The sequence below is a fragment of the Flagellimonas lutimaris genome, assembly GCF_003581615.1.
Classification (GTDB): domain Bacteria; phylum Bacteroidota; class Bacteroidia; order Flavobacteriales; family Flavobacteriaceae; genus Flagellimonas; species Flagellimonas lutimaris.
The window spans coordinates 178434-224297 of the sequence record NZ_QXFH01000069.1 but is presented as its reverse complement, the minus strand read 5'-3'; the positions used below and the strand labels follow the sequence as shown (position 1 = coordinate 224297).

Below are 45864 nucleotides of genomic sequence, written 5' to 3'. Positions count from 1 at the left end.
TGAATCAATAAAACATTTTCAACCGACGTTCCAGTATTTTGGAATACTTTTCTTTCATGTCATCGGAAAGAAAAGAAATCGATATAAGATCCTCCCATTTCTCCTTTGCCTGAAATATATCCTGAAGTATGGTTTCAATGGTTTTTTCGTTCAATTGTAATCGCTCCTTCGCATAGTAATCCGTAAAGTCTGACGCTTTTAAATTACTTTTTTTTCCTTTCAGGGTCAATGCAATTTCTTCTTCAGGGTTTTTAATCGCAATGGAGGAGTTCAACAGATCATAAGCAGGGGCCAACGTCGTTTTGCCATTCTTTGTAATTAGGGAAAAGTTTTTAAGGTGCATATCCTCATTTCCAGTCACAAAACAAAAAACTAATCTCTTGAAGAATTCCACTTTCTCAACCACCGGAAACGTACAAAATTCGTCGATAACGGGCACCAATTTCTCCATACTAAAACGATACTTGGTGTCCCTGGTATTTCCAGTCAATTGGGCAAAATCTTCCATTGCATATTTTTTCCCTTTACCATATCTGTCAAAACGCTTGATAAAATAGGACAGACTGCCATCCTTGCCATAAACCATTCCATGAAAGGGCACATTGATACCAAGTACCTTGGCCATGCGCATGGTCAGGTCCTCATTCTCTGGCAATTCTTGAAAAATATCATTTTGGGGTTTTATGATGTAGGTTCCGAATTGATCTACTACTTTAAATTCTTGTTCGACCACGGAAATATTCGCACTTAATTTAGGCTGTACTCCCTGTATGGATAATTTCTTTGCCCTGTTTGCCGCCTCTCTCCTCAATTCCGACGCTGTATAGGGCAAATCATTTAAACCGGTTAACTTGGCAGCAATCATTTTGAGACCTTTCTCACTATATTTTGCCGTACCGCAAGGTTCATATGTGATAGGGCACCTATTCATCTTCCATAGGTTTTACGGTTACTGCGCCTACCAAATCAGCACCTGTGGCCAATAATTGGGAGAAATAATCATTGTGGTCAATTTTGGAAATCTTAAGTAGTCCTTCCAACATAATACCTTCAGGCAACAATCCTTCAAAAAAGGGAGGCAACCCATTAAAACTGAATTCCTTTTGATCAACGGGCATGGTCAACGAAATCGCCTGACCACTGTATTCATCATCATATGTAAACATATACTCCTGAGGAGAGATTTCCGTTAAAACACCCGCCCTTTTTCCATGGGCATATACCACTGCCTTTCTCATACGTTTTCAGCCAATGGGCTTTTAAATTCCACGGCTATATTCAATACCTGGAGCACGGCTAAAAGATTGCTCCACCTAACGGTTTCCTTATCTTTTTCGATATCAAAGACGGTTGTCTTACCTATACCGGCCAAATTGGCCAGTTCAAGCTGTGTCAGCCCTGCTCTCTTGCGATGGTCTTTAACCATTGAACCTAAATTAAAATCAGACATAATTTACCGTTTAAACAGTAAATATACGTATTTTATCTATTGAATAGTTATTAAAGAGCATTAATTTCATTATTATTACCGCTATAGCAGTAATTTTATTTATTAATACCAAGTTCTTTAATCAACCTAGTTAAATCATTATATAATACCCTTATAACAGTAATTATATGAGATAGCCTCCTTTCAAGATTTTTGTTTGAAGAAATTGACTAAAGTGAGAATACTGGACAAAGTACACCGCCCTTGCCAGATAAAATTGACCTTCCTTTAACAACATAAAAATTTAAATCCCAGGTCACCACTACCAAATATTCGATAGCTATAATTTTCTGTCTTTAGTGTTCCAAACCATTTGGCACGTACAATGTTGACAATGAACTAATAAAGAAACCCAAAAAGCCAAAGCGGTATTTTGTTTTGTGAGCCATACAATATATCGTCGGCCACAACATAGGAGTTGGGTACTTTTTTTATCTGTTTATGGCCTTTCCCTTTGCCCCCAATCTCAAAGGTTAATTTACCATCAACTAAAAAATCGCCTATATCAGTATATCCAAGTGAATGCCGATAGCTCAATTGATTAGAGAAAAAAGTTTCCCTAAGGTTCCCTAAGTTTGCATTATTTCTTGCCAATAAAAAGATTAGGTTGGTATTTTCCAGATAAACCTTGGAGGGTTTCTGGAGCTTGCTGATACCATGGGCGTCTTTATAAAGGTTATAGGTCAGTCCGATTTCATCCAAATAGTTTAGATAGGACAATAAGGTTGCTCTATTAATACCGATTTTATCGCTCAACTTGCTTACATTCGGAACAAATGGAACGGATTCGGCTATAATTACCAAAAGTTGTTTCACTTTGGTCACATAGGCCATATCCACGTTTCGCAACAATGGCAATTCAATTTCCAGAATCATGTTCACTACTTCCCCAAGGCGCATTTCGTAAAGGTCGAGCTCTTCCTTATAAAAGGGATAATATCCGTGTTTAAGGTAGTTATCGAAATATTGAAATGGCTTTATCTTGTCATTGATTAGTTGAGTCACTTCAATATGGTTTTCTATGATTTGATCAAGGGACAATGGTTTAAGGAGAGTTCCCGATTCCACCCCGATATATTCCCGGAAAGAAAACCCTTGCATGCTATAAACTACAGCTCTTCGGCTTAGGTCGGCACGAGCATTCAAAATTTCAAGGAGTGAGGATCCAGTAAAAACGATTTTTAGGTTCGGGTAACTGTCATATATGTTCTTTAGTTCCTGCGCCCATCCCGAATATTTATGTACTTCATCCAAAAAAAGATAACGCCCCCCTTGTCGTTCAAAATCGCGTACCAATTCAATAAGGGAATGGTGGTTGAACCAAATGTCATCCAAGCTAACATATAGTGTCTGTCCAAGGGAGCTGCTAAGGTGCAACTTGATATATTGAAGCAAAAGTGTGGTTTTTCCAATACCTCTTGCTCCTTTTATACCAATCAGCCTCGCATCCCAATGAATCTCATCCATAATTGATCTAACGAAATCGGTCGAAGTATGTTTTAACTTTTGCTGAAACTGCTCAAATAAAAACTCCATTTTGTTTGTTTTGATAAACAAAAATAGTCAATTATTGTATACTTGAGTAAACAAAAAATGATTAAATTGGTTAGTCAAGCGATATCACAACAAAGTTACATTCACGACTTTCCTGTTTCCAAGGCAAATACTCTTTCGTCGGAGTTATGCATTCCAAAATCAGCATTGTTAGGTTGGCTCAATAAATATGTTTTAAATAATTGTTTTTCAATGTATTAACACCTACTTAATGAAAAGTGACCTATTCGGTGAGCATAAATTATTGAAAGGCTTGAAACCCTTATAAATAAGGGGTTTCCAAAGGTAGGTTCTAGTGCCTCCGGCTCCACTAAGACACCATCAAAACAATATATTAAACCTGTAAATTACTGATTTACAGGTTTTTTTTATTTTATAAGACATCAGTTAAAACCGATTAACAAGTTACCAAATCCACATCGCCTAAGAAAAATGATATGCTATCACTTCACCTTTAACTTTAAAATAACTGGTAATTAATTCCGTTACTTTATGTAATTATTACTTATCCAAAAGTAAATTTTTGTTGTAGGTCTTATAAAGAATACCGACCACTAAATGTTTCACTTAAAGAGAACTTAATTTCCACCCAAGGGAGGTGAAATTATAAATGTCATAGCTTAAATAAAATGAACCCCCAATTAGAACCCTTTTTTGAACAATCCATGGATTGTCTCTGCATTGCAGATTATGAGGGGTATTTTGTAAAAATAAATCCTGCTTTTATAAAACTTTTGGGATATTCCGAAGAGGAATTGAAGTCGAAATTAATCTCTGAATTTATTTATCCTGAAGATCAAGAGCGTACAGCCGCTTTTAGGGAAGCACTAAAGAGGAATGTTCCGCTTGTGAATTTCGAAAATAGATACCTGACTAAGTCCGGAGCTCTTGTTTGGCTGCATTGGACATCCATACCCCAGGAAAATGAAAGATTGATCTATGCCATAGCCAAAGATATCACTCATGTTAAAAACCTAGAAAAAGAACGTATATCGCATTTAAGTCAACTTTCCAGGATCAATAAAAAGCTTAAACAGCAAAACTACAGCACCGCGCATGACCTAAGATCACCATTGAACAATATTATGTCCTTGGTCAATTTAATAGACTTGACCAAAATCGATGATGCGGACACCAAGGAAATACTCAGCCTAATACAATTATCCGCCGAAGGATTAAAGGATTCCATGAATACGTATATCGACTCTTATAAGGAAGGAGACGTTCTCGATATGGAAATGGAAGAGGTAGATTTTAAAAAGGCTTTTAATAAGGTTCAGAATTCAATAAACTCACTGATAGAAAGGGCAAGTGTTAAATTTCACATAGACTTTAGCGCTATGACAACCGTAAACTTCAAGGATATTTACATGGAAAGTATCTTTTTGAATTTGATCACCAATTCCATTAAATATGCCAGACCAAGTATTCCACCCGAAATCACCATAAGAACGATCCAAGAAAATGGAGAGAAAAAACTTATCTATGCTGACAATGGACGTGGCTTTGACATGGAGAAAGTAGGAGGCCTTATTTTTAAATTGAACCAGAAATTCCATAGCAATGAAGATAGCAAGGGAGTCGGTCTATATTTGGTCCATGAACAAGTTACCAGCCTTGGAGGGAGTATTGAGATCGATAGCCACGTTAACCAAGGAACTACCTTTACGATTAGGTTTAAAGTTTAATTCTTTTGAAAGCAAATCGGTTTCTTTTTCATTTATGCGTTTTTAAAACTACCAAAAACAAGTAGCTCTAGACTAGAATGATTTTTTTAAACACAATGTCACAGATCAACTCCTAAAATTATTTGCAGGTTATTTATGCGATGTTATGATATGTTAGCATTTCCAGGGCTCTAGGATTGAATCGCAAACAGCGCCCAATATTTCATTTTTCATGATTTTTCAAACATTTCCGACCAAAATCAAGGCAATTTTAAAATACGGAACAACGCTCCATAGGTATTGCCATTACTCAATTAGTTTTTAGTATACCATTAAAAAACAATTACTTATGTAACTTTTGTTACACAGGAAAAAGCTAGAAACTGACAATTGTCATATTTGCGAATTTAACCTTTGACTACTTTTACCCAAGTAAATCATACAATCTAGAAATCATGAAAAATTTAGTCATATTAGGAGCGGGAACAGCCGGAACAATGATGTCCAACCATCTTGTATCCAAACTTCCTAAAAATGAATGGCAAATCACCGTGGTAGATCAATATAAGACCCATTATTATCAACCTGGGTTTTTATTTCTCCCCTTTGATATTTATACCACCAAACAAGTCAAGAAAAAAGGCGCCAAGTTTATTCCAAAAGGAGTCAATTACATCAATGAGAAAATTGAACTTATCCAACCTGATGATAATAAAGTTTTGCTCGAAAATGGCACCGAACTCGCTTACGATATCTTGATCATTGCTACTGGCACCAAGATTGCCCCAGAGGAAGTCGAGGGCATGAAAGGTCCTGAATGGCACAAGAGTGTCTTTGACTTTTATACCTATGAAGGTTCAAAAGCTCTTCGTGATAAATTCCGTGAATGGGAAGGTGGTAAATTGGTGGTGCACATTACCGAAATGCCCATCAAATGCCCCGTTGCTCCATTAGAGTTTGCTTTCTTGGCAGATTCTTACTTTAAGAACAAAGGCATGCGAGACAAAGTGGACATTACCTTCGTAACCCCTTTAGGCGGTGCCTTTACTAAACCTAAAGCTACAAAAGCACTACATCACTTGTTGACAGATAAGGGAATCAAAGAAGTTACCGATTTCAATATTGAGCGTGTTGATTATGAAAACAACAAAATCATTGATTACGCAGAAACCGAGGTTCCTTACGATATATTGGTTACCGTACCTACCAATATGGGTGATGCTTTGATCGAGAGATCGGGAATGGGTGATGATCTCAACTTTGTACCCACCAATAAAGCTACTTTGCAAACCGAAGATCACGAAAATATTTTTGCTCTTGGTGATGCTACCAACTTACCTGCTTCCAAAGCTGGTTCCGTTGCACACTTTGAGGCCGAAATATTGACCGAGAATATTTTAAGGTACATCAACGGGGAACCTTTGAAAGAAGAGTTCGACGGACACGCCAACTGCTTTATTGAAACTGGCGGTGGCAAAGCTCTTTTAATTGACTTTAACTACACTCATGAACCTGTGGAAGGTACATTCCCATTCCCTGGAGTTGGACCATTGAACCTTCTTAAAGAAAGCAGAACAAACCACATGGGAAAAATGGCATTCAGGTGGATTTACTGGAACATGTTGATCAAAGGAATCCATATTCCTTTCGTCTCCGCCACCATGAGTGAAAAAGGAAAACACTTTGAAGAAACAGAAGCATAATTTGTAAACCTAAATACTAAATAAAATGGACAAGACAATAGGACAAGCAACAATTTCAGTGGACCAAGAAGGATATTTAACCGATCTTTCTCAATGGAACAAAGAAATTGCCACAGAAATAGCAAAAGAGCAAGGTATAGAAATGACCGATAAGCACTGGGAAATCATAGATTACATCCAGGAGAAATATAAAAATGAGGAACCGCTATCCATTAGAGGAATCAAAAAAAGTGGTGTTATCAATATTAAGGAATTCTACGCACTGTTCCCTGGTGGACCATTGAAAAAAGCGACTATGATCGCAGGAATTCCAAAACCAAAAAGCTGTATTTAATTACAGATATAGGTTCAATTAATCTGATTTAAGAACAAAATCAAACTTAAGATTATGAGCGATACAAAAGTTAAAAAAATGCTTTTTATACTCTCCAAAGCCACACTCGAAAATGTGTATGCAGCATTTGTGATGGCCAATGGAGCCCGAATGGAAGGCATAGAATCTGAAATATTCTTTACGTTCTTTGGGTTGGAAGCCATTCAAAAGAAGAAACTGGAGCACTTGCACGTTGCCACCGTTGGTAATCCGGCAATGCACATGCCAACCATGTTGGGTGGTTTACCAGGTGTTGAAGCATTGGCCTCCAACATGATGAAAAAAGAAATGGACAAATTGGATATGCCGCCAGTAGGTGAATTCTTGGAAATCCTATCGGACTCCGGATGTAAACTCTGGGCTTGTAAACTGGCAGTCGATATGTTCCATTTAGAAGAAAAAGACCTTATCGATGATTTGGATGGCATCCTTACCATTGGAGATTTCTACAGCAGGGCAGACCAAGATGGAACCCAACTGCTGTTCATATAAGAATATAGAAAAACAATACCTTTTTTATATTTAACGGGAACTGGCCAAAAGGTGCAACACTGTTCTAAACAAACAGGAACACTTTTTGGCCGGTTCTTTTTATATTTCTATTGGATTATTTAAAACGTTCCGCTACAATGTTAAATCCATCGTGATCAATTCCGTCTTTCCTCAAAGTATCAAAATCTTTTAAAATTATTGACTTGTAGCTTTCATTCTGATCATTCACTTTTTTAGAAAGTTCTTCGTAAAGCACCATGGCTTTATCCATATCAGATTTCAATAGATAGCTATGTGCCAAATTACAGCTCAAAGTCAGTAGTGGAATTTCAAGAATCGGTGCATCTAGTATTGTTTGTTCCGCTTTATCATATTCTTTAATCCTTAATTGAATCCAGCTCATATTTACATGGGCAAGGGCAAGTTCGTACTTAATACGATCATTGTTGGGATATTTGTTGAAACTATCTTTAAGGAGGTTCATGATTTCTTGTTGAAAGACCATTTTTTCTTCGGGATAAATGGTTTCATCTATTTGTTCTTTTAGATTGTTGGCCTTTCTTAAAACATGGTGCAAGGACAAATGGTCCTCATTGATTGTGGTAAAATAGTCCAAATAATGCTGGCTATCGTTTTTCATATTTTTGATGACCGCCAAGTTGTCCCCATATTTTTGCAATCGCGCTTCCACATCAGATAACAGCTCCAAAGCTTGAGTTTTGAAGGTAAAATCAAGCTTATCTTCCAACTGGGTTTGATAGAGCTCCACCAAATTCAATGCTGTAGCACAAAAATCAGCATCAAAATCTTCAGGTTCTTCGGCTGCCAATTTCCTTCTGATTTCCAACGCTTGACCAAAATAATCCATGGCGCCATCATACTTCCTCAATTCAAAATGGAACAAACCCAAATTGTGTAAACCCGTAGCCAAATAATGCGTAAACTCTTGAGGTCTTGCATCTGCCAGTTCGTTGTACCGATCCACAGCTTGACTTATGTTTTGAATGGCCTGGTCAAAATTCTCCATTTCGGAATGTACAATGCCCAAGCTGTTAAAGGTAGAAGCAACATAAGGCTGAAAGATATCAAAGTTGAGATCTGACAATTCCTGATAAGCTTTTAGGGCCAAACCATAATATTGCAAAGATTTTTCAGGTTCCTCCATCGAATTGAACGTCACCGCTAAATTATTAAGGACAGCTGCCAAATAAGGTTTCAAGGCATCATCCCCTTCCGCTATCAAGTTTTCAAAAAGGTTCTGAGCCTTCATATAATGAACCTTGGCATCGAACAGGTTAAACTCATCCGTATAAATATTGCCCAGTTGATAGTGGGCACTGGCCCGTAATCTCAAATAATCAGGCCCCTTCAGACTTTCATAAATCTTGATTGCCTCCTTATAATATTTTTTGGCGAAGTAATAATCTTTCTTTTTGGCATATACCTCTGCCAGGGCAAATTGGGTATTTGCCAAATGTGGACCATAATCCGATTCCCCGTCTTCAACCATTTCAGTATAAATGGCAAGGGCTTTTTTGTAATGGTCTATGGCCGTTGCCTTATCTGTTTCCGATTGTATGGCGGCAATATTATTTAAGATAGAGGCCATCTCTATCGAAGTTCCAAGATTGGTATTCCCTTCCATTAAAGTCAACGCATTTTCAAAAGCCTCAATGGCTTTGTTCGGATTTTTAGTTCTTTGATACAACCTTCCCAGAATATTGTTCAAGTGAAGTTGTTGCACGGGAGTTGTGGCCAATCGCAATGCCTCTTGGTAATTTTCAATGGACTTCTCAACCTCATTTTCGTGTAAAAGCACATTGGCGTTTTGTATCTGTTCTGCAAAGGAAAGTCTCATAGCTGTTTAATTTTTAGTTAAAATTCAGTGGGGACATTCTTGTGCTGCAAAGCATTTTCCTTGCAGATGTCCACATATTCCAATCTCGCCATCTCGCCATAATCGATATCCGGAAGGAAAAAGGTTTGCTTTTGCATGTCCAACAACCTATATTTTTGATTTTTCAATCTATGGATTAAGTACAGTACGGCCAGCTCATCGGCCCCGTGAACGGTAGAAAACAAATATTCACAAAAAAACAGTTTTCCAATAGCTACCCCAAACAATCCCCCTACCAATTTTCCGTCTTTCCAAACTTCTACGGAGTGGGCTTTTTTCATGGAATGCAATTCGGTAAATATGCGAACCATTCGCTCCGTCAACCATCTGTTGTCCATTTGTCCATCTATATTATACACATGCTGACAGCCCCGCAAGACTTGTTCAAAATCGGTATCGACTGTTACCGTGAATTCATTATTTAAAGATTCCCATCGTGATTCGGGTATTTCAAAACCTTCTGGCTTCACCACAATTCTAGGGTCGGGCGACCACCATTTAATATGTTTTAGGGGGTAATGCCAATAAAAAATTCCGCTGTTATATGCCAAGAGCAAACGCTCAATGGACATAGTGCCTCCAACAGCCAATAACCCCTCTATATCAGCAAAATAAGCAGGCGGGAAAGTGGTATCGTCCTTTTTGAGTTCAAAGTATGGCACCTCATTATAATTAACCGGAACTTTCCGGAAGTTGATTCAAATCGTCCAATTCTCCCAATTGGGAAAGCACTTCAAATGTCTTTTTTGCTTCTTCTTCGTCAACCACGCTAATGGCTGCACCCACATGCACCATAACATAATCGTTCACTTTTGCTTCAGGAACCAATGCAAGGCTCACGTCTTTCTTCACTCCTCCGAAAGAGACTTTTCCCATCCGGAAGGTTTCATCCAGTGCAGCAGTTATTTCCAATAATTTTCCTGGTATGGCCAAACACATAATTTCTTGTTTTTACTGATTCTCCGGAATCAGTTTTACATTTTTCTCCAACCACTCATACCATTGCTCCATACCGGTTCCTTTGGTAGCAGAAACTTCAAAGAACACCAAATTTGGATTCACCTGTAAAGCATTCTTTTTTAACTCCCCAATATTGGTATCCAAATAAGGCGCAAGGTCAATTTTATTGATGATGCAGATATCTGAAGTGTGAAACATATCAGGATACTTTATGGGTTTGTCGTCGCCCTCCGTAGTGCTCACGATGACCACTCGTTTGTGCTCACCCAAGTTGAACATGGACGGACACACTAGATTCCCCACATTTTCAATCATCAAGACTGAATCGTTTTCAATATTCAATTTCTTGACGGCATCATGAATCATGTCACTTTCCAGATGGCATCCCTTTCCTGTATTTATCTGAATTACAGGGACATCTAAAGCCGCAATCCGATTCGCATCGTTTAAGGTTTGTTGATCACCTTCTATTACATAAAATGGGATTTTATCCTTAAGATCTTTCAATGTACGTTCCAAAATGGAGGTCTTTCCTGAACCGGGCGAGCTTACCAGATTGAGGGCGAAAATATCCTTGGCATCAAAATACCCCCTGTTTCTTGCCGCCATAATTTCATTTTGCTGTAAAATGTCCCGTTCCACTTCCAAAACCGTTTTCTGATGATGGTCATGTCCATGGGAATGGTCATGATGATGGTGATGATGACCGTTATGGTCGTGATCATGATGATGCCCATGTGAATGATCATGAGTGTGACTGTGCCCATGGGAATGATGTTCCCCATGCTCATGGCTATGTTTTTCTTTGCCAATTGTTGGGGACAAAATTTTTGGCCCGTTTTCTTCGCTACCGCATCCGCATGTTCCGCACATAATTGTATTTTTTAATTTAAACTACTTCAAGGGCCTTGACCCTTAATTCTTTGCCTTGTATTATCCCTTTTAAATTACTGCCACATTTTGGGCACGAATCATAAAAATGTTGAATCTCAAAAACTGCATCACAATCTGCGCATTTGCCCAAACCTTCTTTCACATCGATTTTTCTTTCGGCCTCTTCGAGTACCGTATTCTTAACTGCAGCGGGCCATACAAAGTCCAACGATTCAAACTCAACACCGGCAAGTTTTCCAATTTCAAGTTCAATCAAAGTAACCTTCTTCGCCTTGGCCTTTTTGGTTTCGTCCTCGGCGATTTTCACGATTCCCATTGCTACAGAGAGTTCATGCATCTGGTTCTTTTTTAGCTTTTGATTATAAGCAACATAAGACACAATATTATTCAAAATTGATTTTCAATAACATGACAATTGTCATTTCCAAGGCATTGATTATTAGGTACTTTTAGTGCTAAACCCTTTAAAATGAAAATTTAGGTTTAAATAATTGGGCCATGGCAACAGAAAAATCAGTAAAAGAAACCTATTACGAAAGCATTATAAAACAGGGATATAGCAGAAGGGACTTTATGAAGTTTGCCACCTATATCGCTGCTTATATGGGCTTGGAAACTTCAATGATCGGTCAAGTGGCCAAATCCTTGGAGAACACGTACCGAATTCCTGTTATCTGGGAACATTACCAAGAATGCACTTGCTGCAGTGAATCGTTTATTAGATCTGACCACCCGATTGTTTCAGATATAATTCTTGATAAAATTTCCTTGGATTACACACTAACCTTAATGGCTGCCTCCGGGCATCAGGCCGAAGCCGCCAAACAGGCTACGATGGATAAATACAAAGGGGAATACATCCTTTGTGTCGAAGGTTCCGTTCCACTAGGCGATGATGGTAATTATTGCTGTATTGCCGGTAGGTCCGCTAAAGACCTTTTAATCGAGGCTGCAGAAGGAGCCAAAGCGATTATTGCCTGGGGAAGCTGCGCTTCCAACGGATGTGTTCAAGCCGCATATCCTAACCCTACTGAGGCCACTCCAATACACAAAATCATAAAGAACAAGCCTATCATTAGAGTTCCCGGCTGTCCTCCAATTGGTGAAGTCATGGCCGGTATCATAGTACACATGATCACCTTTGGCCGTTTACCAGAATTGGATGGATTGGGCAGGCCCAAGGCATTCTATTCCAAAAGAGTACATGATTCCTGCTATAGAAGACCTTATTACGATGCCGGTCTTTTTGCCGAGACCTTTGATGACCAAAATGCCAAAGATGGCTATTGCTTGTACAAAGTAGGTTGCCGTGGCCCAATGACCTATAACTCCTGTGGTACCATTAAATGGAACAATGGGGTTAGTTACCCTATCCAATCAGGACATGGCTGTATTGGTTGTAGCGAAGAAGATTTTTGGGACAATGGTCCATTTTACGAACGATTGACCGGTTTGGCCGGATTTGGCATCGAAAGTACTGCGGACACCATTGGTAAAGTTGCCGCAGGTGTTGTTGCTGGTGGATTGGCCGTACATGCCGTTGCCGCCAACATTTCCAAAAGGAAAGAACTCCGAAGCCGCACTGACCGTGGCAAGCAAAATGAAAAGAAACTAGATTCTTAATAAAAGTATCATGGCAAATAGAATAGTAGTAGATCCCATTACCAGGATTGAAGGGCACTTAAGAATTGAGGTAGAGGTAAAAGATGGTAAGATTACCGACGCCTATAGCTCCAGCCCAATGGTTCGGGGTCTTGAAAACATAGTCAAAGGAAGAGACCCAAGGGATGTTTGGGCATTTGTTCAGCGTGCCTGTGGGGTATGTACCACCATACACGCATTGGCCTCTGTACGATCGGTGGAGGATTCTTTGGGGATTGAGGTCCCCCCCAATGCCGAAATGGTTCGGAACATTATGGAAGGTGCTCTTTATATGCACGACCATACCGTACATTTTTATCATCTTCATGCGTTGGATTGGGTAGATGTGGTCAATGCCTTAAAAGCAGACCCCGCCGAAACCTCCAAACTGGCCCAAAGCATCTCGAACTGGCCCAAAAGTTCACCGGGGTATTTTTCCGATATCAAAAAAAGAATCACAAAGTTTGTTGAAAGTGGGCAACTGGGAATATTTGCAAACGGTTATTGGGGCCATCCCCAAATGAAATTGCCCCCAGAAGTTAACCTTTTGGCAGTTGCCCACTATCTAGAAGCATTGGAATGGCAAAAAGAAATTGTCAAGGTCCACACCATTTTCGGAGGTAAAAATCCACACCCTAACTACTTGGTAGGCGGTATGGCCTGTGCCATCAATACCGAAAGCCCAGGCGGAATAAATGCTGAACGATTGGCATATGTGGGACGATTACTGGAAGAAGGAAAACAATTTATTGAACAGGTCTACATTCCCGATTTATTGGCCATTGCATCTTTCTACAAAGATTGGGGCGCTATCGGAAAAGGATTTGGCAACTATATGTCCTATGGTGATTTCCCAACCAATGGTTACGGAGACATTTCATCTTTCAAGTTTCAACAAGGGATTATATTGGACAGGGATTTATCCAAAGTCTACGATGTAGACCATAGAAATGATGATATCACAGAATTCATAAACAATTCTTGGTATGACGAATATTCCGAAGGGAAAGACCATGGAAAACACCCATGGGACGGTGAGACCAACATCAACTACTCGGGTCCCAAACCGCCTTATGACCAATTGGATGTAAGTCAAAAATACAGCTTCATTAAAACACCACGCTGGAGAGGTAAACCCATGGAGGTTGGACCCCTATCCAGATTATTGGTGGGCTATGCCCGCGGCAATAAAGAAATCCAAGAAGCTGTAAATGGTGCTTTAGGTCATTTAGATGTTCCTGTGGAGGCACTGTTCTCCACTTTGGGAAGAACAGCTGCAAGGGGTATTGAAACACAATTGGTCGCGAATTGGACCATGGAGTTTTATGACACTTTATTACAAAATATCAAAAATGGGGACTCCCGCATGGCCAATATGGACAAATGGGAGCCTGAATCATGGCCGAGCGAATCAAAAGGAGTCGGTTTTGCCGAAGCTCCAAGAGGTGCCCTTGGTCATTGGATTCAAATAAAGGATGGTAAAACGGAAAATTACCAATTAGTGGTTCCCTCAACTTGGAATGCATCTCCCCGAGATCCAAAAGGACAGCGTTCCGCCTATGAATCCACCTTATTGGGTACTCCTGTTGCAGACCCGGAATTGCCACTGGAAATCATACGTACCATCCATTCATTTGACCCCTGCATTGCCTGTGCAGTCCATTTGTATGATGAGCACGGCAAGCATATTTCTCAAGTACAGAACGTTTCGAGCTGCGAAATCTAGAAAATGATAGGCCATGGAAACACGAAAATTTAGACGAGTATATGTTTGGGAGCTTCCAGTTCGGTTTTTCCACTGGATCAATGTACTGTCCATTATCATATTAGCCGTTACAGGGTTTATCATTGCAGATCCACCTGCGATATTATCGAACAAAGAAGCCAGTGATTTTTACTGGTTTGGCACTGTTCGTTTTATTCATTTTGCAACGGCCTATGTTTTCTTTTTCAATATGATCCTTAGAATCTACTGGTCGTTTGTAGGTAACAAGTTTTCCAGCTGGCGTGCCTTTTGGCCCTTCAGCAAGAAAATGTGGCACAACTTTTTGCATGTTATCAAAGTGGATGTATTTCTGGCCAACGAAAAAAAACCGGATATTAGAGATATCAGTATAGGTCACAACAGCGTGGCCGCTTTCTCTTATGTAATGCTATTTTTATTGGCCTTGGTACAGGTGTTTACCGGGTTTGGACTTTATTCCTCCACCGCAAGTTGGTGGTTACCTAAAATGTTCAGTTGGGTCGTGCCATTTTTAGGAGGAGATTTTATAGTACGAACCATCCATCACACAACAACATGGCTCTTTATCCTTTTCACCCTCATCCATGTCTATCTTGTTTTCTATCATGATTGGCTAGAGGGAAGAGGCGAAGTATCCTCCATGTTCGGAGGTTACAAGTTCGTATGTGACGAACGACTTAAAAAATTAGAGGAAGAGAAAGAAATAGAAAAGCCTGTTGATAAAGAGGAGTTGGAAATCATAGAATAAAAAAATGGCGCAATCAACACAAACCAAATCTTATTTGGATAAAAAACCTATTGCTATTAGCAGTGATGCCTTTTTCTTTGAAAAAGACAAATCAAGGAGTATTTTGGTTTTGGGGGTGGGCAACTTCTTAATGGGAGACGAAGGTGTTGGGGTACATTTGATTCAAGAAATGGACAAATTGGAGTTGCCCCCCCATGTTGATATCCTCGATGGTGGAACCGGAGGTTTTTTACTGCTCAATTGTTTTGAAAGTTATAACAAGATAATCTTTGTTGATGCTACCATGGATGGCAAAGAAGAGGGAACCGTTTCCCTTATCCGTCCAAAATTCGCAAGTGACTTTCCATCTGCTTTAAGCGTTCATGATGTTGGTTTAAAAGATATGATTGAAGCGGTTTACCTTATGGAAAACCAACCGGACCTCTATCTCTTTACCATATCCATTGAACAAGTTGTTCCGATGACCACCGAATTGGCACCCAAAGTAAAAAAAGCAATACCTAAGGCCATTGAACAAATCATAAGTCTGAGCAAGACTTTACACGAACAAATTTCATAAGGTGCCCAAAACCTACAAAATATTGGTAACCGGTCGAGTGCAAGGGGTTGGGTTTAGACCCCATGTCTTCAAATTGGCCAATACATTCCAATTACTGGGCACTGTATCCAATAATGAGGAAGGCGTTATAATCTACCTTACCGGTGAACCTGATGTGGTCGGTCCTTTTTATGAATCATTGACAAGCAATCCTCCAAAAGCGTCAAAAATAAAGGAGCATCATCTCCATGAAACAGACTATCAAAATTTTGATGGATTTTCAATTGTTCCTTCCATAAAATCAGGAAAATTAAACTTACAACTAACGCCCGATTTTGCTATTTGTGATGATTGTAAAAAAGAAGTCGCTGATGAAGACAATAGACGTTACCACTACCCTTTTACAACCTGCGTGAATTGTGGTCCGAGATGGGCCATAACCAATTCGTTTCCGTTTGAGCGAAACCATACGAACTTGGAATCGTTCGAAATGTGCAATACTTGCGCAAACGAATACAAAAATCCAGCGGACAGGCGATTCCATTCGCAAACCAACACCTGTTCCGATTGTGGGATTGAACTAAAGCTCTCCTCCGCAGATGGTAGGCCGATTTCAACAGACCATATTTTAAAAAAAACTGCGGAACTGATCAAAGCAGGCAACATCTTGGCCATTAAAAATACCAGCGGGTATTTGCTGTGTTGCGATGCGAACAATCCAGAAGTGATCAAAAAACTACGGGATAGAAAAAACCGACCCACGAAACCGTTTGCCATTCTATATTCTTCATTGTCTTTGCTAAAACAGCATTTAAATATCAAGGCGATTCAAGAGAAAACACTGACCTCTCCTGAAGGCCCCATCGTGATAATTCCCAAAAACGATTTCAAAGGCAGTTTGGCTTTGGATGAACTTGCCCCCAATCTTAATCAACTGGGTATTATGCTCCCCTACTCTGGCATTTTGCAGTTGTTTGCTACTGAACTGCAGATCCCAATCGTTGCGACCAGTGGCAATATACATGCATCCCCAATTATCAGTGAGGTGGAAATGGCACATGAGGAGTTATACCAAGTTGCCGATTATTTTTTGGACCATGATTTAAAAATCACTAATCCACAAGATGATTCCGTAATCAAGTTTAGTGCTCGGTACAATGAAAAAATCATCTTCAGAAGATCAAGAGGACTCAGCCCCAATTTTGATACCGATATCGATACCGATAAAAAAATTATGGCCATGGGCGGTCACCTGAAAAGCACCATTGCTTTTTTGCCCAACGATTATTTGTACATCAGTCAATATTTGGGAAACCTGGACCATTTTGATGTCGTTGAACGCTATATAAAAACCACAGAAAGATTTATGCAACTGTTTGAAGCATCACCAGAAGTCCTTTTGGCAGACAAACATCCGGGGTACAACAGCACCCGATATGGCATAGAGCTTGCCAACAAATTAAAGGTGGATTTTTACCAAGTTCAGCATCACAAAGCTCATTTTGCCTCTGTCTTGGGAGAGCATGCGCTTTTTGATAAAAAATCGGCCATTATGGGCGTAGTTTGGGATGGAACCGGTTTTGGGGATGATTCGCAGATTTGGGGCGGTGAGTTTTTCAACTATCAAAATGGGGAAATGGAACGCGTAGGGCATTTTGACTATTACGATTGGTTGGCCGGGGACAAAATGGCCAAAGAACCTAGATTATCATTTTTCTCTTTGGCAAATGATACAATGCAGGATAAAATCAGTCAAATATTTTCAGAAGAAGAAATGGCGATTTATCACCATTTAAAGAAAAAAGAATCCCTAAAAACCTCATCGGTGGGCCGACTTTTTGACGCTGTCGCATCGCTTCTAAACCTTTGCGATTTTAATACCTATGAAGGCGAGGCCGCCATTCTTTTGGAAAATCAAATTGGGGATTATGAACTTGAAAATTGCAAAACCTACGTATCAGAAATCGTAAATGGAATGGTCCCCACAAAGAAGCTCTTCAATAATCTTTATATCGATTTTAAAAAAGGGATTGAGAAGGATGAAATCATAGTGAATTTTCTATTCACCTTGGCAACTATAGTCATTAAAATGGCAGAACAATTGAACATCAAGGAGATTGCCATGAGCGGTGGTGTATTTCAAAACACCGTTTTGGTAGATATGATAAAAGAAATATCAGAGGACAATTACAAGCTATATTTTAATCGTAACTTAAGTCCTAACGATGAAAACATTTCTTTCGGGCAACTTATGTACCATCAACACATAAAAAATTGAAAGATGAAGTATTTGAGCGAATATAGAAACCTGGAGGCGACCAAACAATATTTGGACCTTATCGAGAAAACCGCCACCCAAACATGGAACATCATGGAAATCTGTGGTGGGCAGACGCATGGATTGGTAAAAAATGGCATCATTAACCTGCTGCCAGAAAACGTCCGAATGATACATGGTCCGGGTTGTCCTGTTTGCGTTACCCCCCTCAACTTGATAGACAAGGCCATTGAATTACTTGAAAAAGGGGTTATTGTTTGCTCGTTCGGTGATATGGTACGTGTGCCGGGCAGCAAAAAAAGTCTTTTGGAAGCCAAAGCAAATGGTGGCGACCTCCGCATCCTATATTCTCCATTGGAAGCTGTAAATATTGCCAAACAAAACCCGGATAAAGAAGTGGTGTTTTTTGCGGTTGGGTTTGAAACTACGGCACCGGCCAACGCCCTTTCGGTTTTGCATGCCAAAAAGGAAAACGTTACCAATTATTCCATTTTGGTTTCCCATGTACTTGTTCCCCCGGCCATGGAAGGAATTTTAGATGACGAACTGTGCACAATAGATGCATTTCTTGGCGCAGGTCATGTTTGTGCCATAATGGGAATGAAAGAATATTACCCATTGGTTGAAAAATATAAAATACCCATTGTCATTACCGGGTTTGAGCCCTTAGATCTTGTACAAGGAATCTATATGGCCTTGTTACAACTGGAAAAAGGTGAGTACAAATTGGAAAACCAATATTCCCGAGTGGTAAAGGAAGAAGGAAATGTTGAAGCAAAAAAAATGATGGAAGCTGTTTTTGAAATAGCAGATAGGGAATGGAGGGGTATTGGTTCCATACCGGACAGCGGTTACCGCCTTAAAAAAGAGTTCCTTGATTTTGATGCTGAAACCAAATTTAAAATCAGTTCCATAACAACTCCGGAAAATTCAGCTTGTATTGCTGGTCAGATTCTGAAGGGCATCAAAAAACCGCACCAATGCGAACAATTTGGAAAGGCTTGCACCCCCTCCAACCCCTTGGGAGCACCCATGGTGTCATCTGAAGGTGCCTGTGCCGCTTATTATCATTTTTCAAACGACTTAATCACATCCTAACCATGAGCAATAAAGATATTGGATACGATACCATCAACTTGGGACACGGAAGCGGGGGATTAATGACCCGCGATTTGTTGGACCATATCATTTTTGAAACTTTCAGCAATCCCTATCTGGACCAAAAACATGATGGTTCCATTATCAAAGTAGATGGTGAAATGGCCATTTCCACAGATAGCTTTGTAGTATCTCCCATATTTTTCAAAGGCGGGAACATTGGTGAGCTAGCCGTAAATGGGACCGTGAACGATGTGGCCATGTGCGGTGCGAATCCCAAATTCCTTTCCTTGGCTTTTGTTGTTGAAGAAGGCTTGCCCATGGGGGATTTTATAAAAATCGTGAAATCCATAAAAGAAACCGCAGATCGGGCCGGTGTACAGATCATTACTGGAGACACCAAGGTTGTGGAACGTGGTAAAGGCGATAAAATCTTCATCAATACCACGGGATTTGGAAAGGTGCACCCCGAAGCACATATCTCTCCATATAAAATAAAGGCAGGAGATAAAATTATCATCAGTGGCCCTGTTGCACAGCACGGAATGGCCATTATGTCGCAACGGGATGGCCTTGAATTTGAATCGACCATTGAAAGCGATACTACTAACCTCAACTTTTTGGTAAATGATCTTTTGGATGGCTTTGGAGATAAAATCCATTTGTTCCGAGATCCGACTCGAGGCGGATTGGCCAGTGTACTTTCAGAAATAGCCAGTGATACCGAATTGGGAATTTCCATCAAAGAAACCGAAATACCTTTGGATGATCAAGTGGCAGCAGCTTGTGAAATTTTGGGTCTGGACCCTTTGTTTGTTGCCAATGAAGGCATTTTCGTGACTATTGTCGATGCAGAAGTGGCTGATGCTGTTCTCGAATTGATGAAAAAAGATAAAAAAGGGGCAAGAGCTGCATGTATCGGTGAATTCACCCAAGAACATCCCAAAAAAGTAGTAATGCACAGTGTTATCGGAGGAAAGCGAATGGTTACTCCAATGATTGGGGAACAATTGCCCCGAATCTGTTAAGTGCTAAAAATCCAATAAATCCCGATGACAATGGCAAAGAGGCCACCTGCCATTCGGATACCGTTGAAAAACATATCGCTATGTCCATTTTTGGCAATGGACGACACCTTACCAATGACGAAGGCAAACGTAACCATCGCAACAAGTATCCCAGCTCCAAAACCAATGACATAAGCTATCGAGTCAGATTGTGTTTCAAAACCTAAAACTGGCAAAAACAATAAAAAATGCGAAATACCGGCCAAACCATGCAATATACCCACAGAGAAAGATGCCAAATTGTTCTGTCTCAATTTCTCATTATGTACATGGTGATGGGAACTGTTATGTTCATGTTGGTGTTCATGGGAATGTATTACAGGTGAATTTTCTGCATGGACGTGTAAATGCTTGTGGTGTTTTCTCTTTTTGAAGATTCTGTACAAAGCCCAAAAACCAATTCCTATCAATACCAAGCCTACCAATTGCTCGCTGTAATTAGAAATCTCATCAACTGGAATAATTTCCCTGAATATGGCGAACAGCAAACCAATGGCCATCATTCCCACTAGGTGTCCAATGCCCCAAAAAAGTCCAATTTTCCAGGCCTTTCGTTTTGACTCTATGGCAAACGGAGCTACTGCCGCCAAATGATCCGGACCGGCAATAACATGAAGAATGGAAGCGATTAGCCCAGCAGTCAGAGGAAAGGTGGTTAACATCATTATTCTTGGAATAGCTGTAGTAAATCTACAAATTTTGCAGGTTACTTTTGTTTCGTTGATAAGGCTTTATTACAGATTGTTATATCCGAATAGCGTCGTCAAAAGAATGAGTAACTTCAAATTCAAAAATCATCTATCCAGTCAAACTTCTTCTTGATTATTTCTTCCTTTTTTTCTTCCAGGTAATTCAAAAAGGCGACTGCAGCTGGCGAGAGATTTTTTGACTTTAACCAGATTAGGTTCCAAGTGGTGGTTATGGGTAAGCCCTTTACTGGGATTATCTTCAAATCCTTGTTCAACAACTCATTTTTTATGCCTATTAGCGGCATTATTGAACAACCGAGTCCAGATACTACCGCTTGCTTGACTGCTTCATTGGAGGTCAACTCCATTTTCTTGTTTACCTTAAAATTGTTTTGTTCTATAAACCCCTCCATTGCATTTCGTGTAGCAGAGCCCGGTTCCCGATAAATCAAGGGTATTTGTTCGAACAATTTTTTTTTGGTCGGGTTTTTCGACAATTCTCTATTGTAATCGCATACATAAATTAATTTATTGGGCATCAATTCCACTCCCTGAACATTCAATTTATCGGGTAGGACGGAAACCAGGGCAAAATCAACTTCGTTAAGCTCCAAGCTTCTTACCACCTTGGTTTTGTTCGTAACATCCATCACAAGATCCACTCCACTGTTATCTTTCATAAAACCTGACATGAAATAAGGCATAACATATTTTCCTGTAGATACCACCGATATTTTCAGGCGTCCTGATAGCTTGCCCTGATAGGCCATTGTCCTATAGTTAATTTCTTGAACCTGATTTATGATTTTTTCGGCGGCTTGAGCAATTTCTTTGCCAAAATCAGTGATAAAAAGTCGCCTACCGACCACTTCGGTTAGTGGAATTGGAAACTGATCCTGAAAATTTTTAAGCTGGATAGATACGGCTGGTTGTGTTAAATGAAGCTCTTCCGAAGCCTTCGTAATACTCTGTAATTCAGTTATTTTAAGAAATATTTGAAGTTGGTGCAACGTATAATACATAAATATTTTTAATATATATTATTATAAATATAAATAAAAATTAATGATAAATATCTATAACCTTTGCAATCGAAATCATTGTTAAAACCAAAACATGGAAACAAAAGAATTAGCTGAAACCTTGATCGACAAACAAAAAATCCAATTAGTAGACGGAAAATTCACCCCGACCGAAGCTTCCGATGTTATTACATCTTTAATTGATGAAAAAATCAACTTCCACAAAATCCAAAGATTAAAGATTTGGGAAGGTAACCATCATGGCAAGACCAATTTACTGGACAACCGCATACAAGAATTGGAACTCGAAAAACAAACTGCAAGAGACATTGTAAACCAAGCAAGAACCAAAGGTAAAAATGTAACGATAAACGGCATTTTAGAAATTACGCTGGAAGATTGATAAATGACTATCCAGGAATAAATCTCCTGATGAATAAGCTATACTAAACCAAAACACAAATTCAATTTAATTTAATTTCTATGCAATCATCAAAAACAACAACAATAACCCTTGTAGGTGTACTATTGGTAGCATCTTTTATTGTGGTCTCTTATTGGAACGAATCCTTATTCCTAGATCGTATTTTATTGTGCAGCTTTATTCTAGGCGTTGCTCTATTGGCAAATCTGCGAAGTGGAGTTCGAAGAGTTATCCCCGAAGAAGAAAAAAAGAATCTATAATTCTTTAAAACCACCGAGATAATGGCACCAATAACGAGCACCATCAAAATCTCTTCAAAAAAAACTGATATTACCGGGACAATCCCGGTTTTATTTTGGGTAATTTTTTTGGCCAATCTGATTTTTACCATCTCTTTTTACCCAAATATTCCCGATTGGCGATGGGAAAATCTATTTAGAATAAACGGGTTTACTTCATTGTTATGGACCACCGTAACGTTTTTTAGTGCAATAATCGGTAGTTATGCAAACTCGTATTTTAAGGACAGTGACCAAAAATCCAAGTTTATGATATTGTCCCTTGGATTTACCCTGGGAGTAATGCTTTTTGTAATATCCGAGCACCTTGTTTTATTGTTGCTGAGTTGGTTGCTCATGGGCACCATCATGTCTGGATTGATAGGTCTGGATTCCAATTGGGGAGATGCACGGGAAGCCAAACGATTTACGAGGCAATACTTCATCATCGGTAGTATTTTTTTAAGTATAGGCCTGCTGTTACCGGCATCCTATAACAATACAATTACGATAAGCGGATGGGTCGCTTCCATAGCGCAAGCACCAAGCTATATTAAAGTCATTTCGGCCTTATGCATCATTATGGCTGCACTGATACAATCAGCTATATTTCCGTTCCACAAATGGTTGCTTTCCGCGATGACCGCACCCACGCCTGCTTCTGCACTAATGCATGCCGGTTTTGTAAATGGTTCCGGTATATTACTGACCTTGTTCGCCCCTTTACTGATTGCTTCCAATACATTGGAAATACTTCTGGTTGTTGGTGGGCTGACAGCTATACTGGCGCAATTCACCAAATTGATTCAAGTCAATGTAAAGCAACGCTTAGCATGTTCTACCATTGCCCAGATGGGTTTTATGATCATGCAATGCGGACTGGGCTTTTTCAACGCAGCGATTGCCCATTTGATTCTGCACGGGTTTTACAAAGCCTATCTTTTTCTTTCATCCGGTGAAGAAATTGAACAATCAAGACCCAGTGAGCCACCAGTAATCCGAATAAAATGGTTGCAGGCACTTGTTGTGTTATTCTTCAGCATATTGGGCGCGTACCTCTTTGTCCTGTTCACTGGTAAGGGAATGCATTTGGATAGCGGTATCTTCCTTACCCTTATTGTATCCATTACGGTGGGACAAGCCACTTATAATATCGTAAAGCATAATCCCCTTTCAGGAATTCAGAGAATGATACTGCCACCTGTTCTTTTCATCTCAGGTATTGGTGTGTATTCGCTGATCTACAATGGGGTTACTGCACTTATGGTAGACATGCCTCTAGTGGCTTCGCCTACGGAGCTATCAACAACTCAAATTGTTTTTGGGATTGTGTTCTTGGTTGGCTTCTTTATGATGAAACTTGGCATCTATCGCAAAATTCCGTGGATATATGTCAAATTGCTCAACCTATCACAGCCCAAAAATCGCACAATTTTAATGTATAAATCCAAATTTCAATGAAGCTAATAAATCTGAAACATCATATTGATAAAGCCTCCAAGGTTATTGGAAACACTTGGCCTCTTTATTCCTTTGTGACATCCAATCCACTAAGTGGCTACGAACAATTACCATTTTCAGAAGCTGTTAATCAAGCAAAGCAAATATTGAATGCCAGGGTATATCCAAAGGCCTCTATTTATCGTAAGGCTTGGGAAACTGGGGAGATTGAAAAAGTCGAACTCATCCAAACGTTAAAAGAAAATGGATTTGAGTCTTCACCAGAATCCTATTTGGAGCAAATGGAATCTGAAAGGCCCATCGAAACCAAAAACGAAAACCATGATTTAGACAGAATAATGGTGAAATGGTTGTCCGCCTTTATGGATGAAGGTTTGGCGGAATGGGAAATGCCCTTTAAAAAATCAGGTTTTTATAAGGCTTGGAGGCAATTGGCTCCCTATGATGCTGAAGTTGGAAAAATAAGCCGAAAGGATATTCCAAAAACCAGTGAAGAGGTACTTTCAGAGATATTATCAGGATATCCAGAACAGGAAGTCCATACTATTTTTACCTATCATTTGGCCGCCTTACCAGGTTGGACGGGTTACATTAAACATAGAAGCACACAAGCATGGCAAGAGGCATATCCTATTGAGCTTAAAGACTACCTAGCTGTTAGACTCTGGACTGCCAAGCAATTAAAAATGGAAGTTTTGCCCCCAGTTATTGGAAACAAAGGCAATTCGGAAATAGTGAAGTTACAATACCTTTGGCTTAAAGCTTGGGAACAAAGTTGGCAAAACCGACTAATGTCTCATCTTGAAAAGGAATCTATCGCTGTTCAAGAAGGTGAGCATTCAAATCAGACACCCGATGCCCAATTTGCCTTTTGTATCGACACCAGATCGGAACTAATCCGAAGGCACGTAGAATCTGCGGGAAATTATGAAACTTTTGGTTATGCTGGATTTTTTGGTATTGCAATGGATTATGAAAGCTCTACAGATGGTATTTCACATAAGTCGTGCCCTCCTATTGTAGACTCTTGTTATTCTGTTTCAGAAATTGCGCAAAACAATAAAAGCCAAGAGAAAAAAGTCCAAGACAGGAAAAATGAAGTGAGAAAATTTTGGAACTATTTTCTAAAGCGAATGAAGAATATGTTGCCCTCTACATTTGGTTTTGTAGAAGGTTCAGGCTTTTTCTATGGAATGCAACTACTCTTCAGAACCATAACTCCCGCACCACTTTACCGCTTTACTCAACGAAACAACTCCACCTATGAGTGTGTTTGCGAACCTGAAATTCTCAAATCAGGTGGGGAAGACCTGAATATTCCCGCAGAGGAAAAAGCAACGATCGTTAAGTCGGCTTTTGAATTGATGGGATGGAAACAGTTTGCTCCACTCATCTTATTTGTAGGTCATGGAAGTCATTCGGCAAACAACCCTTTTGGCTCCAGTTTGGATTGCGGTGCATGTGCTGCAAGTCCAGGAAGACATAATGCACGAATGCTTGCCAAATTGGCCAACGACCTCGAAGTAAGGCGGATTGTAAAAGAAAAGTTCCAAATAGAGATTCCGGAAACCACTTTTTTCCTGGGTGCCGAACACAACACAACAACAGATGAAATAGTGCTCTTTGATTCTAGCTTGCCCGAATCACACCAAAAACGAGTGAAAGCATTGAAAAAGAATCTACAAAAAGTACAAGAAACAGCTACGCAAGAAAGATTGGGAGCAACTAGAAACAGTCTCTCTCAAGCCCAAACCAATGCCAGCAACTGGGGAGAAACAAGACCTGAATGGGGATTGGCCAAAAATGCGAGTTTTATCATCGCACCAAGAAAAGCGACCCGAAACCTAGCACTTGATGGTCGCTCTTTTCTGCATTCCTATGATTGGAAAACCGACAAAGAAGGGCAGGTCCTGGAAACCATCATGCAAGGTCCCATGGTAGTTACACAATGGATAAACAACCATTACTACTTCTCCACGGTAGATAATGACAAATTTGGAGGGGGGACCAAGGTAACCCATAATATCACAGGTAAATTTGGAGTAGTCCAAGGAAACGGAGGCGATTTAAAAACAGGGCTTCCATGGGAGTCGCTTTATACTTCCAAGGATACACCCTACCACCCACCACTGCGTCTTTCTGTGATTATTCAAGCACCTTTGGACCAAGTCAAAACCATAATTGCCAAAAATGAAAGTTTAAAAGCATTGGCTGATAATGAATGGGTTTATTTAATAGTGATGGATCCATTGGAAGGAGGAACTTTCTATCGCTACGAAAGAAAAGTGGGATGGTCATCAACCTCTGATGAAAAGACTACGACCAAGAAAAAAACGCTCCGAAGAAACATGCCGGAAGAAGTTCTGGCATAACCGATTGTTCTTAATAAGTAGGAACAAGTTTGATTTGAACGTGAAACCTGTAAATTTTATTTACAGGTTTTTTGGTTTTAAAAATATCTAACTGTTTGAAAATAAAAGATATTGATTACACGTTGATGCCTATGGAAAGTCTTCCAAATTATGCAATGGCACGTTTGTTGTGTTTTACCATCTCCCAAAGCCTTACAATTATGAAAAACTTTAACCTTTTACTGCTTTCTGTAATCACTTGTAGTTTGGTTTCCTGTGCCAGTTCTGGATTTGTTTACCTTGATTACCCTCAAGAACCAGAGCTTATTTTACCAGAGGGAATGGAAGAAATAGCTGTAGTAAACCGTTCATTGACCAAAGAAGAGGACAAAAAAAATAAAACGTTGGAATCCATAGTTACAGGTGAAATCGCAGGTTCCGATAAATTAGCTTCCGATGAGGCTGTAAAAGGTTTCTTTGATGGACTGCAAAACAGTAATCGCCTGAAAGCCGTGATACCCCCAAATGTTCGCATTTATGGAACAGGAACAAGACAAACCCCTGAAATTTTAAGTTGGGACCAAGTAGATGAAATTTGTAAATCTACTAATGCGGATGCGCTGTTGGTATTGGAAAACTTTGACTCCAATTCGGATTTTGTGATAGCCAATGCGGTGAATCAGGTTACTTCGGTTTTAGAAACAGGAAGAACCAACACGCGATTTCCTCGACGTGCACGGGTCAACGTCAAAAGCTTTTGGAGGCTATATGATCCCTATAACAAAACCATCATAGACCAGTTTCAGCAGACTTATTTTATGGATTTTGACTTGTTCAGCGGAGCTGCGCCACTTTCCGCACTACCAGAAACAGCTTATGCCGCTGGAATTGATTACACTAACCGCTTTTTTACAAGCTATTACCGAGTCAGACGAGACATGTATAAAAAAGGCAAAGGAAGGGACAAAAACCAATTTGCTGCAGGCTGGAGAAGCAGCGAAGTAGCCAATTGGGACAATGCCATTAAAATATGGACCGATGTGGTCAATAATTATGGTAAATCTGCAGGAAGAGCAGCTCACAATATTGCTGTAGCCTACGAAGTAAAGGGAGAGACGGATTTGGCTTTGGAATGGGCTCAACGCGCCTATCAAGAGTTTGGAGATAAAATGGCACGTGACTACGCTAAGGTTTTACTGAACCGTAAACGACTGGTAGAATACTAAACCTAGATTTAGCAACAATGCTCAAAGTGTGTTACTTTGAAGATCAAATGTATTGAAAAAAGTTAACTTGAAAATTGGCTAACTTAGCAACCATATGAGTTCGCCAAATCCCATTTTAACGACCATCATATTTATATTTGCAGCACAGGCCATCATATTGGGTATTTTGTTACTCGCCAAACGTCCACGGAGCCAATCTCAAATCTTTTTATCGCTCCTTATTTTCTTTTTTGCATTAATGGCATTGAATATTGCCCTTGTAAATGTACTTAGCAGTTATAACATGATGGATACCTTTAGGTATGTTCAGCTTGAGCTGCTTTACGGCATAGGACCAGCACTTTACTTTTACACCAAAAGTATCACTGACAATGACTTCAAATTTTCAAAAAAAGATCTGATTCATTTTGTTCCGTTGCTATTGGAATTTATTTTTTATCGGACCGCTTTTTACAGATTGGGTGCCGATGGCCTGTATCAAACACAGCCTCACCCTTATACCAAATTCTATTTGGCAGAACAGTGGTTGGGCATTTTATCCATTACCATTTATAGCATCATATCACTTTTGGTCCTGTTCCGATATCAAATTTGGCTGAAACAGCGTTTTTCCAATCTGGAAAACAAGTCGCTGCATTGGTTAAAAGCCCCAATAATCATTTATTCAGTATTTTGGATAGGCTGGATGGTTTTGACCGAGATTGACCGTTTTGTTTTTGACAGGGATTTAAGGGATGCCTATTTCCTACCCACTTTTGTAGGGTTGGCCATTGTAACCTACTGGATTGGTTTTAAGGGTTACTTAAAAGCCCGTACAGAAACTTCGGGCTACTCCTCAAAAAAGAACATATCAGAAGATAACATACACAATCCCGCATGGGCAGAAAAAATAACCGAAGTAATGGAAAGCCAAAAGCCCTATTTGGATTCTGAACTGGATTTGACCAAATTATCGAAACTCGTAAACCTGAATCCAAAACAAGTTTCCCACACGATCAATCGCAGTTTTTCCAAAAACTTTTATGAGTATGTGAACAGCTATCGTGTTGAAGCATTTAAACAATTGGCAGCTAAACCCGAAAACAAAAAATTAACTCTGCTGGGCCTTGCTTTTGATTGTGGTTTTAAATCCAAATCCACTTTTAATGATGTTTTCAAAAAAACTACGGGAACAACACCTAGCGAATATGTGAATCAGCTCAAAAAAGAGTCCGAAAAGAAGCAGTCGGTCGCTTCGTAAGCACAATGAAACTAGTTTTGCGGAAAATTTAAATTTGATGAAAGCTATTTTTATATCCTACACCTCTTATCACAAGCTTTTGTTTGTTTTTGGCTTATTCTTCGGGCTAAACCTGCAAGCACAAGAACTTTTTTCCAGAAGTGACGTATTAGAAGATTTGGCGTTTTTAAAGGAATCCTTGGAAGAGACACATTACAACCTCTACGCCTATACCCCAAAACAAGAGTTTGATGAAAACTACAACCAAGTCAAAAATGAAATAAGGAAGGATAGTTTAAGTTTATTGGAGGTGACCTCTCTCTTCCAAAAAGTAATTTCAAAAGCAAAAAATGGCCATACCGAAATAGGGTTTCCCGGAAAATCCTATGGCGCTTATGCCAATGCTGGCGGCACCCTTTTTCCTTTGGAAATAGCCTTTGAAGATGGGAAATCCTTAATCCGAAAAAATTGGTCCAACAACGATGCTATTAAAGTTGGTGCTGAAATTCTTAGCATTAATAGTGTTTCGATGACGGAGGTTTTATCTGAAATACATCCTTTGATTTCCGCAGAACGCCTCTATTTTAAAAATGCCAAATTAGAGTTGTATTCTTTTCCAAGATATTACTGGCAGGTCTATGGTGAGCAAGAGCGTTTTGAGGTTGTGATCAGATCCGATGGTGCTATAAAATCCTATATGGTTGATGCAGTAGAGTTGATTGAGGGGTATGAAATGAAAAGGACCGAATTGATCAATTCTGAGAGAAAGTTGGAATTCATCGGAGCATCTGCCTATCTCAATCCTGGTGGTTTTGGTGGAGATGAAGCAAAATATCAAAAATTTATTGATTCGACATTCATCAAAATAAAAGAACGTAAGAGTACAAATTTAATCGTTGACCTAAGGAACAATCCTGGCGGTGATGATTCCTTTAGTAATTATTTGGTATCCTATTTTGCGGACAAACCTTTTAAATGGAATTCAAGTTTTAAATTGAAAACGAGTGCGTTTTTAAAGGAGCACACCCAAAAAAACTACGATACAACCAACGTATATTGGCAAAGTGCGCTCAACCATAAAAATGGTGAGGTTTACGAGTATGAATTCGGAAAATACGCCCCTCAACCCAAAACCCAAAGATTCTCGGGCAAGGTCTATGTATTGGTCAACCGCCAATCGCATTCTCAATCAACGGTAACGGCAGCACAAATCCAAGATTATAGTTTTGGAACCATTGTAGGGGAAGAAACTGGGGAATATGCTTCGCTTTATGCATCCATATTCCAATATAAACTACCTAAAACCCAGATTTCCGTACATGTATCCAAAGGAAAAATGGTCCGTGTCAATGGAAGCACCAAAGAAGAAGGTGTAATTCCTGATATTTATATCAAAGACCATTTGTTGGACGAAAAAGATGAAATCTTACAAGGGCTTTTACAGGTAATTACCAAAAAATAAAAAGTGATTACTTTGCTTATCCCTTTTTTCTGGATTTTTGATATAGAAAAGCCAATTCCCCCTAAAGCTCTCTGATTTTAATGTTTCGGAACCATGTTTCAAAATACCAGTATTGCAATGCTATTTTGCCTTCGGTGGTTTTACCGAACTCAGGGTATTTGGAAAAATGGGTCTCGGCAATTTTTTGTTCCCATTTGGGTGAACTCAAATCTTCCTCGGCCGTAAGGACACCATTTAAGTAGAATTCAATTTTACCATCCACCTGTTTTATCCGGGTTTTATTCCACTCCCCTTGTTTTACCTCTACCGTATTTTGTTGCGGCAAGAAAACATAAAGGCAACCTGGGCGCTTTTCGGGCACATCATAATCCATATGGTCCGCACCCAATATTTGATATTCCGGGCCACTTTGCCAAGCCGTAGGCACTTGCGGCAATTCCTGAACATTGATAAAAATTCCACTATTTCCATTTCCCGAAATCTTCCATTCCAACAAAAGCTCGTAATTGGAATAGGACTTATCGCTCACAAGGTCACCTGCTGTTAAGGATTCATTGTTGGCATTGCTATGAAGTTCACCATCAACAACCTCCCAAACCGAATCGGCATTTGGATTATTGTACAAATGCCATCCATCCATAGTTTCGCCATCAAACAGCAACTCCCAACCTTGCTCTTTTTCTACATCCAACAATTGGTTATGGGTAGCGTTTTCCACCGCGGCTTTTTTTGTTCGCCAGCTATCGGTTTCATCCTTCTTCTCACTTTTGCAGGACACCATTACCAATAGCGCTATAATGAATCCAGTGATTTTTGTATACATGTTCAAAGTAGTTTGTTTTTGTTGTGCAGTGGTTAAAGATAGAAAAAGTATGCGACCAAACTCTATCTCAGATATTCTATGAAAGCCTCTCAAGGTCAAGGTGACATAAGTCACTTTAAAAAAAAGTGGGTTTTTATAAATTGCAGTGTTTAATTTTTAGAACTATGAAAGGAAATTTTTCAGCTTTGATAAACAAAGACCAATTGACACTTATCGATTTTTCGGCCGAGTGGTGTGGTCCATGTAAGATGTTGGCTCCTATTTTAAAGCAGGTAAAAGACGAAATGGGCGATTCTTTAAAAATTGTAAAGATAGATGTCGATAAGAACCAAAACCTCGCCAATACGTACCAGGTTAGAGGTGTGCCCACTATGATATTCTTTAAGAATGGGGAACAACTCTGGAGAAAATCCGGAGTATTACAAAAAGGGGAAATTGTGCAATTGGCAAAGTCGTTTTTGTAAACTCCCCTACTATTCAAATAAATGAATGACCAAAAATGGCACTGTCGAATTAAAGGTCACTTTTTTGATAACAGGTTCACGTGTCAATCTTTGAAAGAAAGAGTGATCTTGATTGATCATTACTACCATATCAAGAGTTCTATCCATATCAACGACATTTTGAATGGTCTGGTTAACCGAAGTATCTTTTTCGACCTCCACAAACTCATAGTTGACCGATTTAAGGCGTTTTTCCAATGCAAGCTTGGAAGCCTTTTGCTTCGAAGTAAGCTCGTTCAAAGTTCCTACATGCGTAATCCACAGTTTAGCATTGAAATGTTCGGCTAAGTTCAACACTGGCTTTAATTCGTAGTTTTCAAAAAGATGTTCATAACCCGTTGCCAATAAGATGGCATCTATTTTTCCCTCTGGTCGATAATCATCAGGTACGGCTATAATCGGGCAGAAATCAATATCCTTGATTACATTATAGGTATTGCTTCCCATGAAAACTTCTTTTAATCCAGACGATCCCTTGGTACCCATTATGATGTAATCTATTTCTTCGTTATACACTGTTTTTCCTATGGCATTGACAAGGGTACCGGCAACAGAACGGATTATAAATGTATGTTCTGGGTTACTATCAAAACTTTTTATTTTCTCCAATTCCCTATTTAGTTCCCGTTGGGATTGTTCCTTGATTAGATTATATAGACGCGTATCGTTGGCACCGGCCATTTTTGTTGACAATCCTGATGCACCGACCTGATAAGAATTCAGAATAAAGAAATCACATGGAACATCTTTAAAAATGGTCAAAGCGTATTCAATGGCATTCCAAGAATTCTTGGAAAAATCCGTTGGCAATATGATTCGTTTCTTTTTCATTGTTCACCGATTTAAGTTTTGCATCACCATAAATGGTATTTTGATCTTCAGGCCAAGCAAATCTACCGTTGACCTGTATAGCATATCTTCAAAAAAGGAGTGTCTCGAATTCATCATTACGAGCATTCCGGATTCTTTCTTTTCTATCTGCTCCATAATAACCTCTGCTTTGTTTTTAATGGGAGCTGTCTCAAAATATAGATAGGGTTTGGTAAGAGTCTCCTCTAAAAACAATCTGTTATCCTCTTGTCTTGGACTGAGTTCATCAAAATCGGTAATGTACAAACAGTGGACCTTGGACTTAAATTTTCCGGCCAAATCACCCAAAAGCTTTAGTTCCCTTCGCTTGTAGGGAAGCAAATAATCTGTAGGGAACAGTATGGATTTGGGTTGTCTGTACTCAAAATCTTTAGGTATGGCAAGTACTGGGCACTTGACGTACTTAAAAATTTCGATGGTATAGCTCCCAAAAGTGGTTTTGTGGTTACTAGTCTCTCCCTTGGTGCCCATAATCACCAAATCGATGTTCATTTCGTCCACAAAATCATTAACGCCATCAACAAGATTGTCAAAACATGTAACGACCTCAAAATTATGCAAGGGGTTGGGTGGTTCACCGATAACAGTATCCAATAATTGGTACAGTTTTTTCTCCGTCTCCTCCTTCTTTTCTTGTTTTAATTTTTCTATATCTTCCTTTTCTGCCGTTTTATATTGCCCATAGACCTCTTCCGCATAAGCATGCAACACAAAAAAACAAGCCCGTTCACACTTAAAAAGTTCTTGTGCATATTGTAATGCGTGCAAGGCATTCTTAGAAAAATCGGTAGGAATCAATATGGTTTTCATGGCGGTCTCGCTTTTCTCAAAGATATATCCCAACAAGCTGGTAAAAAATGATATTGGTCAATCCATCTTTTTAAATAAAGAACTTGAAGTCAGTTTATCCATAAAAAAATGCCCCTTAAAAAGGGGCATTACTTTTATCATATTTTTTAATCGTATCATTTCCCGTTGAACCATATCATCACATAGATAACGATGGCTATGATGACAAGCGAAATAACAATATCCTTCCAATTGTAACTGCTTTTGTTCTTCTTTCTTTCTTCATCAGAAATGGTAGCATACGTAAGGTTCTTCAGTTTTTCGTCCGAAGGTGGTGCGGTAGCATAGCTCACGACCAATATCAGAATAATACAGAAAAGGAAGAACCATGCCGCGAAGGACAAAAAGTTCATATCGCCCAAAAGGAACCAGAAACTATCGGGATCTAATGAATCTTTCACTAGTTCCAAGATAATTCTCAAAGCGCCCACGATAAACCCAACGACCATGGTCACAAACGCACCTTGTGAATTAATCCGTTTATGGAAAATACCTAATAGGAACACTGCCGTAATTGGAGGTGCAATGTAAGATTGGACACTTTGTAGGTATTCATAAAGTACCCCAGAAATATTGGCCATTATAGGAATCCAAACAATACCAATAATCACAACGATCACCGTTGCTATCTGACCTGTCCTTACCAATTTTTTCTCTGGTGTGTTTGGCCTTAATTTTTTGTAGATATCTACTGTGAACAAGGTAGAACACGAATTAAATACGGATGCCAAGGAACTCATCAAGGCTGCCAATAGACCTGCCGCAACCAACCCTCTAAGTCCTGACGGCAATAAATTGCTCATCAAAACAGGGAATGCCTGGTCTGGACTATCCCAGTCTAATTCACCCCTCATTTTTAATGTAAGTGCAATTACACCTGGAATCAAGAATAAAAAAACGGGCAACAATTTCAACAAAGCTCCAAAAATTGTCCCTCTTCTACCTTCTTTTATGTTTTTAGCCGTCAATGCACGCTGAACAATGTATTGGTCGGTACACCAATACCAAATACCTGTAATGGTGCTCGCAATTAAAAGTGACGGCCATGGGAAATCGGGGTCAGATGCAGACCTCCACATGTTTAGGTACTCTGGGGTTACCGTTTGTTTCATACTCTCCCATCCACCTACATGATCTAGACCAATAAACGTCAGGGCCGCAGCTCCAACCACCAAAATAATGGCCTGTAGTGTTTCGGTATAAACCACGGCACGCATTCCTCCAAGCACCGTGTAAATTCCGGTCAGTACCACGGTCGCAATAGCCCCTGTCCAAAAATCGATGCCCAAGAGTGCGGAAACTACAATACCTCCTGCATAAATGGTCACGGAAATTTTGGTGAGCACATAGGCCACGATGGAGAATACGGAAAGAATCCATCTTGCCCTGGCATCAAAACGTTTTTCCAAGAACTCGGGCATGGTAAAAACTCCCGCCCGTGCATAAAAGGGCAGAAATACCCATCCCAAGATCAAAACCACCCAAGCCTGTATTTCATAGATGAGCATGGGCAAACGATCTCCAGCACCAGCTCCTGCCAGTCCCACAACATGCTCCGAACCAATATTGGAGGCAAAAATAGAGGCACCAACAACAAACCACCCTACGTTTCTACCGGCCAAAAAATAGTCTTCGGTATTGTTTTCCTTTTTCCGAATTACCCATAATGCAATTCCAAGAAGGACCAAAAAGTATAGGGATATTGCAATCCAATCAAAAGTATCCAGTGTCTGCATAATAGTTTTTTATTTGGTTGATAGTTTGAACATTGTCCGGGATGTATATGTTTCTCCGGGATTTAATCTAACAGAAGGGAAATCGGCTTGGTTCGGGCTATTTGGAAAATGTTGTGTTTCCAAACAAAATCCAGAACGTTGACCATAAGTCCCTCCACCTTTTGCAGGCAAAGTGCCATCCAAAAAGTTTCCGCTGTAAAATTGCATTCCTGGTTCATTGGTGTAAACTTCCATAAAGCGGCCTGTTTCTCCATGATATGCCGAGGCTACCATCCCAAAACCTTCTTCTCCTTTATTGAGTACCCAGCAATGATCATATCCCTTACCAAGTTTCAGTTGTTCGTTATCCGCTTCTATTTCCTTACCAATTAATTTTGACTCTTTAAAATCAAAAGGAGTGGAAGCAACAGGTCTCAACTCTCCAGTGGGAATCAGTCCCCCATCAACAGGCAAATAGGTATCTGCATTCAGATAAATTTCATGGTCCAAGATTTGCTCTGAAAGTTGGCCCGACAAGTTAAAATAACTATGTTGTGTTAAGTTAACCACGGTCGGCTTGTCCGTTACAGCCTCATATTGGATGTCCAATTCGTTGTTATCCGTGAGTGTGTACGTAACCTTTACATCCAATTTTCCGGGGTATCCTTCTTCCCCATCTTGACTGGTGTAGGTAAGTTCTATAACCGCACCCTCTTCCGTGTTTTTGGCAACACCGTTCCAAAGGACTTTGTCAAAACCCTTTTCTCCTCCATGGAGGTGGTTATCACCGTCATTTTTGGCCAATGTGTAGGTTTTACCTTCTAGGGCAAACTCACCATTGGCAATACGGTTGCCGTATCTACCAATAAGTGCTCCAAAGTAGGGGTTACCATCCAAATATGGTTCCAGGGATTCGAAGCCCAATACCACATCCTCATAAAGTCCATTTTTATCTGGAGCTGTCCAACGGGTTATGATACCACCATAGGTGATAACATCAACTTCCATTCCCGCTTCATTTTTTAGGGTGAACTTCTTCACTTTTGTACCATCTGGCATTTCGCCAAAGATGGTTTCCTCAATCGGATTTTGTTTGCTCTCGGTTTTTACAGTTTCCATTTCTGAATGGCTTTCTTTTTTGCTTTGCTTACAGCCTGTAACGATAAAGACCAAAAGTAAAACAGCGTAAAATATTGAAGGTTTGGTTATCCTCATCATCATAATTTTATGTTAGTTGATTACATGCCATGCTGAAACAACTGATAGTATGCTTCGTTGGCATGGAGTTGATCTTTAAATGCTCTAAGTTTTGTGTCCGAATCTATGACTAAAAGTTCTATTCCGAAAATATCGGCAAAATCTTCCATATATTCTGTGGTCAAAGCTTGTGTATAAACAGTATGGTGTGCTCCACCGGCATGAATCCATGCTGTTGCGGCAACATCCAAACTTGGTTTAGCATCCCATAGTACACGGGCAACCGGTAATTTTGGTAAATCGGCCATTGGTTCCACAGCTTCTACTTCGTTAACGATCAAACGGAATCTGTTCCCCATATCAATCAATGAAGCGTTCAATGCATCACCTGCTGGCGAATCAAAAACCAATCTTACAGGGTCTTCTTTACCTCCGATTCCCAAAGGATGTACTTCACAAGATGGATTTGCACTTGCAATCGAAGGACAAATCTCCAACATGTGGGACCCCAATACATAATCTTTTTGCGGAGTAAAGTGGTAGGTATAGTCTTCCATAAACGAGGTTCCACCTTCCAATCCTTCGGCCATTACCTTCATCGTTCTGGTAAGGGCTGCGGTTTTCCAATCACCTTCTCCACCAAAACCGTAACCATCTGACATCAAACGCTGTACTGCCAGACCTGGTAATTGTTTCAAAGCGCCAAGATTCTCGAAAGTATCGGTAAAGGCCTTGAACCCACCTTCATCCAAAAAAGTTCTAAGTCCCAGTTCTATTTTAGCTGAATCGATCAAAGATTGTCTTTGCGCTCCATTTTTCTGAAGAGATTCTGACAAATTGTAGCTGGCTTCGTATTCCTCAATCAATTGATCAACTGCTTTTTGGGCCAATCCAGCAATAATATTGGTAACGTCAGAGGAGTCGTAACCATTTACCGCTACACCAAAACGCATTTGGGCGGCAACCTTATCACCTTCGGTAACGGCAACCTCGCGCATATTATCCCCGATACGAGCAACTTTCATATGTTTCAGTTCATCAGCTCCAAGCGCTACGCGTGCCCAAATGGACAATTTGTTCTGTACGCGTTCATCTTTCCAATGACCTACCACAACCTTACGGTTTTTGCGCATTCTGGACATCATAAATCCAAACTCTCGGTCACCATGTGCCGATTGGTTCAGGTTCATAAAATCCATGTCAATACTATCCCATGGGATTTCCGCATTAAATTGGGTATGCAAATGGCATAATGGTTTACTTAATATCGTAAGACCTGCAATCCACATTTTTGCCGGAGAAAAGGTGTGCATCCAAGCCACTATTCCAATACATGAAGGATTATTACTGGCTTCACGACAAAGTGAAGTAATTTCTTGAGGGGTGGTAACTATGGGTTTAAAAACCAATGTAACCGGCAACTTATCCGCTGCATTCAATCCATCAACAATAGCTTTTGAATTGCTGGCCACTTGTTTTAAAGTCTCTGGCCCGTATAGATGTTGGCTTCCCGTGACAAACCAGATTTCTTTTTCGGATATTTTCATTGTACTGTAGTTGTTTATTGACCGTAATAGGCATTTTTACCATGCTTACGCTCGTAGTGTTTTTTTATTAGTGAATCTTTTAGTCTAGGAGCTTGCGGATTGATCTGCAATGTCAGATAGGCCATTTGGGCCACTGTTTCCAATACTTTGGTATTATATACCGCCTTAGCTGCATTTTTGCCCCATGCAAATGGGCCATGGTTACCGATCAGCACCATTTCGACCTCGTTGTAGTCCAAATTTCTTTCCTTGAAACAATCCAAGATTTGAATTCCTGTATTGTGTTCGTAGTTTCCTTCAATGAGTTCATCTGCCATGGGTGGCGCGCAAGGAATATCTTGTGTCAAGTGATCTGCATGTGTGGTTCCAAAAATTGGAATATCCTTTTGGGCCTGTGCCCAAGAAACAGAATACATGGCATGCGTATGGGCAACACCACCAATATTCGCCCAGTTTTTATAGAGATAACTATGGGTTTTTGTATCGGATGAAGGTCTAAGTTCACCTTCTACCACATTATTATCGTAATCCATAATCACGATATCTTCAGGTTTAAGAGTTTCGTAAGGTACGCCACTGGGTTTTATGGCAAAAACAGCATTATCCCTGTCCACAGCACTCACATTACCGAAGGTATATATAACCAGTCCCAAGGCATTGAGTTCCATGTTGGCCTCATAGCATTCTTCTTTGAGCGATTTATATTTTGAGCTCATCCTTATTTATTTTTATTGGTTTGTTCTTCCACAAAACTTCCAAGTTGTTTGTATTCTTCCAGTAATTTGGCATATACTTCCACTTGTGAAGATTGCGGGAAATATTCTGCTTCAAAATCACTTCCCATTACTTTACTGGCCTCAATCACATTTTCGTAGATTCCTGAGGCTACAGCGGCATAAATTGCCGCACCCAAAGCAGGTGCCTGGTCCGATTCCGCCACTTTAATGGGCATGTTCAATACATTGGCCAATGTCTGCATAATAAAAGGCGATTTTCTAGCCACTCCGCCAATGCCGATTACAGTTTCGATTTTTACTCCTTCCTCCTCAAAACGATCTACGATCATTTTGGCTCCAAAGCAAATCGCGTTCACTAAGGATTTAAAAATATGTGGTGCCTTGGTTCCCAAAGAGATTCCAGAAATAGCACTTTTTAATTCTTGGTTGGCATCCGGAGTTCTTCTTCCATTTACCCAATCCAAGGCTACCGGCACGGATTCAGAAAGAGGAATACCCTCTGCTTGTTCGGCCAAAGCTCTAATAAATTTTGATTCCACTTCCGCCTTAAGTTCTTCTTTTTGAACTTCCGAAAGGACCTTCGAATTTAAAACAAGATTGTCTATTGGCCATTGCAATACACTTTTGAACCATGCCAACACATCGCCAAAAGCAGATTGACCTGCTTCCAATCCTACCATTCCAGGAATTACGGAACCATCAACCTGTCCACAGATTCCCTTAACGGTTCTGTCTCCCACAGCTTCATTGGAGGACACCATGATATCGCAGGTAGAGGTTCCCATGACCCGAACCAGTGCATGGTGATCCACTTTGGCACCAACTGCTCCTGCATGGGCATCAAAAGTACCTACGGCAATCACCGTATTCGTGGTTAGACCCAATTTGTCAGCCCATTCTTCATTTAAATGGCCAGCAATTTCGTTGGATGTAAACGTTTCTTCGTACAAATCATCTCGAAGCGACGCTAGGTACGGGTCCAATTTGGACAAGAACTCTTTATCAGGCAAACCACCCCAGCTCTCGTGCCACATGGCCTTATGTCCTGCCGCACATCTGCTTCTTTTAAATGCTTTTAAGTCTTTCTCATCTGCCAAAAGGTAGGTGATAAAATCGCAATGCTCCATCCATGTGTGCGCAGCATCAATTACCTCTTTGTCTTCTCGGGCCACATGAAGTATTTTGGCCCAGAACCACTCTGAAGAATAAATCCCACCTTCAAACATGGTATAGTCCACCCCTCCCCAGTTTCTGGCCAATTCGTTGATTTCATTGGCTTCTTTTACTGCGGTGTGGTCTTTCCAAAGCACCATCATGGCATTTGGATTCTCCTCAAAACCCTTTACACAAGCCAATGCAGTTCCATCTTTGGTCACCGGCATTGGAGAAGAACCCGTTGTATCTATACAAATACCCTTTACGGTTTCTGGGGATACCCCGCTTTGCTCCATTACAGAACTAATTGTGTGTTCCAACCCCTCAATATGATCTAAGGGATGCTGACGAAACTGGTTGATGGCTGGCTTACAAAATTTTTGTGCTTTCCATCTGGGGTACCAGAACACTTCTGATGCCAATTCTGCTCCGTTTTGGGCATCAATCATCACCGCTCTAACCGAGTCGGAACCATAATCGAGTCCTATTACATATTTCTTCATTAATCCTGTGCTATCTTCAATTCATTATCTATTTCGCAGGCAAAACGTTGCGTTTCCCTAAATCTTTACTTTGTAAATACTGAAAGCTTGAGCTGGAATGGTAACCCCCAATATATTTCGCTCCATAGTTGCAGAGCCTCCATTTGGACTAATTTTCAAAGGGTCTTCAAACGAGTTTTCCGCCTCTAAATCGTCCATTCCCATGGTCAAAACCGAAACATTAGTTGTAATACTGCCACCCTCTACCTGGATAGAAAGGTTTTGATTTTGTCCTGATGTATTCACCACCTTAATAATCAATTCATTGGTGTTGACATCTTTAACCGCAGTGGCATACAGCCCATCTTTCCCTATAATTTTATCTCCATTCTCGGTAATTCTCAAAAGGTCAGTACCTGGATTGGTGGAATACATTTTTTGAACCTGATAGTTAGGGGTACCAAACGATTCCAAGTTATTGAACCATATCATGTCCGGTGTCCATTGCCAACCATCGGCATGTGCCATTAGAGGTGCATAGGATGTGAGGTGAACTACCTCTGCGTTTCTTTCCAACCCGGTCATAAAGGCTGCTTCGGAAAGTGCGGACTCCCAGTTGTTTTTATTATCAGGGCTCGCTATGGCCACGGTTTGCGCAGCATATTCCCCAGCGAAAACCTTGGGTCCATTACGATCATAACTATCATATCGGTCTGCATTTTCGCGGAACCATTCTGGTGGTTTGTAATAATGTTCATCCACAATTTCTGCATTCATTTGCTTCAACTGTTCCCAACCATATTCGAAATAATCTCCTTCTGGAAAGGGTCCGCTTCCCGAAACAATAATAATTTCTGGATACTTGGATTTAATGGCTTCTTGGAACACTTTATATCTTTCAATGTATGCCGGTCCCCATTGCTCGTTTCCGATTCCAATGTACTTCATATTGAAGGGTTCTGGATGGCCCATATCGGCACGTACCTGGCCCCAAGGAGTGTCGGTGTCCCCATTGGCGAACTCTATCAAATCAAGGGCATCTTGTACATATGGATCTAATTCATCCATTGGAACCAGTTCCCCCGTGTTGAATTGGCAAGCAATCCCACATCCTAGGATGGGAAGCGGCTCCGCTCCCATATCTTCCGATAATTGGAAGTATTCGAAGAATCCTAGTCCGAAACTCTGATAGTAATCCGGAGTTGGTCGGTGCGCAAATTCGGTGTTCCAACGATTCACCAATATTTCTCTATCCTCGATATCCCCGACGGTTTTTTTCCATTGGTATCTTCTGGCCAAGGTTCTTCCTTCTACAATGCATCCACCTGGAAAACGAAGAAACCCCGGGTTCATATCGTCAAGTAACTGAACTAAATCCTTACGAAGCCCTTTTTTTCTTCCTTTCCATGTATCTTGAGGAAAGAGGGAAATCATATCCAAGTCAATCTCACCTTCTCCCTCGAAGGTAATCTTGACCCTTGCTCTCATTTCAGTTTTGGATACTTTGAAGGTTGATTCGTAAGTCTTCCAAGAATCGCTATCAGGTGAAACTACTGTCTCTCCTAATACATTGCCCAAAGAATCTATGACTTGTAGTTTGATTTTTTGGATATCCCCGGATCGCTTTGCAGCATCTACCGAGAAGTCGTATTGAGCGCCCTCTTTAACTCCCATTCCACGGAAGCCTTCATTTATAAGCACGTAACCTTCATCGTTCTTGACCACAACACGGGCAAAATTATGATTGGTTCCTTCGTCCGAATATTTGATAACCGATAAAAACCCGGATTCGTTGTTATAGGAATGTCTATCGCTATTGGGCTCCACCCAACCCGTTTTGGGCAAGGTAAACTCAAAGGAGCGGTTTTTTATCATTTCGGCATACAACCCTCCATCTGCAGCAAAGTTGATGTCCTCAAAAAAGATTCCGTACATCGTGGGTTGTATTTTTATGCCGGTATCCTCCATGCTGACCACCAATTCCCTGTCGATTTCTATTGCGCTATCGTCGGCTTTGGTTTCCTCTTGATTTTTACAGCTATAAAAACCCAAGACCATAACCAGTGCCAAAAGCAGTACTCTAGTCATATTTTTCATGTTGTTTAGTTTGTAGATTCTAATTCTCTTCCACGGGCAACCATACCTTCATTTTTCCAATGCCGCGATTGGACCATGTGTAATACGGTATTGCGGTTAATTTTTCATTTGATATAGTGTTGACGCCACCCAATAATTCGGGCTGCATGGCAACGTTGAATTCTTCGTTTGCCGTTAGTTGAATGTTGTCAAAAGCGTTTTTGTTATCGATTTCCTCCACTGCATAAACTATGGGGCCATATTCGAGCGACATTTTACCTTTATCCTCTTCAACCAAAGGATGGGCAATCACTCTTCTTACGGACATTGGAAACTCCAGTTCCACCACATCCCCTGATTTCCATGTTCTGGTCATTGTGTAATAACCGTTATCGGTGACCGCATTAAACTCTTCGCCATTTAAGGTTATCTTATTGCTTGCCTCATCTTTGGATGCATACTGATATAAATCTCCCGGCAACACAATATTCCTCGACCATCCCGGTATTCTAAATTTTATGGTAAACTCTCCTGTTTCTTCTGGATCTACCGTGAATTTCACTTTTCCATCCCATGGGTAAGAAGTATCCTGTGTGACCAGCACATCTTGTTCCTTTAATTCCACCCTTGCCTCATTGCTTGCGTAGAGATTTGCGTATAGTGTATTTCCCGTTTTGGAATAGATCAGACCGGGTATAGCTGGAATAAAACGAATCACATTGGTAGGGCAACATGAGCAATCGAACCAATCTTTTCGTGTGCACGCACCTTGATTGAACTTATACACTCCATCCGATTCCAACGCATTTGGGTAGAAAAACTTTTCACCATCCAAAGAAAGTCCTGAAATCAATCCATTATATAGTGTACGTTCTATTACATCGAAATATTTGACATCACCTGTTAGGTTGTGCAACCTATGGTTCCAGTATACATCACCAATAGCTGCACATGTTTCGTTGTAGGCGGTTAAGTTGGGCAATTCATAGTTTTCACCAAATGCCTCACCATCGTGTTTAGCTCCTATACCACCTGTAACGTACATTTTTTTGTTTACCATGTTCTCCCATAGTGCATTTACCGCATCCAGATAGGCAGTATCTTTTTTAATAGCAGCAATGTCTGTCATTGCAGCATACATATAAACAGCACGTACCGCATGACCCACTACTTCGTCTTGGTCCACAACTGGGACATGATCTTGGGAATAAGGACCAAACAGTTCATGGTTTTCCGGGTTGCCCCTATTGTCCAAAAAGTATTTAGAAAGTTTTAGGTACTTCTCTTCTCCTGTGATCTGATATAATTTGATAAGCCCAGTTTCAATTATCTGATGTCCAGGGACAGCATCAATTTTAGCTTCGCCATCACCAAATGTCTCTACCATTAAATCGGCATTCTTTAAAGCGATGTCCAAAAAGTTTCTTTTTCCTGTTGCTTTATAGTGAACCGCTGCAGCTTCATATAAATGCCCCGCATTGTAGAGTTCGTGGCTCATAAAGAGACCGTCCCAACGTTTAGCTTCTTTGACCTCCACCCATGGAGCCGGAGGTTTTGCAGGATTAATGGTTCGCCAAGTGGTCAAATAACCATCCTCTTCTTGTCCCACTTTAATAATGGATACCAAAGAGTCCACCAAGGATTCCAGTTTGTGATTTGGAGCACTGATTAAGGAATTGGAGGCTCCCTCAATAATTTTATAGACGTCAGTATCATCGAAAGGCATGGCTCCCTTAACCTCACCATCCAGTTCTCCTCCAGCAATCAAGAAATTATCAAATCTTCCTTCCTGCTCACATTTTTCTATGGCATACTCAATGGTCTTGTTCTGTACCCTTTCTATTATTGGTAACCAAAACTCATCCTTGATCTTTACATTTTGAATGTTTACAGGTTCTATTTCATACCCCTTTGCCTCTTCGGTATCGGCCGACACCAATGCTTCGTTTTTACAATTGACAAGTAGCAATGCCAGTGCAATAACCCAAGTAGTATTTTTTATGCTCATCTTTGACATCAATAAAAATTTCGAATCCAGCCCTCTCAATCCATCGGTTCCACGATAGGCCAACCATTATCCCATGTAATCTCTTTTACCACGAGTTTTGGAGTACCATTATCGTTTGCATCGTAAGCGTGACTGAAATAATAATCCTTACCCTCAAAAGTGTAAACACTATTGTGACCTACACCGTACCAGTTTTCGTTTCCTTGGATCAAGAGCTTTCCACCTCCTTGATTGAGCGCTTTTCCATCTGCATCCATAAACGGTCCTGTTGCAGATGTTGAACGTCCCACAACTACCTTGTATGTGCTGTTCTCTCCTCTACAGCATAAATCCCACGATAAAAACAAATAATAATATTGACCTTTCTTGAAGATGAAAGGGGCTTCCAGTGCTGCATCTCCGGGGTCTTTATCATCCAAATCGAAGCTGCGTTCCCGTTTGGCTATGGTTTTCCATTCTTCGGGTTGGGCAATGGATTTTAGGTCTTTGCTCAGTTTTACCATTTTTAGACCATTCCAAAAAGATCCAAAAGACATCCATGGGGTACCATTGTCATCAAAAATAATATTTGGGTCGATGGCATTCCACAGATCTCTATTGGGTATCGATTGCACTACGATTCCTTGATCTTCCCATAGATAGTCTTCACTATTTGGGTCGAGTGTTGTATTTATCGTCAAACCAATGGCCGACGTATTTTTGGCAAATGCAGAAACTGAATAGTACAGATAGTACTTTCCGTTATGTTCAATTATGTCTGGAGCCCAAATATGGTTTTTAAAATCGGGGACAACCGAATCGGTCCAAGTTGGTTTCTCTGCAAAAACAGGGTCCAATTTCTCCCAGTTTTTCAAATCGGTGGATACAAAATGTGATATACCCCTACCTGTACAAAATAGATGATATACACCTTTTTCTTTAATCGCCACCGGATCGTGGACAACTATATCGGATTGGGCAAATGCACCAACTGTAATACATGAAAACAGGAGCAATACTCGAAGAGCTTTTGATGAAATGGAAATATACATCTGATATTGTATTTAAAAGTTTATTTTCCCGTTACCACCAAAACAGAAAATGGTGGTACTTCCACTTCCAAAATCCCTTTGCGGAACTTTACTTTTTTCAGCTCCTTTGGTGTGATTTTTTCTGGTTGGTCAAAGGTGTTATGGTCTTGTAGATCTTCTGAGGATAAAATGGTGCCGGAAAAATCTTTGATATCCATATCACCAAGATTGATTTCCACGGTATGTGATTTGTGGGCATCTATATTTACCATGGAAACATTGACTTGTCCAGCATCGGTTTTGGATGCCGATATTGAAATAGCTGGCAGTTCCTCTCCTTCAAATTTATAGGTAGGGGAATCAAAGTCAACAGGAAGCAATTTGGCATCTTGATGCACGTTGTACATCTTCATGACATGGTAGGTTGGCGTCAACAACATTTTCTCGTCTTCGGTCAAAACAACAGCTTGCAATACGTTAACGGTTTGCGCCAGATTAGCCATTTTCACCCTTCTTGCATGATTATTGAAGATATTGAGACTTGTCCCAGCTATCATAGCATCGCGCATGGTATTCTGCTGATAGAGAAATCCAGGATTGGTCCCTTCCATTACATC

At 40.2% G+C, this 45864-nt stretch carries 42 protein-coding genes (1 of these 42 cut by a window edge); 19 read left to right on the top strand and 23 right to left on the bottom strand.

What is annotated here, in order from left to right; genetic code table 11:
* Positions 1–4 precede the first annotated feature (4 nt).
* From D2V08_RS04460 to D2V08_RS04445, 4 genes are all read right to left on the bottom strand, one after another.
* Positions 5–931: a HipA domain-containing protein gene (locus D2V08_RS04460; protein ID WP_119606871.1), complete on the bottom strand. Its 927-nt coding sequence runs from the start codon at positions 929–931 to the stop codon at positions 5–7.
* On the bottom strand, positions 924–1238 hold the full coding sequence (locus D2V08_RS04455) for a HipA N-terminal domain-containing protein (protein WP_119606870.1): 315 nt from the start codon (positions 1236–1238) through the stop codon (positions 924–926). The genes D2V08_RS04460 and D2V08_RS04455 overlap by 8 nt, the downstream gene beginning before the upstream one ends.
* On the bottom strand, positions 1235–1450 hold the full coding sequence (locus D2V08_RS04450) for a helix-turn-helix domain-containing protein (protein WP_119606869.1): 216 nt from the start codon (positions 1448–1450) through the stop codon (positions 1235–1237). The genes D2V08_RS04455 and D2V08_RS04450 overlap by 4 nt, the downstream gene beginning before the upstream one ends.
* 378 nt (positions 1451–1828) lie before the next feature.
* Complete coding sequence (locus D2V08_RS04445; protein WP_119606881.1) at positions 1829–3025, bottom strand: ATP-binding protein; 1197 nt, start codon at positions 3023–3025, stop codon at positions 1829–1831.
* A 647-nt stretch (positions 3026–3672) separates the two neighbouring features.
* Here D2V08_RS04445 and D2V08_RS04440 point away from each other — a divergent pair.
* From D2V08_RS04440 to D2V08_RS04425, 4 genes are all read left to right on the top strand, one after another.
* Positions 3673–4731, top strand: a complete 1059-nt coding sequence (locus tag D2V08_RS04440; RefSeq protein ID WP_119606868.1) for a sensor histidine kinase — start codon at positions 3673–3675, stop codon at positions 4729–4731.
* 434 nt (positions 4732–5165) lie between these two features.
* Positions 5166–6413 (top strand): type III sulfide quinone reductase, selenoprotein subtype, encoded by a 1248-nt coding sequence (gene sqr, locus D2V08_RS04435; protein ID WP_119606867.1) that lies wholly within the window; start codon positions 5166–5168, stop codon positions 6411–6413.
* 25 nt (positions 6414–6438) lie between these two features.
* A complete protein-coding gene (locus D2V08_RS04430; protein ID WP_119606866.1) occupies positions 6439–6747 on the top strand; it encodes a TusE/DsrC/DsvC family sulfur relay protein in 309 nt (102 codons plus the stop codon).
* A gap of 54 nt (positions 6748–6801) precedes the next feature.
* Entirely contained in the window at positions 6802–7278 is a 477-nt protein-coding gene (locus tag D2V08_RS04425; protein ID WP_119606865.1) for a DsrE/DsrF/DrsH-like family protein, read from the top strand.
* 115 nt (positions 7279–7393) lie between these two features.
* On the opposite strand, the gene D2V08_RS04420 is transcribed toward D2V08_RS04425, so the two are convergent.
* Genes D2V08_RS04420 through hypA form a run of 5 tightly spaced genes read right to left on the bottom strand, consistent with a single transcriptional unit; the run spans position 7394 to position 11366 of the window.
* Complete coding sequence (locus tag D2V08_RS04420; protein ID WP_119606864.1) at positions 7394–9136, bottom strand: tetratricopeptide repeat protein; 1743 nt, start codon at positions 9134–9136, stop codon at positions 7394–7396.
* 17 nt (positions 9137–9153) lie between these two features.
* A complete protein-coding gene (locus D2V08_RS04415) occupies positions 9154–9837 on the bottom strand; it encodes a leucyl/phenylalanyl-tRNA--protein transferase (protein WP_182835485.1) in 684 nt (227 codons plus the stop codon).
* 10 nt (positions 9838–9847) lie between these two features.
* Positions 9848–10114: a HypC/HybG/HupF family hydrogenase formation chaperone gene (locus D2V08_RS04410; RefSeq protein WP_119606862.1), complete on the bottom strand. Its 267-nt coding sequence runs from the start codon at positions 10112–10114 to the stop codon at positions 9848–9850.
* A gap of 12 nt (positions 10115–10126) precedes the next feature.
* Positions 10127–11008 carry a hydrogenase nickel incorporation protein HypB gene (hypB, locus tag D2V08_RS04405; RefSeq protein ID WP_119606861.1) on the bottom strand — a complete coding sequence of 294 codons (882 nt, stop codon included), beginning with the start codon at positions 11006–11008 and terminating at the stop codon, positions 10127–10129.
* Positions 11009–11024: 16 nt separating this feature from the next.
* Positions 11025–11366: a hydrogenase maturation nickel metallochaperone HypA gene (hypA, locus tag D2V08_RS04400; RefSeq protein WP_147374067.1), complete on the bottom strand. Its 342-nt coding sequence runs from the start codon at positions 11364–11366 to the stop codon at positions 11025–11027.
* A gap of 161 nt (positions 11367–11527) precedes the next feature.
* Between hypA and D2V08_RS04395 the strand changes: the two genes are divergently transcribed.
* The 7 genes from D2V08_RS04395 to hypE are packed head-to-tail and all read left to right on the top strand — an operon-like array spanning position 11528 to position 20104.
* The gene (locus tag D2V08_RS04395; RefSeq protein WP_119606859.1) at positions 11528–12652 is read left to right on the top strand and encodes a hydrogenase small subunit; all 1125 of its coding nucleotides are present in this window, start codon (positions 11528–11530) and stop codon (positions 12650–12652) included.
* A 10-nt stretch (positions 12653–12662) separates the two neighbouring features.
* The gene (locus D2V08_RS04390; protein ID WP_119606858.1) at positions 12663–14396 is read left to right on the top strand and encodes a nickel-dependent hydrogenase large subunit; all 1734 of its coding nucleotides are present in this window, start codon (positions 12663–12665) and stop codon (positions 14394–14396) included.
* A 13-nt stretch (positions 14397–14409) separates the two neighbouring features.
* Positions 14410–15162 (top strand): Ni/Fe-hydrogenase, b-type cytochrome subunit, encoded by a 753-nt coding sequence (cybH, locus tag D2V08_RS04385; protein WP_119606857.1) that lies wholly within the window; start codon positions 14410–14412, stop codon positions 15160–15162.
* A gap of 4 nt (positions 15163–15166) precedes the next feature.
* The gene (locus tag D2V08_RS04380) at positions 15167–15721 is read left to right on the top strand and encodes a hydrogenase maturation protease (protein WP_119606856.1); all 555 of its coding nucleotides are present in this window, start codon (positions 15167–15169) and stop codon (positions 15719–15721) included.
* Position 15722: 1 nt separating this feature from the next.
* On the top strand, positions 15723–17978 hold the full coding sequence (gene hypF, locus D2V08_RS04375; protein WP_119606855.1) for a carbamoyltransferase HypF: 2256 nt from the start codon (positions 15723–15725) through the stop codon (positions 17976–17978).
* Positions 17979–17981: 3 nt separating this feature from the next.
* Positions 17982–19076 carry a hydrogenase formation protein HypD gene (gene hypD / locus D2V08_RS04370; protein ID WP_119606854.1) on the top strand — a complete coding sequence of 365 codons (1095 nt, stop codon included), beginning with the start codon at positions 17982–17984 and terminating at the stop codon, positions 19074–19076.
* Between the two features lie 2 nt (positions 19077–19078).
* The gene (gene hypE, locus D2V08_RS04365) at positions 19079–20104 is read left to right on the top strand and encodes a hydrogenase expression/formation protein HypE (protein ID WP_119606853.1); all 1026 of its coding nucleotides are present in this window, start codon (positions 19079–19081) and stop codon (positions 20102–20104) included.
* Here hypE and D2V08_RS04360 read toward each other — a convergent pair.
* Both D2V08_RS04360 and D2V08_RS04355 read right to left on the bottom strand, forming a co-directional pair.
* Complete coding sequence (locus D2V08_RS04360) at positions 20101–20808, bottom strand: urease accessory protein UreH domain-containing protein (protein ID WP_119606852.1); 708 nt, start codon at positions 20806–20808, stop codon at positions 20101–20103. The two genes, hypE and D2V08_RS04360, sit on opposite strands and share 4 nt — an antisense overlap.
* Positions 20809–20930: 122 nt before the next feature.
* Positions 20931–21854 carry a LysR family transcriptional regulator gene (locus D2V08_RS04355; protein WP_119606851.1) on the bottom strand — a complete coding sequence of 308 codons (924 nt, stop codon included), beginning with the start codon at positions 21852–21854 and terminating at the stop codon, positions 20931–20933.
* Between the two features lie 94 nt (positions 21855–21948).
* Here D2V08_RS04355 and D2V08_RS04350 point away from each other — a divergent pair, with 94 nt between their 5' ends.
* The 7 genes from D2V08_RS04350 to D2V08_RS04325 all read left to right on the top strand — a co-directional run bounded on the left by D2V08_RS04350 (position 21949) and on the right by D2V08_RS04325 (position 30275).
* Positions 21949–22257, top strand: a complete 309-nt coding sequence (locus tag D2V08_RS04350) for a hypothetical protein (protein WP_100816126.1) — start codon at positions 21949–21951, stop codon at positions 22255–22257.
* Positions 22258–22337: 80 nt separating this feature from the next.
* Positions 22338–22538, top strand: coding sequence for a hypothetical protein (locus D2V08_RS17200; protein ID WP_147374066.1), 201 nt, complete (start codon positions 22338–22340; stop codon positions 22536–22538).
* A gap of 21 nt (positions 22539–22559) precedes the next feature.
* Positions 22560–24017, top strand: coding sequence for a proton-conducting transporter transmembrane domain-containing protein (locus tag D2V08_RS04345; protein WP_119606850.1), 1458 nt, complete (start codon positions 22560–22562; stop codon positions 24015–24017).
* Entirely contained in the window at positions 24014–26389 is a 2376-nt protein-coding gene (locus D2V08_RS04340; protein WP_119606849.1) for a DUF2309 domain-containing protein, read from the top strand. The genes D2V08_RS04345 and D2V08_RS04340 overlap by 4 nt, the downstream gene beginning before the upstream one ends.
* A 95-nt stretch (positions 26390–26484) precedes the next feature.
* Positions 26485–27594 carry a DUF6340 family protein gene (locus D2V08_RS04335; RefSeq protein WP_119606848.1) on the top strand — a complete coding sequence of 370 codons (1110 nt, stop codon included), beginning with the start codon at positions 26485–26487 and terminating at the stop codon, positions 27592–27594.
* Positions 27595–27688: 94 nt separating this feature from the next.
* Positions 27689–28834 carry a helix-turn-helix domain-containing protein gene (locus tag D2V08_RS04330; protein ID WP_119606847.1) on the top strand — a complete coding sequence of 382 codons (1146 nt, stop codon included), beginning with the start codon at positions 27689–27691 and terminating at the stop codon, positions 28832–28834.
* Between the two features lie 37 nt (positions 28835–28871).
* The gene (locus tag D2V08_RS04325) at positions 28872–30275 is read left to right on the top strand and encodes a S41 family peptidase (protein WP_119606846.1); all 1404 of its coding nucleotides are present in this window, start codon (positions 28872–28874) and stop codon (positions 30273–30275) included.
* 61 nt (positions 30276–30336) lie between these two features.
* Here D2V08_RS04325 and D2V08_RS04320 read toward each other — a convergent pair whose 3' ends face one another.
* Positions 30337–31098 (bottom strand): 3-keto-disaccharide hydrolase, encoded by a 762-nt coding sequence (locus D2V08_RS04320; protein ID WP_119606845.1) that lies wholly within the window; start codon positions 31096–31098, stop codon positions 30337–30339.
* Positions 31099–31262: 164 nt separating this feature from the next.
* Here D2V08_RS04320 and trxA point away from each other — a divergent pair, with 164 nt between their 5' ends.
* Positions 31263–31562, top strand: a complete 300-nt coding sequence (gene trxA, locus D2V08_RS04315) for a thioredoxin (protein ID WP_100816133.1) — start codon at positions 31263–31265, stop codon at positions 31560–31562.
* Positions 31563–31571: 9 nt separating this feature from the next.
* Here the strand turns inward: trxA and D2V08_RS04310 are convergent, their stop codons facing one another.
* The 11 genes from D2V08_RS04310 to D2V08_RS04255 all read right to left on the bottom strand — a co-directional run.
* Positions 31572–32432 carry a universal stress protein gene (locus D2V08_RS04310; RefSeq protein WP_119606844.1) on the bottom strand — a complete coding sequence of 287 codons (861 nt, stop codon included), beginning with the start codon at positions 32430–32432 and terminating at the stop codon, positions 31572–31574.
* Between the two features lie 3 nt (positions 32433–32435).
* On the bottom strand, positions 32436–33281 hold the full coding sequence (locus tag D2V08_RS04305) for a universal stress protein (RefSeq protein WP_119606843.1): 846 nt from the start codon (positions 33279–33281) through the stop codon (positions 32436–32438).
* Positions 33282–33436: 155 nt separating this feature from the next.
* Positions 33437–35056 carry a sodium:solute symporter gene (locus D2V08_RS04295; RefSeq protein WP_119606841.1) on the bottom strand — a complete coding sequence of 540 codons (1620 nt, stop codon included), beginning with the start codon at positions 35054–35056 and terminating at the stop codon, positions 33437–33439.
* 9 nt (positions 35057–35065) lie between these two features.
* Positions 35066–36253, bottom strand: coding sequence for an aldose epimerase family protein (locus D2V08_RS04290; RefSeq protein ID WP_100816138.1), 1188 nt, complete (start codon positions 36251–36253; stop codon positions 35066–35068).
* A gap of 20 nt (positions 36254–36273) precedes the next feature.
* On the bottom strand, positions 36274–37779 hold the full coding sequence (araA, locus tag D2V08_RS04285) for an L-arabinose isomerase (RefSeq protein WP_100816139.1): 1506 nt from the start codon (positions 37777–37779) through the stop codon (positions 36274–36276).
* A gap of 14 nt (positions 37780–37793) precedes the next feature.
* Entirely contained in the window at positions 37794–38495 is a 702-nt protein-coding gene (locus D2V08_RS04280; RefSeq protein ID WP_100816140.1) for an L-ribulose-5-phosphate 4-epimerase, read from the bottom strand.
* 2 nt (positions 38496–38497) lie between these two features.
* A complete protein-coding gene (locus D2V08_RS04275) occupies positions 38498–40174 on the bottom strand; it encodes a ribulokinase (protein ID WP_100816141.1) in 1677 nt (558 codons plus the stop codon).
* 57 nt (positions 40175–40231) lie between these two features.
* Positions 40232–42250 carry an alpha-L-arabinofuranosidase family protein gene (locus D2V08_RS04270; RefSeq protein WP_100816142.1) on the bottom strand — a complete coding sequence of 673 codons (2019 nt, stop codon included), beginning with the start codon at positions 42248–42250 and terminating at the stop codon, positions 40232–40234.
* 19 nt (positions 42251–42269) lie between these two features.
* A complete protein-coding gene (locus D2V08_RS04265) occupies positions 42270–44237 on the bottom strand; it encodes a glycoside hydrolase family 127 protein (protein WP_245980493.1) in 1968 nt (655 codons plus the stop codon).
* Positions 44238–44272: 35 nt separating this feature from the next.
* A complete protein-coding gene (locus tag D2V08_RS04260) occupies positions 44273–45268 on the bottom strand; it encodes an arabinan endo-1,5-alpha-L-arabinosidase (RefSeq protein WP_119606839.1) in 996 nt (331 codons plus the stop codon).
* A 20-nt stretch (positions 45269–45288) separates the two neighbouring features.
* Positions 45289–45864, bottom strand: partial view of an alpha-N-arabinofuranosidase gene (locus D2V08_RS04255; protein ID WP_119606838.1) — the 3' portion only. 972 nt of this gene lie beyond the right edge of the window; the window shows 576 of its 1548 coding nt (coding positions 973–1548); the start codon falls outside the window, past its right edge; its stop codon occupies positions 45289–45291.

Coding starts and splice junctions, on each gene's coding strand:
- D2V08_RS04460 (WP_119606871.1), bottom strand. CDS start 931: ATGAATAGGTGCCCTATCACATATGAACCTTGCGGTACGGCAAAATAT.
- D2V08_RS04455 (WP_119606870.1), bottom strand. CDS start 1,238: ATGAGAAAGGCAGTGGTATATGCCCATGGAAAAAGGGCGGGTGTTTTA.
- D2V08_RS04450 (WP_119606869.1), bottom strand. CDS start 1,450: ATGTCTGATTTTAATTTAGGTTCAATGGTTAAAGACCATCGCAAGAGA.
- D2V08_RS04445 (WP_119606881.1), bottom strand. CDS start 3,025: ATGGAGTTTTTATTTGAGCAGTTTCAGCAAAAGTTAAAACATACTTCG.
- D2V08_RS04440 (WP_119606868.1), top strand. CDS start 3,673: ATGAACCCCCAATTAGAACCCTTTTTTGAACAATCCATGGATTGTCTC.
- sqr (WP_119606867.1), top strand. CDS start 5,166: ATGAAAAATTTAGTCATATTAGGAGCGGGAACAGCCGGAACAATGATG.
- D2V08_RS04430 (WP_119606866.1), top strand. CDS start 6,439: ATGGACAAGACAATAGGACAAGCAACAATTTCAGTGGACCAAGAAGGA.
- D2V08_RS04425 (WP_119606865.1), top strand. CDS start 6,802: ATGAGCGATACAAAAGTTAAAAAAATGCTTTTTATACTCTCCAAAGCC.
- D2V08_RS04420 (WP_119606864.1), bottom strand. CDS start 9,136: ATGAGACTTTCCTTTGCAGAACAGATACAAAACGCCAATGTGCTTTTA.
- D2V08_RS04410 (WP_119606862.1), bottom strand. CDS start 10,114: ATGTGTTTGGCCATACCAGGAAAATTATTGGAAATAACTGCTGCACTG.
- hypB (WP_119606861.1), bottom strand. CDS start 11,008: ATGTGCGGAACATGCGGATGCGGTAGCGAAGAAAACGGGCCAAAAATT.
- hypA (WP_147374067.1), bottom strand. CDS start 11,366: ATGCATGAACTCTCTGTAGCAATGGGAATCGTGAAAATCGCCGAGGAC.
- D2V08_RS04395 (WP_119606859.1), top strand. CDS start 11,528: ATGGCAACAGAAAAATCAGTAAAAGAAACCTATTACGAAAGCATTATA.
- D2V08_RS04390 (WP_119606858.1), top strand. CDS start 12,663: ATGGCAAATAGAATAGTAGTAGATCCCATTACCAGGATTGAAGGGCAC.
- cybH (WP_119606857.1), top strand. CDS start 14,410: ATGGAAACACGAAAATTTAGACGAGTATATGTTTGGGAGCTTCCAGTT.
- D2V08_RS04380 (WP_119606856.1), top strand. CDS start 15,167: ATGGCGCAATCAACACAAACCAAATCTTATTTGGATAAAAAACCTATT.
- hypD (WP_119606854.1), top strand. CDS start 17,982: ATGAAGTATTTGAGCGAATATAGAAACCTGGAGGCGACCAAACAATAT.
- hypE (WP_119606853.1), top strand. CDS start 19,079: ATGAGCAATAAAGATATTGGATACGATACCATCAACTTGGGACACGGA.
- D2V08_RS04360 (WP_119606852.1), bottom strand. CDS start 20,808: ATGATGTTAACCACCTTTCCTCTGACTGCTGGGCTAATCGCTTCCATT.
- D2V08_RS04355 (WP_119606851.1), bottom strand. CDS start 21,854: ATGTATTATACGTTGCACCAACTTCAAATATTTCTTAAAATAACTGAA.
- D2V08_RS04350 (WP_100816126.1), top strand. CDS start 21,949: ATGGAAACAAAAGAATTAGCTGAAACCTTGATCGACAAACAAAAAATC.
- D2V08_RS17200 (WP_147374066.1), top strand. CDS start 22,338: ATGCAATCATCAAAAACAACAACAATAACCCTTGTAGGTGTACTATTG.
- D2V08_RS04345 (WP_119606850.1), top strand. CDS start 22,560: ATGGCACCAATAACGAGCACCATCAAAATCTCTTCAAAAAAAACTGAT.
- D2V08_RS04340 (WP_119606849.1), top strand. CDS start 24,014: ATGAAGCTAATAAATCTGAAACATCATATTGATAAAGCCTCCAAGGTT.
- D2V08_RS04330 (WP_119606847.1), top strand. CDS start 27,689: ATGAGTTCGCCAAATCCCATTTTAACGACCATCATATTTATATTTGCA.
- D2V08_RS04325 (WP_119606846.1), top strand. CDS start 28,872: ATGAAAGCTATTTTTATATCCTACACCTCTTATCACAAGCTTTTGTTT.
- D2V08_RS04320 (WP_119606845.1), bottom strand. CDS start 31,098: ATGTATACAAAAATCACTGGATTCATTATAGCGCTATTGGTAATGGTG.
- trxA (WP_100816133.1), top strand. CDS start 31,263: ATGAAAGGAAATTTTTCAGCTTTGATAAACAAAGACCAATTGACACTT.
- D2V08_RS04310 (WP_119606844.1), bottom strand. CDS start 32,432: ATGAAAAAGAAACGAATCATATTGCCAACGGATTTTTCCAAGAATTCT.
- D2V08_RS04305 (WP_119606843.1), bottom strand. CDS start 33,281: ATGAAAACCATATTGATTCCTACCGATTTTTCTAAGAATGCCTTGCAC.
- D2V08_RS04295 (WP_119606841.1), bottom strand. CDS start 35,056: ATGCAGACACTGGATACTTTTGATTGGATTGCAATATCCCTATACTTT.
- D2V08_RS04290 (WP_100816138.1), bottom strand. CDS start 36,253: ATGATGAGGATAACCAAACCTTCAATATTTTACGCTGTTTTACTTTTG.
- araA (WP_100816139.1), bottom strand. CDS start 37,779: ATGAAAATATCCGAAAAAGAAATCTGGTTTGTCACGGGAAGCCAACAT.
- D2V08_RS04280 (WP_100816140.1), bottom strand. CDS start 38,495: ATGAGCTCAAAATATAAATCGCTCAAAGAAGAATGCTATGAGGCCAAC.
- D2V08_RS04275 (WP_100816141.1), bottom strand. CDS start 40,174: ATGAAGAAATATGTAATAGGACTCGATTATGGTTCCGACTCGGTTAGA.
- D2V08_RS04270 (WP_100816142.1), bottom strand. CDS start 42,250: ATGAAAAATATGACTAGAGTACTGCTTTTGGCACTGGTTATGGTCTTG.
- D2V08_RS04265 (WP_245980493.1), bottom strand. CDS start 44,237: ATGAGCATAAAAAATACTACTTGGGTTATTGCACTGGCATTGCTACTT.
- D2V08_RS04260 (WP_119606839.1), bottom strand. CDS start 45,268: ATGTATATTTCCATTTCATCAAAAGCTCTTCGAGTATTGCTCCTGTTT.